Origin of the sequence: Streptomyces sp. NPDC007971, assembly GCF_042958635.1 — a bacterium.
In the GTDB taxonomy this organism is placed as follows: domain Bacteria; phylum Actinomycetota; class Actinomycetes; order Streptomycetales; family Streptomycetaceae; genus Streptomyces.
Genome location: NZ_JBIBJK010000005.1, coordinates 354230 through 410297, shown reverse-complemented (window position 1 = coordinate 410297; position 56068 = coordinate 354230). Strand labels below are relative to the sequence as shown.

Genomic DNA, 56068 nt, shown 5'->3' with positions numbered 1-56068 from the left:
TGAAGATCGACTGGGCGGCTCTCGGCTCCGTCTTCGGTGTCAGCCTCGTGTTCGCGGTGGGCCTGGTGGCCCTGTTCACCCTCGGTGTCAACGGCCTGTCGCGGCGCGAGAAGGCCGCCGCGCAGGGCGGATCCGCGGCGCTGGCCGTGACGGGTGCCTACGTGTGCTTCGCGGCCTGTGCGGCCGCGGTGGCGTACGGGTTCTATCTGATCGTGGCCAAGGCCTGATCGCGACCAGGGCCGAGGCGTGACCGAGTCCGGGGCACGGCCAAGTCCTGGCCCGCGCCGCCGAAGCCCGACCCGCGGCACCCGGTAGGGGACCCGGCCGGGTCCCGGCCCGCGGCCAAGTCCTGGCCCGCGCAAGGTCCGACACCGCCCTGCCGGGGCCCCTCGCGGGTGCCGGGCAGGGCGGTTGCCCGTTCGTCAGGGGCGGCCCTCGCTGCCGCGTTGCCCGGGGATGTCGGAACCGTCCTGGCCCGACCAGTGCATGGTCACCGTGAAGTGGGCCTCCGTGGACCCCTGCGCCACGACCACCCCCGCCTCGGCACTCACGGTGATGCCGAACTCGACCGTGACCTTCTCCGGCGGTCTCGTCAGCCCGCGGGCCTCGTGCACCAGCGCGCCCAGCGCCGGCCGTACCCGGGCGAGCGCCTGCTGAAGGGTCTCCGCCGGCTCGCCTTCCGGGACCCGCTGCACTCCGGCAGGCCGCCCCTTGCCCGCCACCTCCAGCAGGACGACCTGACCGTCGTCCAGCAGCATCTCGCCCACGTGCGCCACCGCGTGTCTCCTCCTGCGTCCGTTCATCCCGTATGACACGTACGCGCTATTGCAGATCCTCACGGACCGTGAGCACAAGGAGGCGCCCCGAATGCCGCCCGGGGATGGGGAATTCACCTCCCCCCGGTCGTCCGCCGCCTCCCCGCGTGTCGGCGATGTGGGCCTCAGCACAGTCCACCATTGCTGGTCAAAGGCAAGTTGACGGCTCTTCCGGGTGCGTGGTGGACTGCCCAGGCCATGTACGGCGGCAGAAGAGGAAGCCGGTGCGAATCCGGCGCGGTCCCGCCACTGTCACCGGGGAAGAACATCCCGGGAGCCAGGAACTCTCACCGCCGGTCTCGTCGAACCAGGGCGCGGACACCCTGAGTGAGGACACATATCGCCATGCTCGGCCGCCCATCCAGGACCAGTACCAGAACCTCCTCCGAGCCCACGGTCGGCTGAGCCGATGGGTGCCGATCGCTCATACGCGTACGGCGCCGCCGCCGGCCTTCTCGGCGATCTGATCCTCGGCGATCCGCGCCGCGGGCATCCGGTCGCCGCGTTCGGACGTGCGGCCGCAGCCGTGGAGCGGGTGCTGTGGCACGACCACCGCGGCTGGGGCGCGCTGCACACCGCCGTCTGCGCCGGCGGCGCCGTCGCCGTGGGCGCCGCAGCCGAACGGGCCGTCCGCCGCCGTCCCGTCGCCTCCGCCGCACTGGCCGCCGCCGCCACCTGGGCGGTCGTCGGGGGTACTTCGCTGGCCCGGGAGGCCCGGACCATCGGCCGGGCCCTGGAGGCCGGGGACGTCGAGGCGGCGCGGGCGCGACTGCCGCATCTGTGCGGCCGGGATCCGCAGGCCCTCGACGCCGACGGGATCGCCCGGGCCGTCGTGGAGTCCGTCGCCGAGAACACCTCCGACGCCGTCGTGGGTGCGCTGGTGTGGGGCGCGGTGGGCGGGGTGCCGGGGCTGCTCGGGTTCCGGGCCGTCAACACCCTGGATGCGATGGTGGGTCACAGGTCGCCCCGCTTCCGGCGCTACGGCTGGGCCTCGGCCCGCCTCGACGACCTCGCCGGCTGGCCCGGGGCGCGGCTGACCGCCGTACTCGCCGCGGTGGCCGGACCCGATCCCCGTGGCGCCCTGCACGCCTGGCGGGCCGACGCCCACAGGCACCCGAGCCCCAACGCCGGGCCCGTCGAAGCCTCGTTCGCGGGCGCGCTCGGCGTGCGCCTGGGCGGGACGCTCTCCTACGGCGGGCGCGTCGAGCACCGGCCCGTCCTCAACGGGGACACCGGGCGGGCCGTCCAAGTCACCGACGTCGACCGGGCCGTACGGCTCTCCCGCCGCGTCGGCCTGCTCGCGCTCGGCGTCACCGTCGCCGCGCGCCGACTCGTGAAGGGACGTGGGAAGTGAACGGCGGTCTCCTCGTGGCCGGCACCACCTCCGACGCCGGAAAGAGCGTCGTGACGGCAGGGATCTGCCGGTGGCTGGTGCGCCAGGGCGTCAAGGTCGCGCCCTTCAAGGCGCAGAACATGTCCCTCAACTCGTTCGTGACGCGCCAGGGCGCTGAGATCGGGCGGGCGCAGGCCATGCAGGCCCAGGCCTGCCGCGTCGAGCCGACCGCGCTGATGAACCCCGTGCTGCTCAAGCCCGGTGGTGAACGCAGCAGCCAGGTGGTGCTGCTGGGCAGGCCGGTGGGCGAGATGAGCGCACGCGGCTACCACGGAGGGCGCCAGCAGCAGTTGCTGGGCACGGTCCTGGACTGTCTGGCCGAGTTGCGGGGCACGTATGACGCGGTGATCTGTGAGGGGGCGGGTTCGCCCGCGGAGATCAATCTGCGGCGGACCGACATCGTGAACATGGGGATCGCGCGGGGCGCGCGGCTGCCCGTGCTCGTCGTCGGCGACATCGACCGCGGCGGTGTCTTCGCCTCGTTCTTCGGCACGCTCGCCCTGCTCTCGCCCGAGGACCAGGAACTGGTCGCCGGGTTCCTGGTGAACAAGTTCCGCGGGGACGTCTCCCTGCTGGAGCCGGGCCTGGACATGCTGCACGGGCTCACCGGGCGGCGCACGTACGGCGTCCTGCCCTTCCGGCACGGGCTCGGGATCGACGAGGAGGACGGGCTGAGGGTGTCCCTGCGGGGCACGGTCCGCGAGTCCGCCGTGACTCCCCCGGTCGGCGAGGACGTCCTGCGGGTCGCCGTCTGCGCGATCCCGCTCATGTCGAACTTCACGGACGTGGACGCGCTGGCCGCCGAACCGGGCGTCGTGGTCCGGTTCGTGGACCGGCCGGAGGAGCTGGCGGACGCCGACCTCGTGGTGGTCCCGGGCACGCGCGGGACCGTACGGGCGCTGGAGTGGCTGCGCGAGCGCGGGCTTGCGGACGCGCTCGTCCGGCGGGCCCGCGAGGGCCGCCCGGTCCTCGGCATCTGCGGCGGCTTCCAGATCCTCGGCGAGCACATCGAGGACGAGGTCGAGTCGCGGGCCGGCGCGGTCCCCGGGCTCGGTGTCCTGCCCGTGCGGGTGCGGTTCGCCCGCGAGAAGACCCTGGAACGGCCCGTCGGCGAGGCCCTCGGCGAGCCGGTCGAGGGGTACGAGATCCATCACGGGGTGGCCGAGGTCACCGGCGGTGAAGCCTTTCTGGACGGCTGCCGGGTCGGCCGGACCTGGGGCACCCACTGGCACGGCTCGCTGGAGTCGGACGGCTTCAGGCGGGCCTTCCTGCGCGAGGTGGCGGCCGCCGCGGGCCGCCGCTTCGTGCCGGCCCCGGACACCTCGTTCGCCGCGCTGCGCGAGGAGCAGCTCGACCGGCTCGGCGACCTCATCGAACAGCACGCGGACACGGACGCGCTCTGGCGGCTCATCGAGTCGGGCGCGCCGCAAGGACTGCCCTTCATTCCACCGGGAGCACCCGCATGAGCACAGTGTTGTTGTTGTCGACCGCCGACACCGATCTGCTGGCGGCCCGGGCCTCCGGCGCCGCGTACCGGATCGGCAACCCGACCCGGGTGGACGTGGCGGCGGAGCTGCCCGGCCTGATCGAGGGCGCGGACCTCGCCGTCGTACGGCTGCTGGGCGGCAAGCGCGCCTGGGAGGACGGGCTCGCCGCGCTCAGGGCCTCCGGGATCCCTACCGTGCTGCTGGGCGGCGAGGCCGTGCCGGACGCCGAGCTGATGGCCGAGTCGTCCGTTCCGGCGGGTGTCGTGGCGGAGGCGCTCAAGTACCTCGTCGAGGGCGGCCCGGCGAACCTGGCCGAGCTGACCCGGTTCCTGTCCGACACCGTGCTGCTGACCGGTGAGGGGTTCGAGGAGCCGCGGAAGATGCCGGAGTACGGGGTACACGGCGAGCGCGGGTTCGCCGAGGGCCGCCCCACCGTCGGCGTGCTCTTCTACCGGGCCCACGAGCTGAGCGGCAACACCGCCTTCGTCGACACGCTGTGCGAGGCGATCGAGGCGCAGGGCGCCAACGCCCTGCCCGTGTACTGCGGTTCGCTGCGCGGCGCGGACGCCGGGCTGTACGAGATCCTCGGCCGGACCGACGCCCTGGTCGCCACCGTCCTCGCCGCCGGCGGCACGCACGCCTCCGAGGCCTCGGCCGGCGGTGACGAGGAGGCCTGGGACATCGGGGCGCTCGCCGACCTGGACGTCCCGGTGCTGCAGGGGCTCTGCCTCACCTCCTCGCGGGCCGCCTGGGACGAGTCGGACGCCGCGCTCTCCCCCATGGACGCGGCGATGCAGGTCGCCATCCCGGAGTTCGACGGGCGCCTGATCACGGTGCCGTTCTCCTTCAAGGAGCAGGGCCCGGACGAGGTCCCGGTGTACGTCGCCGACCCCGAGCGGGCCGGGCGCGTGGCCGCCATCGCCGTACGGCACGCGCGGCTCGGGCACAAGCCGAACGCCGACAAGAAGCTGGCGCTCGTCTTCACCGCCTACCCGACCAAGCACTCGCGGGTCGGCAACGCGGTCGGCCTGGACACGCCCGCGTCCGCGGTGCGCGTCCTGGACGCCCTCAAGGAGGCCGGGTACGGCCTCACGGACTACCCGGACAACGGCGACGAGCTGATCCACCGGCTCATCGGGGCCGGCGGGCACGACGTCGAGTGGCTCACCGAGGAGCAGCTGGCCGCGGCGCCCGCGCGCGTGCCGCTGGCCGACTACCGCGCCTGGTTCGACCGGCTCGACCCCGAGCTGCGGGACGCCATGGTGGAGGCGTGGGGCGAGCCGCCGGGCAGCCTGTACGTGGACGGCGACGACGTCGTGCTGGCCTCCCTGCAGTTCGGGAACGTCGTCGTGATGATCCAGCCGCCGCGCGGCTTCGGCGAGAACCCGATCGCGATCTACCACGACCCCGACATGCCGCCGTCGCACCACTACATGGCCGCCTACCGCTGGCTGGAGGCCTCGGCGTCCGAGGGGGGCTTCGGGGCCGACGCGATCGTGCACATGGGCAAGCACGGCACGATGGAGTGGCTGCCGGGCAAGGGGCTCGGCCTCTCCCGGGGCTGTGCGCCGGACGCCGTCCTCGGCGCCCTCCCGCTGATCTACCCGTTCATCGTCAACGACCCCGGCGAGGGCACCCAGGCCAAGCGGCGCGGGCACGCCACGGTCGTCGACCACCTCGTGCCGCCGATGGCGCGTGCCGACACCTACGGCGACCTGGCCAAGCTGGAGCAGCTGCTGGACGAGTACGCGCTCGTCTCCGACCTGGACCCGGCGAAGGCACCGGCCGTGCGGGCGCAGATCTGGACCCTGGTCAAGGCGGCCGAGCTGCACCAGGACCTGCACGTGGACGAGCAGCCGGGCGACGACGACTTCGACGAGTTCGTCATGCACATCGACGGCTATCTGTGCGAGATCAAGGACGTGCAGATCCGGGACGGTCTGCACATCCTGGGCGGCGGGCCGGTCGGCGAGCCGCGCGTGAACCTCGTCCTCGCCGTGCTGCGCGCCTCCCAGGTGTGGGGCGGGCAGGCGAACGCGCTGCCGGGGCTGCGGGCATCGCTGGCCGGGCACTTCGGCCTCGTGGAGAAGGAGCTGCTCGCCGAGCCGGGCGCGCCGGTGAAGGTGCCGGCCGAACTGACGGACCTGGCCGACGGGCCCTCCCGTACGGCGGCCGACGCGATCGACCTGCTGGAGCAGTTGTGCCGGCGGATCGCGGAGGGCATGGAGGCCCGTGGCTGGGCGGTCGCCGAGAGCGGGCCGCTGGTCCGCGAGGTCCTGGGCACCGACCTCCCGGACGCGCTGGCGGTGCTGGAGTTCGCCTGCACCGAGGTGGTCCCGCGGCTGGCCCGCACGAGTGACGAGATCGATCACATCCTCAGGGCGCTGGACGGCGGTTACGTCCCGGCGGGCCCGTCCGGCTCGCCGACCCGCGGTCTGGTCAACGTGCTGCCGACCGGCCGGAACTTCTACTCGGTCGACCCCAAGGCCATCCCCTCCCGGCTGAGCTGGGAGGTCGGCCAGTCGCTCGCCGACTCGCTCGTCCAGCGGTATCTGCAGGACAACGGTGAGTACCCGAAGTCGGTCGGCCTGACGGTGTGGGGCACCTCGGCGATGCGCACCCAGGGCGACGACATCGCCGAGATCCTCGCGCTGCTGGGCTGCCGCCCGGTCTGGGACGACGCCTCGCGCCGGGTGACGGGCTTCGAGGTGATTCCCCTCGCCGAGCTGGGCCGGCCGCGCATCGACGTCACGGTCCGTATCTCGGGCTTCTTCCGGGACGCGTTCCCGCATGTGGTCGGGCTGATCGACGACGCGGTGCGGGCGGTGGCCGAACTGGACGAGCCCGCCGGGCAGAACTTCGTGAAGGCGCACGCCGACGAGGACACCGCCGAGCACGGCGACCGGCGGCGCGCGACGGCCCGTGTCTTCGGCTCGAAGCCGGGGGCGTACGGCGCCGGCCTGCTGCCGCTGATCGACGCCCGCAACTGGCGCTCGGACGCCGACCTCGCCGAGGTGTACGCGGTGTGGGGCGGGTACGCGTACGGGCGCGGGCTCGACGGGCGGGCGGCGCGCGGGGACATGGAGACCGCGTTCAGGCGGATCGCGGTCGCCGCGAAGAACGTCGACACCCGCGAGCACGACCTGGTCGACGCCGACGACTACTTCCAGTACCACGGCGGCATGGTCGCCATGGTCCGCCACCTGACCGGTACCAACCCCGAGGCGTACGTCGGCGACAGTGCCGTACCCGACCAGGTGAAGACGCGCACGCTGGGCGAGGAGACGCACCGCGTCTTCCGGGCCCGCGTGGTCAACCCGCGCTGGATGGCGGCCATGCGCCGGCACGGCTACAAGGGCGCCTTCGAGATGGCGGCGACCGTGGACTACCTGTTCGGCTACGACGCCACGGCGGGCGTGGTCGACGACTGGATGTACGAGAAGCTCAGCGCGGAGTACGTCTTCGACCCGGAGAACCGGGACTTCATGAAGAAGTCCAACCCGTGGGCGCTGCGGGGTGTCACCGAGCGGCTGCTTGAGGCGGCGGACCGCGGGCTGTGGGCCGAGCCGGACGCGGACACGCTGGAGCGGCTGCGCGCCACCTATCTGGAGCTGGAAGGCGACCTGGAGGGCGACGAGAAGTGAGTACCCCGTTTCCGTTCACGGCCGTCGTCGGCCAGGACGACCTGCGGCTCGCGCTGCTGCTGAACGCCGTCTCGCCGGCGGTCGGCGGTGTGCTGGTGCGCGGCGAGAAGGGCACCGCCAAGTCGACGGCGGTGCGGGCCCTCTCGGCGCTGCTGCCTCAGGTGTCCGTGGTCCCCGGGTGCCGTTTCTCCTGTGCCCCGGCGGCACCCGACCCGTCCTGCCCGGACGGTCCGCACGAGGCCGGCGCCGGTGCGTCGCGGCCCGCGCGGATGGTCGAGCTGCCGGTCGGCGCGTCCGAGGACCGCCTGGTGGGCGCGCTCGACATCGAGCGGGCCCTCGCCGAGGGCGTGAAGGCGTTCGAGCCGGGCCTGCTGGCCGACGCGCACCGCGGGATCCTGTACGTGGACGAGGTCAACCTCCTCCACGACCATCTGGTCGACCTGCTGCTGGACGCGGCGGCGATGGGCGCGTCCTACGTCGAGCGCGAGGGCGTCTCGGTGCGGCACGCGGCCCGCTTCCTGCTCGTCGGCACCATGAACCCCGAAGAGGGCGAACTGCGGCCGCAGTTGCTCGACCGGTTCGGGCTGACCGTGGAGGTTGCGGCCTCGCGCGAGCCCGACCAGCGGGTGGAGGTGGTACGGCGCAGGCTGGCCTACGACGACGACCCGGCCGGCTTCGCCGCGCGGTGGGCCGACGAGGAGGCCGCCGTACGCGGGCGGATCGTGGCGGCGCGGGAGCTGTTGCCGCAGGTGCGGCTGGGCGACGGGGCGCTCAGGCAGATCGCGGCGACCTGTGCGGCCTTCGAGGTGGACGGCATGCGCGCCGACATCGTGATGGCGCGCACCGCGACCGCGCTCGCCGCGTGGGCCGGGCGCACGGACGTGCTCGCCGAGGACGTGCGGCAGGCCGCGCTGCTCGCGCTGCCGCACCGGCGGCGCAGGAACCCCTTCGACGCACCGGGCCTCGACGAGGACAAGCTGGACGAGACGCTGGAGCAGTTCTCCGGCGAGGGCGACGACGATCCGGACCCCGACGGGCCCGGTGGCGGCGGTGGGCGGCCGGCGCCCGACGGCGGCCCGCAGGACGACGGCGGCGGCGCCGCGCAGCCCGAGACCGGTGAGGGCGGCTCGCCGCAGGCCTCCGGCGCCGCGGAGCAGCAGCCCGTACGGGCGGCCGAACCGTTCCGTACGAAGGTGCTGAGCGTGCCGGGGCTCGGTGAGGGTGCCGCCGGGCGGCGCTCGCGGGCGCGGACCGAGCACGGGCGGACCACCGGGGCCCGGCGGCCCCGGGGCACGCTGACCAAGCTGCACCTGGCGGCGACCGTGCAGGCCGCAGCCCCGCACCAGCGGGCGCGCGGGCGGTCCGGGCCGGGGCTGGTGCTGCGCCGGGACGATCTGCGGCAGGCGACGCGAGAGGGGCGCGAGGGCAACCTCGTGCTGTTCGTGGTCGACGCCTCCGGGTCGATGGCGGCGCGGCAGCGGATGAGCGCCGTGAAGGGTGCCGTGCTGTCCCTGCTCCTGGACGCCTACCAGCGGCGGGACAAGGTGGGTCTGGTGACCTTCCGGGGCGCCTCGGCCGATGTCGCGCTGCCGCCGACCTCGTCCGTGGACGCCGCGGCCGTCCGGCTGGAGTCGCTGCCGACGGGCGGCCGTACGCCGCTCGCGGCCGGGCTGCTCAAGGCGCACGAGGTACTTCGCGTGGAGCGGCTGCGGGACCCGGCGCGGCGGGCGCTGGTCGTGGTGGTGACCGACGGGCGGGCCACGGGCGGCCCCGAGCCGGTCGCGCTGGCGGGACGGGCGGCCCGGCTGTTCGCGGCCGGGTCGGTCGCCTCGGTCGTCGTGGACTGCGAGTCGGGGCCGGTGCGGCTCGGGCTCGCCGGGCGGCTCGCGGGCGAGCTGGGCGGCACGGCCGTCACGCTGGACGAGCTGCGGGCCGACTCGATCGCCGGTCTGGTCAGGGACGTGCAGGGGACTTCGAGGAGGGCCGCGTAATGCCGCAGGGACAGCCGAGTGTGGTTCCGGAGGACGGGCTGACGACCCGGCAGCGGCGCAACCGGCCGCTGGTCGTCGTGCACACCGGGATCGGCAAGGGCAAGTCGACGGCCGCGTTCGGTCTGGCGCTGCGCGCCTGGAACCAGGGCTGGCCGATCGGGGTGTTCCAGTTCGTCAAGTCGGCGAAGTGGAAGGTCGGCGAGGAGAACGCGCTGCGGGTGCTCGGCGCCTGTGGCGAGGGCGGCACCGTCGACTGGCACAAGATGGGCGAGGGCTGGTCCTGGGTCCAGCGGGACGCTCAGATGGACAACGAGGAGAAGGCCCGGGAGGGCTGGGAGCAGGTCAAGCGGGACCTGGCCGCGCAGACGTACCGGCTGTACGTGCTGGACGAGTTCGCCTACCCGATGCACTGGGGATGGGTGGACACCGACGAGGTCGTGGACGTCCTGCGGAACCGGCCGGGTACCCAGCATGTGGTGATCACCGGTCGTAACGCGCCGGAGAAGCTGGTGGACCTCGCCGACCTCGTCACCGACATGTCCAAGGTCAAGCACCCCATGGACACGGGGCAGAAGGGCCAGAAGGGCATCGAATGGTGAGTTCCGTCCCCCGGCTGGTCATCGCCGCGCCGTCGTCCGGCAGCGGCAAGACCACCGTCGCCACGGGGCTGATGGCCGCGTTCGCCGCGCGGGGGCTCGCCGTGTCCCCGCACAAGGTCGGGCCGGACTACATCGACCCCGGGTATCACACGCTCGCGACCGGGCGGGTGGGCCGCAACCTGGACGCGTACCTGTGCGGGCCGGAGCTGGTCGCTCCGCTGTTCCTGCACGGGGCGCAGGGGTGTGACCTCGCGGTCGTCGAGGGTGTGATGGGGCTGTACGACGGGGCCGCGGGCGAGGGGGAACTCGCGTCCACGGCCCATGTCGCCAAGCTGCTCGGGGCGCCGGTGGTGCTGGTCGTGGACGCGTCGTCGCAGTCCCGGTCGGTGGCGGCGCTGGTGCACGGGTTCGCCTCCTGGGATCCGGGGGTGCGGATCGGCGGCGTGATCCTGAACAAGGTGGCCTCGGAGCGGCACGAGGCGCTGTTGCGGGAGGCGCTGGATGCCTCCGGGGTGCCGGTGCTGGGGGTGTTGCGGCGGGTGCCTCAGGTGGATACGCCGTCACGGCATCTGGGGTTGGTGCCGGTTGCCGAGCGGCGCTCTGCTGCGGTCGGGGCCGTTGCTGCGATGGCTGAGCAGGTGTCGCGGGGGTGCGACCTGGCGGCGCTGGAGGCACTGGCCCGTGCTGCCGGTCCCGTACCAGGGGGCTCCGCCCCCTGGACCCCCGCGTCGCCCACCCTCCACCCGACCCGGTCGGCCGAGAAGTCCGCCGACCAGCAGGCCGACGACGGCGGCGCGGCTCGGGTGGCCGCGGGAGCGGCGGGGCCGGCCGGGGCCGTCACGGCGCCCGAGACCGAGATGCGGACCGGCGGGGCCCGGGATGCCGCCGGAGCCGAGACGCCGGCCGGTGGGGATCGGGCTGGTGGGGATCGGGCCGGTGGGGGGCGGAGGCCCGTTGTTGCGGTGGCCGGTGGGGCCGCCTTCAGCTTTTCCTATGCCGAGCACACCGAGCTGCTCACCGCCGCCGGGGCCGAAGTGATCACCTTCGATCCGCTGCGGGACGAGCACCTGCCCGAGGGGACCGCCGGGCTGGTCATCGGGGGCGGTTTCCCCGAGGTCTACGCCGGTGAGCTGTCGGCCAACGAGCCGCTGCGCAGGGCGATCGCCGCTCTCGCCCTCGGCGGTGCTCCCGTGGCCGCCGAGTGTGCCGGACTCCTCTATCTCTGCCGGGAGCTGGACGGCCGGCCCATGTGCGCGGTGCTGGACGCCACCGCGCGGATGACGGAACGGCTCACCCTGGGCTACCGGGACGCGGTGGCCGTCGGGGACAGTGTGCTGGCCGTCGCGGGGACGCGGATGCGCGGGCACGAGTTCCACCGCACGGTCGTCGAGCCCGGCGCCGGTGCGGCCCCCGCCTGGGGTCTGCGCACCCCGGTGCGGCGGGTCGAAGGTTTTGTACAGCAGGGCGTGCACGCGAGTTATCTGCACACGCACTGGGCGTCCGAGCCCGGTGTGGCCCGTCGGTTCGTGGAGAGGTGCCGGACGTCATGAGCAGCAGGCTGATCGGTGTCGGGGTCGGTCCCGGTGACCCGGAACTGGTGACCGTCAAGGGGGTCAACGCGCTGCGCGCGGCCGAGGTCGTCGTCGTCCCCGTCATGGACACGGGCGAGCGCGGCCGGGCCGAGGCGACCGTGCTGCACTACGTGCCCGCCGAGAAGGTCGTCCGGGTGGTGTTCGCGCTGAACGAGCGGACCGACCGGGCGCGCCGGGAGGCGGCCTGGGACGCGGCCGGCGAGCGGGTCGCCGGGCTGCTGCGCGCGCACGGGTCCGTCGCCTTCGCCACCATCGGGGATCCGAACGTGTACTCGACGTTCACCTATCTCGCGCAGACCGTCGGTGAGCTGGTGCCGGGTGCCGTGGTGGAGACGGTGCCCGGGATCACCGCCATGCAGGAGCTGGCCGCGCGGTCGGGTGCCGTGCTCACCGAGGGCACCGAGCCGCTGACGCTGGTGCCGGTGACGGCAGGGGCGGCCGTGCTCAAGGAGGCGCTGGCCGGGCCGGGGACCGTCGTGGCGTACAAGTTCGGGCGGCAGGCCGCCGAGGTGGCCGAGGCGCTGCGGGAGACCGGGCGGATCGGGGACGCCGTGTGGGGGTCCGCGCTCGGGCTGCCGGAGGAGTCGGTGCGGCCGGCCGCCGAGCTGGACGGGGAGCCGCTGCCGTATCTCTCGACGCTGATCGCGCCGCCGCGGCGCGACGGCGGGCGGGGCGGGAAGCTGTGAGTGGGCCCGTGCGGTCAGCCGCCGGAGATGCCGACCACCAGCCAGATGAAGGCGGCGCCCGCCACCGTGCACAGCAGGGTGGAGCGGGCCGGGTGCTCGTGGTGGGCCTCGGGGAGGATCTCGGCGGCGGCGAGGTAGAGCAGTACGCCGCCGAAGAGGCCGAGATAGCCGCCGAGCACCGGTTCGGGGATGTGGAAGAAGACGGTCGACAGGGCGCCGGCGAGCGGTGCGCAGGCGTCGGCGACGAGCATGCCTATCGCTCGGCGGCGCGCGTTGCCGTACAGGCTCGTGATGGTGAAGGTGTTGAAGCCGTCGGCGAAGTCGTGCGCGATCACGGCGAGCGCGACGGAGGTGCCCATGCCCCCGCCCACCTGGAAGGCCGCGCCGATCGCCACCCCGTCCATGGCGCTGTGGCCGACCATCGCGGCGGCCGCCGTCAGGCCCACCTCGGGCGCACGGTGGTTGTGCTCGGCGCCGCCGTGGGCCGCCTGGCGCGCGGCGAGCGTGCGTTCCACCAGATGGGCCACGAGGAAGCCTGCCACGAACAGCAGCAGTGCCGCGGGGACGCCGAAGATCTCGCGGTCGGCCGCGTGCAGCGCCTCCGGCAGCAGATCGAGGCCGACCACGCCGAGCATCAGACCGCCGGCCAGTCCCAGGACGAGATGGCGACGGTCGGTCACGCGCTGTGCCGTCCAGCCGCCGGCCAGCGTCATCAGGAACGCGCCGAGCGCGACAAAGACCGCCATAGGCCCTTGCTATCCGATGGAAGCACCTTCGCGCACATCCGGCGCCTTCCACACTCCCCCAGACCCTGACATTCCACCCGCATACGCCTTGCGTTTCCGTACGAGAGGACCCCTTCCCATGGCCGATGCCCCCACCGGCAAGGTGACGTTCGTCGGTGCCGGCCCCGGCGCCGCCGACCTGCTGACGTTCCGCGCCGCACGCGCGATCGCGGAGGCCGACGTGGTGATCTGGGCCGCGAGCCTGGTCCAGGCCGAGGTCCTGGAGCACGCGCGCGAGGACGCGGAGATCCTGGACTCGGCGGCCATGTCCCTGGAGGACGTCGTCGCCGTGTACGAGCGGGCCCGCGCCGAGGGGCTGAAGGTGGCCCGTATCCACTCCGGCGACCCGGCGCTGTGGGGCGGCACCCAGGAGCAGCTGGACCGGTGCGCCGGGATCGGGATCGCGACGGAGGTCGTGCCCGGTGTCTCGTCCTTCTCCGCCGTCGCCGCGCTCGCCCAGCGCGAGCTGACCGTCCCGGAGGTCGCCCAGTCCGTGATCCTGACCCGGCTGGGCGGCGGCAAGACGCCGATGCCGCCCGGCGAGGAGGTGCGCGAGTTCGCCCGGCACGGCACCACCATGGCGGTCTTCCTGTCGGCGGCGCGCAGCGGCCAGCTGGTGCGGGAGCTGCTGGAGGGCGGCTACCCGACGGACACCCCCGTGGTCGTCGCCCACCAGGCGACCTGGCCGGAGGAGCTGGTCGTGAAGTGCACGATCGGCACGCTGGAGGAGACGGTCAAGGAGCACAGGCTCTGGAAGCACACGCTCTTCCTGGTCGGCCCGGCGCTGGACGCGCACGGGACGCGTTCGCACCTCTACCACCCCGGCCACTTCCACGGGTACCGCAAGGCCGACCCCGAGGCGCGCCGTGCGCTGCGCGAACGGGGTGCGAGCAGTTGATCACGGTCGTCGGTACGGGAACGGGCGCGCCGGTCCCCGAGGACGTCCTGGCCGGAGCCGCCCTGGTCGTCGGCGGGCGGCGCCATCTGGACTCCGTGCGGCTGCCCGCGGGCGCGGAACGGATCGTGCTCGGCCCGCTGGCGCCCGCCCTGGACGCGATCGGGGAGTTCGCCGGCAAGGAGCTGCCGGTCCTCGTGCTGGCCTCCGGGGATCCCGGGTTCTTCGGGATCGTGCGGGCGCTGGCCGAGCGGTTCGGGCCCGGGCGGCTGGACGTGCGACCCGGGGTGTCGTCGGTGGCCACCGCGTTCGCGCGGGTCGGGCTGCCCTGGGACGACGCGGTCGTGGTCAGCGCGCACGGGCGCGATCCGCGCACGGCCGTCAACGTGTGCCGGGCGCACCCGAAGGTGGCGGTGCTGACCGGGCCGGGCGCCGGGCCCGCCGAGCTGGGGGCCGCCCTGGGCGAGGGCCGTGTCCTCGTCGTGGCGAGCGCGCTCGGCGATCCGGAGCGCGAGCGGGTGGAGCGGGTGACGCCCGCCGAGGCGGCGGCCCGCACCTGGGGTACGGCGGTGAGCGTGGTGCTGTGCCTGGACGAGACGCGGGCGCTCGGTGCCGTGCGCACGCTCGCCGCGGTGCCGGCGCGGCCGGCCGGCTGGGCCCTGGACGAGAGCGCGTTCGTGCACCGGGACTCGATGATCACCAAGTTCGAGGTGCGGGCCCTGGCGCTCGCCCGGCTCGGGCCGCGCCCGGGCGATCTGGTGTGGGACGTCGGCGCGGGCTCGGGTTCGGTGGCCGTGGAGTGCGCGCGGCTCGGCGCGGCCGTGGTCGCCGTCGAGAAGGCACCGGACGGGGTGGAGCGGATCCGCGCCAACGCACGCGCCCACGGTGTCGACGTGGACGTCGTGCACGGTGCGGCTCCGGCCGCGCTGGAGGGGCTCGACGATCCCGACGCCGTGTTCGTCGGCGGCGGGGGACGCGAGCTGCCCGCCGTCGTCGGCGCCGCGGCGCGCCGGGCGCGGCGGACCGTCGTCGTCGCGATGGCCGCACTCGACCGGGTACCGGCGGCGCGCGAGGCGCTGACGGGTGCCGGGTTCACCTGTGACGGGGTGCTGCTGCAGTCGTCCCGGCTGGCGCCGCTGCCGGGGGACGTGACCCGGCTGGCGGCGACCAACCCCGTTTTCCTGCTGTGGGGCGTCAGAGCCCCGTCCTCCAGTGAAGGAGTAGTCCAGTGATCGGCCTCATTTCCGCCACCGCGGCGGGGGCGGCGGCGCGCGACCGGCTGGCCGCGGCCTGGCCGGACCGTACGCGGGTGTACGACGGCCCGGTCGGGGAGGCCGTCCGGGCCGCGTTCGCCGACTGCGAGCAGCTGGTGTGCTTCCTGGCGACCGGCGCGACGGTACGGCTGCTCGCGCCGCTGCTCGGCGACAAGGCGGCGGACCCGGGTGTGGTGTGCGTCGACGAGGGCGGCCGGTTCGCGGTGTCGCTGGTCGGCGGGCACGGCGGCAAAGCCAACGGACTCGCCCGTGAGGTGGGCGCGTTGCTGGGGGCCGAGCCGGTGGTGACGACCGCGACGGACGCGGTGGGGCTGCCGGGCCTGGACACCCTCGGGCTCCCGTACGAGGGGTCGGTGGCGACGGTGTCGCGGGCCCTGCTGGACGGCGAGGCGGTCGTCCTGGAGGCCGAGGTGCCGTGGCCGCTGCCGCCGCTGCCGACCGCGCCCGAGGGGTCGTACACGATCCGGCTCACGGACCGGGCCGTCACCGCGGGCGAACGGGAGGTGCTGCTCAGGCCGCCGTCCCTGGTGGTCGGGGTCGGTGCCTCCAAGGACGCGCCGGCCGACGAGGTGCTCGGGCTGGTCGAGGAGGCGCTCCGGGAGGCGGGGCTCTCGGTCGCGTCGGTGGCCGAACTCGCCACCGTGGACGCCAAGTCCGAGGAGCCCGGCATCGTCGCCGCCGCCGAGGGGCTGGGGGTGCCCCTGGTGACGTACCCGGCCGAGGAGCTGGCGGCCGTGGCGGTGCCCCACCCGTCCGACGCGCCGCTCGCGGCCGTCGGCACCCCGTCCGTGGCGGAGGCCGCCGCGCTGGTGCGCGGCGGTGAACTCCTCGTGCCCAAGCGGAAGTCCGTGCGGGCGGACGGGCGGCCCGCGATGGCGACCTGTGCCGTCGTACGACGCCCGGGGCGCGGCCGGCTCGCGGTGGTCGGGCTCGGCCCGGGCGCCCGGGACCTGCTCACCCCGCGGGCCGAGGCCGAGCTGCGCCGGGCCTCCGTCCTGGTGGGGCTCGACCAGTACGTCGACCAGATCCGCGACCTGCTGCGGCCCGGCACCCGGGTGCTGGAGTCCGGGCTCGGCGCGGAGGAGGAGCGGGCCCGTACGGCCGTCGCCGAGGCCCGCAAGGGGCATGCGGTGGCGCTGATCGGCAGCGGGGACGCGGGCGTGTACGCCATGGCCTCCCCCGCGCTCGCCGAGGCGTCCGACGACATCGAGGTGGTCGGCGTGCCGGGCGTGACGGCCGCGCTGGCGGCCGGGGCGATCCTGGGCGCGCCGCTGGGCCACGACCATGTGTCGATCAGCCTGTCCGACCTGCACACGCCGTGGGAGGTCATCGAGCGGCGGGTGCGGGCGGCGGCCGAGGCGGACATCGTGGTCACCTTCTACAACCCGCGCTCCCGGGGCCGCGACTGGCAGCTGCCCAAGGCGCTGGCGATCCTCGCCGGGCACCGGGAGCCGACGACGCCCGTCGGTGTCGTCCGCAACGCCTCGCGGCCGGACGAGTCGAGCCGGCTCACGACCCTGGCCGCGCTCGATGCGGCGACGGTCGACATGATGACGGTCGTGACCGTGGGCAACACGGCGACCCGGAACGTCGCGGGGCGCATGGTGACCCCGCGCGGCTACCGCTGGCAGGAGGCCCCGTCGACGAGCGGCTCCGCCGCAGGGCAGGAGGGCGCCCGGTGAACCCCGCGGCCCGTGTGGTCCATCCCATCGAGCAGGAGTCCTTCCGGCGGCTGCGCGCCCGGCTGGACACCTCGCACCTCCCGCCGCTGACCCGGGCGGTGGTGGAGCGGGTCATCCACTCCGCCGCCGACCTGGAGTACGCGACCGATCTCGTCATGGACGAGGGCGACCTGGTCACGGCGCATGCCGCGCTGCACGCCGGGGCGCCCGTCGTCGTGGACGTGGAGATGGTCGCGGCCGGCATCACCCGGCAGGAGACCGTGTGCCGGCTGAAGGACGCGGTGTCCGGCCCCGGGCTGACGCGTTCGGCGCACGCCGTCCGGCTCGCGTACGAGCAGGTCGGGCCGGGCGCGCTGTGGGTGATCGGCTGTGCGCCGACCGCCCTGGAGGAGCTGTTGACGCTGGACGCCTCCCCGGCGCTCGTGATCGGCCTGCCGGTCGGTTTCGTCGGCGCGGCCGAGTCCAAGGAGGCGCTGCGCGCGAGCGGGCTGCCCGCCGTGAGCAACGTGTCCGAGAAGGGCGGGTCGGCGGTCGCCGCCGCCGCGCTCAACGCCCTGCTGTACCACCCCCTTTCGCATTCCGAGGAGCAATCGTGACCACCCCGCCGCCCGCCCTGCTCATCGCCGGTCACGGCACCCGGGACGAGGCCGGAGCCGAGGCGTTCCGCGACTTCGTACGGGAGCTGGGCCGCCGCCACCCGGACCTGCCCGTCGCGGGCGGCTTCATCGAGCTGTCCCCGCCGCCGCTGGGCGAGGCCGTCACCGACCTGGTCGAACGGGGCGTACGGCGGTTCGCGGCCGTGCCGCTGATGCTGGTGTCCGCCGGGCACGCCAAGGGGGACATCCCGGCGGCGCTGGCACGCGAGAAGGAGCGGCACCCCGGGATCTCGTACACCTACGGGCGTCCGCTCGGCCCGCACCCGACGCTGCTGAACGTCCTGGAGCGGCGCCTGGACGAGGCCCTCGGGGGCGGTGCCCGTACGCCCGAGGACCGGGCCGATGTCACCGTGCTGCTGGTGGGGCGGGGCTCCACCGACCCGGACGCCAACGCCGAGGTGTGCAAGGCGGCGCGGCTGCTGTGGGAGGGACGCGGGTACGCCGGTGTGGAGACGGCGTTCGTGTCGCTGGCGGCGCCGGACGTGCCGAGCGGGCTCGACCGGTGCGCGAGGCTGGGGGCGCGCAGGATCGTCGTCCTCCCCTACTTCCTGTTCACCGGGATCCTGCCGGACCGGGTGCGGCAGCAGACCGAGGGCTGGGCCGCCGCGCACCCGGAGGTCGAGGTGCGCCCGGCGGACGTCATCGGGCCCGAGCCGGAGCTGCTGGACCTGGTGATGGAGCGGTACGAGGAGGCCGTCAAGGGCGACCTGCGCATGAACTGCGACTCCTGCGTGTACCGGATCGCGCTGCCGGGCTTCGAGGACAAGGTGGGGCTGCCGCAGCAGCCGCACTTCCACCCGGACGACGACGGCCACCACCACGGGCACCATCACCACGGGGGGCACTCGCACAGCCATGCGCACTGAGGACACCGGGAACACGGGGAGCACGGGCAGCCCGGCGAGCACGGGAAGCGCGGGGAACACGGGCCGCCCGGGGAACATGGGCAGCCCGGGGACCCCGGAGAGCACCGGGGACGATCTGCGCCACCACGGGGACTCCGAGGTCCGTGACGACGGGGCCGGGCTGGCCGACCTCGCGGTCAACGTCCGCGCGGACACACCGCCGGCCTGGCTGCGGGAGGAGATCACCCGGTCCCTGTCGTCGCTCGCGGCCTACCCGGACGGGCGGGCCGCGCGGGCGGCGGTGGCGGCCCGGCACGGGCTGCCGGTGGAGCGGGTGCTGCTGACGGCGGGTGCGGCGGAGGCGTTCGTGCTGCTGGCGCGGGCGCTGAAGGTGCGGCGGCCGGTGGTCGTGCATCCGCAGTTCACCGAGCCGGAGGCGGCGCTGCGGGACGCGGGGCACACCGTGGACCGGGTGTTGCTGCGGGAGGCGGACGGCTTCCGGCTGGATCCGGCGGACGTCCCGGAGGACGCCGATCTGGTGGTGGTCGGGAATCCGACGAACCCGACGTCGGTGCTGCATCCGGCCGCCGCGATCGCCGCTCTCGCCCGTCCGGGGCGGATCCTGGTCGTCGACGAGGCGTTCATGGACGCGGTGCCGGGTGAGCGGGAGGCGCTCGCCGGACGCACCGACGTGCCCGGTCTCGTCGTGCTGCGGAGCCTGACCAAGACGTGGGGGCTGGCGGGGCTGCGGATCGGGTACGTGCTGGCTCCTTCGGAGATCGTCGCCGAGTTGGAGCGGGCCCAGCCGTTGTGGCCGGTGTCGACGCCGGCGCTGGCCGCGGCCCGGGCGTGCGTGGCGCCGCGGGCGTTGGCGGAGGCGGCGCATGCGGCGCACCGGATTGCCGCGGACCGGGCCCATCTGGTGGCCGGACTCACCGCGTTCGCGTCCCGCGGTGTGCGGGTGGCCGAGCCTGCGGAGGGGCCGTTCGTGCTGGTCCGCATGCCGGATGCCGCTGGGGTACGACGGCGTCTTCGGGACCTGGGGTACGCGGTACGGCGTGGGGACACGTTTCCCGGGCTCGGGGAGGAGTGGGTACGGGTGGCCGTGCGGGACCGGGCCACGGTGGGCGGGTTCTTGACGGCACTGTCGGCTGCCCTGCCGTAATCCTCTCCCACCCACCCACCCGTCTCGGCCGACGGAAAAGGCCCCGTCCCACCGGATCCGGCCGACCTCGTCCGACCTCGGCCGAAGACGCACCGCCCAAGCGGACATCGCCGCCCCCGGCCGACGACGCACCGCCCGAGCCGACACGGCCGGCCCGGTTGTAGACGCATCGTCCAAGCCGGTTCGGCCGGCCCGGGTTGACTACGCACCGTTCAAGCCGGTTCGGCCGGTCTCCGGTCGGTGAGGCGTCGTCCGAGTCCGACACGGCCGGCACCCGGCCGGTGAGGCGCCGTCCATGGTCGTCGGTCGGTCCGGGCGGCGCCCTTCGGTGGGGTGCTCGTCAGCTCCTGCGACGGCGTGCCACCGCCACCGCTCCGCCGCCCACCAGGACCAGCACCAGCGCGCCGCCCGCGATGTACGGCGTCGCCGGGTTGCCGCCCGTCTCCGCGAGGTCGCCGCGGGAGCCCTGAGGCTTGGTGCCCGCGGCCGGGTCGTGGCTCGGGACCGGGTGCCCGGAGGGCGGGGCCGTCGGTGACTCACAGGTCGCCCTGGCCAGGGTAATCGTTCCTTCAACCTCGGCCACGTTGAGCCTCAACGGGTTGACGGAGACCTTGAGTTCCAGGGCCGTGGCGGCTGCCGTGCGGGATGTGGTGCTGTGCCGGGAGAGGTCGAGGCGGACCTCTCCGACGCCGGGTACCTTCACCTCGGTCGGGCCGCCGGCGGTGAGCGTGACGCGCTTGCCGAGGACCGTGACGGCGCCGAGGACGTTCGCCGCGGCGACGGGCCGCTTCCCGGCCTCGCAGGTCGCCTTCGCGGTGACCGTGCCGACCTCCACGAGGGAGAGCAGGGGCAGGCCCGGGACGTGCAGCCTGGCGTGGGCGACGCGGACCGAGCCCTCGGCGAGCCTGCTGGTGACCGTCGCTCTGGACTGCGCGGCCTCCGCACCGAGGACCGCGAACGGCCTGCCGCCGGCCACGCCGTCGAGCCGGGCCGTCAGCGCGGTCTTCTCGGCGCTCCGGGGCGCCTGGACCTCGTTGAGGGTGACCGCGAGCGGGACGTTCACGGTCTTGTTGAGCAGGGACACGTCGAGTCCGGTGCGGAGCACGACGGCGGAGGCGCGACCGTGGTCACCGGTGGCGTGCGCGGCGCCAGCGCCCAGGACCGCGGGACCTGCGGCCAGGGCGGTGACCGTCGCGACCGCGGCGAGACGGCGTGCGGGCATGCGGAAGTTGTTGCTGTTCAAGGCGGGGGACCCCCAGAGGAAACTTGCTTGGGACCCGTCAACTCTGTACGCACTGTGGGTGAACGGTCAGCAATCCTGCGTTACTTCACCCCATCGTGGAAATCCCGCACAGGCTTTCGGAACGTCGGGCACACACGTTCAGCAGACCCCTCGGGTGCGCCCCCGCCCCTACGGCTCCACCGCCCCTGCCGCTCCGTCGGCGGCTCCTGTCGCTCCGCAGCCGGCTCCTGTTGCTCTGCCGCCGGCCCCTGTTGCTCCACCGGCCCTTGCTACTCCACGACTTGCCCGTTCAGCACCACCCGGCGCGGCGCCGCCAGCACGCGTACGTCCGCCCGCGGGTCGGACTCGTACACCACCAGATCGGCCGGTGCGCCCTCCTCCAGGCCCGGGCGGCCCAGCCAGGCCCGGGCGCCCCAGCTGGTCGCCGACAGGGCCTCGACGGGCGGGATGCCCGCGGTGACGAGTTCGGCGACCTCCTGCGCCACCAGCCCGTGGGCCAGAGAGCCGCCCGCGTCCGTGCCGACGTAGACCGGGATGCCGGCGTCGTACGCGCCGCGCACGGTGTCGTAGCGCCGCTCGTGGAGCCGGCGCATGTGTGCCGACCAGCGCGGGTACCTGCTCTCGCCGCCGGCCGCCAGCTGCGGGAAGGTGGCGATGTTGACGAGGGTCGGGACGATCGCGACGCCGCGCTCGGCGAACAGCGGGATCAGGTCCTCCGTGAGGCCGGTGGCGTGCTCGATGCAGTCGATGCCCGCCTCGACCAGGTCGCGCAGGGAACTCTCGGCGAAGCAGTGCGCGGTGACGCGGGCGCCGAGACGGTGGGCCTCGGCGATGGCCGTCTCGACCGCGTCGCGCGGCCAGCAGGCGGAGAGGTCGCCGAGGTCGCGGTCGATCCAGTCGCCGACCAGCTTGACCCAGCCGTCGCCGCGGCGGGCCTCCTGGGCGACGTGGGCGACGAGGTCCTCCGGTTCGATCTCGTGGGCGTAGTTGCGGATGTAGCGGCGGGTGCGGGCGATGTGCCGGCCGGCCCGGATGATCTTCGGGAGGTCGTCGCGGTCGTCGGTCCAGCGGGTGTCGGAGGGCGAGCCCGCGTCGCGGAGCAGCAGGGTGCCGGTCTCCCGGTCGGTCAGCGCCTGCTTCTCGGCGGTGGCCGCGTCGACCGGGCCGTCCGCGCCCAGGCCCACATGGCAGTGGGCGTCGACCAGGCCGGGCAGGGCCCAGCCCTCGACGGTCCGGATGTCCCGGACGCCGGCGGGGCGGTCGTAGGAGATGCGGCCCCCGACCACCCACAGCTCGTCGCGGACGTCCTCGGGGCCCGCCAGGACCCGGCCCTTCACGTGCAGCACCGCGTGATCGCTCATACCGGCACCTTAGTGAGCCGGTGCCCGGTTGCGTCAGTGAGCTAGGACTCGGTCCCGCCGACCTGGTCCGAGGTCTCCTCCTCGACCTCGGCCATGGCCGGGTCGAGCAGCCGGGACAGGAAGTGGCGGGTGCGCTCGTGCCGGGGGCTGCCGATGACCCGGTCGGGGGTTCCGTCCTCGACGATCACGCCGCCGTCCATGAAGACGACCCGGTCGGCGACCTCGCGGGCGAAGGTCATCTCGTGGGTGACGACCATCATCGTCATGCCCTCCTCGGCGAGCCTGCGCATCACCGCGAGGACGTCCCCGACCAGCTCGGGGTCGAGCGCGGAGGTCGGCTCGTCGAAGAGCATCACCTCGGGGCCCATGGCGAGCGCCCGCGCGATGGCCACCCGCTGCTGCTGGCCGCCGGACAGGGAGGACGGGTAGGCCTGCGCCTTCTCCGAGAGGCCGACGCGGGCCAGGTTCTCGGCGGCGATCTGCGCCGCTTTCGCCTTGTCCCGCCGAAGGACCCGGCGCTGCGGCAGCATGAGGTTCTCGGTGACGCTCAGGTGGGGGAACAGGTTGAACTGCTGGAAGACCATGCCGATGCGGCGGCGTGCGGCGTCGATGTCGACGTCCGGGTCGGTGATCTCGGTGCCGCCGACGAAGACCTGGCCCCCGGTGGGCTCCTCCAGCAGGTTCACGCAGCGCAGCAGCGTGGACTTGCCGGAGCCGGAGGGGCCGATGACGCAGACGACCTCGCCCTGGCCGATCTCCAGGTCGATGCCGCGCAGGACGTGGTTGTCGCCGAAGGACTTGTGCAGGTCCCGGACACGGATCTCGGGGGTCACTTGATCTCCTTCTGGGCCCGGGCCTCCAGACGGCGGGCGGCGAAGCCGAGCGGGATGGTGACCAGCAGGTAGCACAGGCCCGCGACCAGGATCGGCGTGGAGTTGGCGGTCGTACTGGCCAGGTCCCGGCCGAACTTGGACAGTTCGCGCTCCTCCAGGGTCACACCGAGCAGCAGCACCAGCGAGGAGTCCTTGAAGAGCATGATCAGCTCATTGGTGAGCGGCGGGAGGATGATCCGGAACGCCTGCGGGATGATGATGGAGATCATCGCGCGGGCGGGCGAGAAGCCCAGCGAGCGCGCCGCCTCCATCTGGCCCTTGGGCACCGCCTGGATGCCGGCGCGGAACGTCTCCGCCATGTAGGCGGCGCCGATGAGTCCGAGACCGAGGGCGGCCTTGCCGTAGGTGCCGCCGGGGATCTCGGTGCCCGGGAAGGCCAGCGGCACCGCGACCGCGATGAAGACGAAGATCAGCAGGGCGGGCAGGCCGCGGAAGATCTCGATGTAGATGCCGGCCACCCAGCGGTACGGCCCCACGGAGGACAGCCGCATCAGCGCGACGACCAGGCCGAGCACCAGTCCGACGGCGAAGCCGGAGACCGTGTACAGCACGGTGTTCTTCAGCGCCAGGGTGATGACGTCCGGCCACATCTGCCGGGCGATGCCGCCCTGGGCGAACTGGTTCTGCAGCCGGCCCCAGTCGGCCGTGACCGCCACGGCGATCACGGCGGCGACGAAGACGACGTACTGGATTCCCCGCGACAACCGACGCTTCTGACGCCGGGTCAGGCCCTTCTTCTTCGGCTGGAGTCGTACGTCGAGGTCGGTCATGAGGCGGCGGGAGAGGCCACGGAGGCGTCGTACGGGCCGATCCACTGCTCGTAGATCTTCTTGTAGGTGCCGTCCGCCTTGGCCTTCCTGAGGGCCTTGTTGATGGCGTCACGCAGGGCGGTGTTGCCCTTCTTCACGGTGAAGCCGTACTGCTCGCCGGTCTTGAGGTTGTCGACGACCTTGAACTTGTCCGCGTTGGCCTTGTCCTTCAGCCAGCCCTGGACGACCGGGAAGTCGATGACGACCGCCTGGACCTGGCCGGTGCGCAGGCCGTTGAGGACCGCGTCGGAGGACTCGAAGGAGATCGGGTCGTAGCCCTTGCTCTTGGCGTAGTCCTCGCCGGTGGTCTGCGCCTGGGCGCCGAGCTTCTTGCCCTTGGCCTTGACGTCGGCGAGGGAGTCGATCCCGCCGGCCTTGTCGACGAGGACGGCCTGGGTGGCCTCGAAGTACGGGTCGGAGAAGTCGACGTTCTTCTTGCGCTCGGCGGTGATGGTCATGCCGGCGGCGGCCAGGTCGCACAGGCCGGAGTTGAGGAACGCGCCGGTCTTGAAGTTCTCGAACGGCGTGTCGAGGATCTGCTGCTTGACGCCCAGGTCCTTGGCGACGAGATCGATCAGGGACACGTCGAAGCCCTGCACCTTGCCGTCGATCTCCGACTGGAACGGCGGGTACGGCAGGTGGGTGCAGGTGGTCAGCTGACCGCCCTTGGCGAGGTGGACCCCCTTGACGGTGGTCTTGCCGCTCCCCCCGTTGTCCGAGGAGCAGCCGGCCACGAGCGCGAGCCCGGCCGTCACGGTGATGGCTGCCAGAACGCGGGTCCGGCGCCCGAGGAGCGTTTTCATGGAGGGGATCTCCCTGTGGGGGCAACTGTGGGTTCCGATTATAAGGAGATGTTTGGGTTACTCAAACCAAACCCATGGCTTCGAGGCTGCCCGGCCTAAGAACTCGCCGGTCCTCAGGGCGGTTGAGGGCGAGAGTTACGCTCGTCACCGTCGGCCCCCGGCCGGCCCCCGTGGACCCTCGTGAGCGAAGAGAGCAACCGCCGTGACCCACCCGTTCCTCGACCTGCCCCCGCTGACCGCCGAGCGCTTCGCCGCCATCGCGGACCGGGTGGCCCGGCTGCTGGACACCCGGCAGGACGTGGTGATCACACAGGGCGAGGCGCTGCTGCCGCTGGAGGGCGCGATCCGTGCCGCGGCCGGCCCCGGCACGACGGCGCTGAACGTGATCACGGGCCCGTACGGGCAGACCTTCGGCGACTGGCTGCGGGACTGCGGTGCGACGGTGCACGACCTGTCCGTCCCGTTCCACACGGCGGTGAGCGCCGAGCAGGTCCGGGCGGCCCTCGCCGAGCACCCGGAGACCGACTTCGTCTCGCTCGTCCACGCGGAGGCGGCGACCGGCAACACCAACCCGGTCGCGGAGATCGGCGAGGTGGTGCGGGAGCACGGCGCGCTGTTCTACCTGGACGCGGTCGCCTCCGTCGGGGCGGAGCCGGTGCTGCCGGACGCCTGGGGGGTGGACCTGTGCGTGATCGGGGCGCAGAAGGCGATGGGCGGCCCGGCGGGCGTGTCGGCGATCTCGGTGAGCGAGCGGGCGTGGTCCCGCATGGCGGCCAACCCGCACGCCCCGCGCCGCTCCTACCTCTCCCTCCTCGACTGGAAGGAGCGCTGGATCGACGGCGGCCGCAAGGCCCTGCTGCACGCCCCGGCCCAGCTGGAGATGCTGGCCCTGGAGGCGTGCCTGGAGCGTATCGAGGCGGCGGGTCTCACGACGGTGATGTCCCGGCACCGCTGCGCCGCGCTGGCCGTGCGCGCCGGCGTGGCGGCCCTGGGCGGCGGCCTGGAGCCGTACGTGTACGAGCAGAGGGAGGCCGCGCCGGTCGCGACGACCCTGCGCGTCCCGGCCGGGCTCGTGGCCTCGGAGCTGGTGGCCCAGGCGCTTCGGAGCGACCCCGCGCTGCCGCTCGCCGCCGGCGGGGGCGCCCTGGCCAAGGAGATGATCCGGGTCAACCACTACGGTCACGACGCCACCCCGGATGCCGTGCACCGCTCGCTGTCGGCCCTGGGAACGGCTCTCGCCGAGCGGGGGCTGACGGTGGACCCGGAGGGGGCGCGCCGCGCGGCGGACAGCGCCTGGCAATAAGCGACTCGAATTCAATTCGTATTCACAATTCCCATGAATTCCTTGGAGGATAGCTCCCCGTATCCTTCTGCCCGCTTTTTGCGAGGCTAAACAACAAGGATTCGTATGGATTTATCGGGCTGTGACGCATTCCACAACAGGGATGTTTTGTCCTGATTCGACGTGGGAAATCTCGGACATATCACCGATCACGGCTCCCACCCCGCTCCCCTCGGCCGTGCATTTCTGAATTTGCCTCGCTAAATTCGTGCCGCATGACTGCCGCACAAGCAGACCTGTTCATAGACCGACCGACGGTGGCCGACGGAGCCGCGCTGTGGCGCATGGCCAAGGACTCGAAAACCCTCGACCTGAACTCCTCGTACAGCTATCTGCTGTGGTGCCGGGACTTCGCCGCCACCTCGGCGGTGGCGCGCGGGAGGGACGGCGAGCCCGTCGGTTTCGTCACCGGGTACGTGCGGCCCGACCGCCCCCGCACCCTGCTCGTCTGGCAGATCGCCGTCGACGCCGCCCACAGGGGCCGCGGCCTCGCCGCCGCGCTGCTGGACGGGCTCACCGCCCGGCTCGCCGGCGAGTACGGGATCACCGGCGTCGAGACCACCATCACCCCCGGCAACACGGCCTCCGAGCGTCTGTTCACCTCGTTCGCCGCCCGGCACGGCGCTGACCTCGACCGCGAGGTGCTGTTCCCGGCCGACCTGTTTCCGGACGGCCCGCACGATCCCGAAGTCCTCTACCGCATCGGCCCGCTGACACCCTCCACCGCCCTCTGAGGAGCGATTCACCGTGACCATCACCCAGCCCGACCTCAGTGTCTTCGAGACCGTCGAGTCCGAGGTGCGCAGCTACTGCCGCGGCTGGCCCACCGTGTTCGACCGTGCGCAGGGCAGCCGGATGTTCGACGAGGACGGACACGCCTACCTCGACTTCTTCGCCGGTGCCGGCTCACTCAACTACGGCCACAACAACCCGGTCCTGAAACGGGCGCTGATCGACTATCTGTCGCGGGACGGGGTGACCCACGGCCTGGACATGTCGACCACGGCCAAGCGCTCCTTCCTGCAGACCTTCCAGGACCTGGTACTGCGCCCCCGCGACCTGCCCTACAAGGTCATGTTCCCGGGCCCGACCGGCACCAACGCCGTCGAGTCGGCGCTGAAGCTGGCCCGGAAGGTGAAGGGCCGCGAGGCGATCGTGTCCTTCACCAACGCCTTCCACGGGATGTCGCTGGGCTCCCTCGCCGTCACCGGCAACGCCTTCAAGCGGGCCGGCGCCGGCATTCCGCTGGTGCACGGCACACCGATGCCCTTCGACAACTACTTCGAGGGCACGGTGCCGGACTTCCTGTGGTTCGAGCGGCTCCTGGAGGACCAGGGCTCCGGTCTCAACAAGCCGGCCGCGGTGATCGTGGAGACCGTGCAGGGCGAGGGCGGCGTCAACGTGGCGCGGCCGGAGTGGCTCCAGGCGCTCGCCGGACTGTGCGAGCGGCAGGACATGCTGCTGATCGTCGACGACATCCAGATGGGCTGCGGCCGCACCGGCGCCTTCTTCTCCTTCGAGGAGGCGGGCATCACGCCGGACATCGTCACGGTCTCCAAGTCGATCGGCGGGTACGGCCTGCCGATGTCGCTGTGCCTGTTCAAGCCCGAGCTCGACATCTGGGAGCCGGGCGAGCACAACGGCACCTTCCGCGGCAACAACCCCGCGTTCGTCACCGCCACCGCGGCCCTGGAGACGTACTGGACCGACGGCTCCGCCATGGAGAAGCAGACCCGCTCCCGCGGCGAACAGGTCGAGCAAGGGCTGATCTCCATCACCGAGGAGAACCTCGCCGACGTGAAGGAGTACCGCGGGCGCGGGCTCGTGTGGGGCCTGGAGTTCCACGAGAAGGGACGGGCCGCCCGGGTCGCCCGGCGGGCCTTCGAACTCGGTCTGCTCATCGAGACGTCCGGCCCCGAGGGCGAGGTCGTCAAGCTGCTGCCCGCGCTCACCATCACCCCCGACGAGCTGGACGAGGGTCTCAGCATCCTCGCCCGCTCCGTCCGCGAGACGGCCTAGCACGCGCCGCCCGGGCGGCCCGGACCACCTGGACCGTCCGGGCCGCCCGCGCCGCGCGGACCGCTTTGGCGGCCCGGGCCGCCCGGCACGGAACACCGAGACCGTGGCACAGGCCACCGAGACCGCCTGTGCCATCCACCGAGGAGGAAGTACAGCACCGTGATCGTCCGATCGTTCAAGGAGATCGAAGGCACCGACCGGCACGTGAAGGCCAGGTCCGGCACCTGGGAGAGCAAGCGGATCGTCCTCGCCAAGGAGCGGGTCGGCTTCTCCCTGCACGAGACCGTCCTGTACGCCGGGACCGAGACGTCGATGTGGTACGCGAACCACATCGAGGCCGTCGTCTGCACCGAGGGCGAGGCCGAGCTGACCGACCAGGAGACCGGGAAGACGTACACGATCACTCCCGGCACCATGTACCTCCTGGACGGGCACGAGCGGCACACGCTGCGCGTCAAGGAGGACTTCCGCTGCATCTGCGTGTTCAACCCGCCGGTCACCGGACGGGAGGACCACGACGAGAACGGCGTGTACCCGCTGCTCACCGAGCCCGAGGAGGTGTGACACCCATGACCAGCGTCACTGACCTGTACCCCAGCCGCGGCGCCCACGAGGTGACCGTGCCCCGCAAGGACCCGGTCCTGTGGGGCTCCCCGGACACGCCCGGCCCGATCCCGGCGGCCGACCTCCAGTCGTACGAGCGCGACGGCTTCCTCGCCATCGACCAGCTGATCACCCCGGACGAGGTCGAGGTGTACCGGCGTGAGCTGGACCGGCTGGTCACCGACCCGGCGATCCGCGCCGACGAGCGCTCCGTCGTCGAGCCGAAGTCCAAGGAGATCCGCTCGGTCTTCGAAGTGCACAGGATCAGCGAGGTGTTCGCGAACCTGGTGCGCGATCCGCGGGTGGTCGGCCGGGCCCGGCAGATCCTCGGCTCCGACGTGTACGTCCACCAGTCCCGGATCAACGTCAAGCCGGGCTTCGGCGCGAGCGGCTTCTACTGGCACTCGGACTTCGAGACCTGGCACGCCGAGGACGGCCTGCCGAACATGCGCACGGTGTCCGTCTCGATCGCGCTGACCGAGAACCACGACACCAACGGCGGGCTCATGATCATGCCGGGCTCGCACCGGACGTTCCTCGGCTGCGCCGGGGCCACGCCCGAGGACAACTACAAGAAGTCGCTGCAGATGCAGGACGCGGGCACGCCGTCCGACGAGGCGCTGACCGCGCTGGCGAGCGAGTACGGCATCAGGCTGTTCACCGGCGCGGCGGGCTCGGCGACCTGGTTCGACTGCAACTGCATGCACGGGTCCGGCGACAACATCACGCCGTTCCCGCGCAGCAATGTGTTCATCGTGTTCAACAGCGTGGAAAACACGGCGGTGGAGCCGTTCGCCGCCCCCGTGCGCCGCCCGGAGTTCATCGGATCGACGGACTTCACGCCCGTACGGTGAGGTGATCCACTCCGTTCCAGGGGCCTTCGCGCGACAGCCGGAGGCCCCTGGCGCATGTCACACCACGGGGCCCCGGCACCTGTCACACCAGGGGCCCCGGCGCATGCGTCGGGGCCGGTGCGTGCGTCGGGGCCGGTGCGTGCGTCGGGGCCGGTGCGTGCGTCGGGGCCGGTGCGTGCGTCGGGGCCGGTGCGTGCGGGCGGGCCGCGCAGGCGGCCCGACGGGGTTGACGGGGTCAGCCCGACAGGACGGCCAGCAGGCGGTCCGCGTCCGCGGGCGTGTTGTAGAGGTGGAAGGACGCGCGCAGGTTGCCCGCGCGGTTGGAGACCTCGATGCCGGCGCGGCTCAACTCCGACTGGCGGTGGCCGAGTCCGGGGACCGAGACGATCGCCGAGCCGGGGGCGGGCAGGGGTTCGTGGCCGAGGGCCGCGAGTCCGTCCCGGAACCGGTCGGCGAGGGCCAGGTCGTGGGACTGTACGGCAGCCACGCCGAGTTCCTCGATCAGGGTCAGGGAGTGGCGCACTCCGGTGTAGGTGAACAGTGCGGGGCTGACATCGAACCGCCGTGCGGAGTGGGCGAGTTCGGCCACCGGGCCGTAGCAGCTGTTCCACGGCTCCTCGGCCGCGACCCAGCCCGCCAGCAGCGGGGACAGCCCGCCGAGGTCCTCGGGGACGACGAGGAAGGCCGCCCCGTGCGGGCCCAGCAGCCACTTGAAAGTCGTGGAGACGGTGAAGTCGTGGGCGTCGGCCTGCATGGGCAGCCAGCCGGCGGCCTGCGAGAAGTCGACATAGGTGCGAGCCCCGTGGGTCCGGGCGGCCTCGCGCAGGGCGGGCAGGTCGGCGATCCGGCCGTCGGCGGACTGGGCGGCACTGACCGCGACGAGTGCGGTGCCGGGCCGCACGGACTCGGCGAGCCGCTCCAGCGGGACGGCCCGCACCTTGAGGTCGCCCCTGGTGTAGAAGGGGTTCACGACCGAGGTGAAGTCGTCCTCGGCGGTCAGGACTTCGGCGCCGGCGGGCAGGGAGGTGGCGACCAGAGCGGTCTGGGTGGACACCGAGGGTCCCGCCGCCACCCGGGTCACCGGCACTCCGGCGAGCCGGGCGAACGCGGCCCGGGCCAGCTCGACGTCTTCGAACAGCGGATCGAGGGGCCTGCCCTGCGCCCGGAGGGCCACCGCCTCGTGCAGCGCGGCGACGGTACGAGCGGGCAGCAAGCCGCCGCTCGCGGTGTTCAGGTAGGTGTTCTGCGGGGCGAACTCGGCGCGGACGAGGCTGTCGAACGTCTCCGTGGTCTCCATGGGGTCCACTCTGCGGCCCCATGAAGTCCCAGTCCATTGCGGATTTTTGCGTGGATCGTCTCAGCAGTGCTTATACGTCCGCTCCGACCTGCGGTTTCTCAGTGCTGCGGCACCGCGCACCCGTCCGGTCCGCACGCCTGGCCATCCCCCTGGTCGACCGGCTTCAGCGGGGAACGCTCACCCCAGGCCTGGGTCAGCGCCTGCGTGAAGACCTCGGCGGGCTGGGCGCCGGAGACTCCGTAGGTGCGGTCCAGGACGAAGAAGGGCACACCGTTCGCGCCGAGCTCGGCGGCCTCGCGCTCGTCGGCGCGGACCTCGTCGGCGTAGGCGGCGGGATCGGCGAGCACCGCGCGGGCGGCCTCGGCGTCCAGACCGGCCTGGACGGCCAGCTCCACCAGGCGCTCGTCGCCCTCGGTGAAGACGGACCGCTCCTCGGCGAAGTTGGCCCGGTACAGGATCTGGATCAGCTCGTCCTGCCTGCCCCGGTCCTTGGCGAGGTGCAGCAGGCGGTGCATGTCGAAGGTGTTGCCGTGGTCGCGGCCCCGGGTCCGGTAGTCCAGGCCCTCGGCGGCGGCCTGGGCGCCCAGGTTGTCCTCGCCGGACTGGGCCTGCGCCTCGCTCATGCCGTACTTCTTCGTGAGCATGGTGATCACCGGCTGCGCGTCGCCCTTGGCACGGCCCGGGTCCAGCTCGAAGGAGCGGTGCACCACCTCGACCTCGTCGCGGTGCGGGAAGGCGGCGAGCGCCTTCTCGAAGCGGGCCTTGCCCACGTAGCACCAGGGGCAGGCGATGTCGCTCCAGATCTCGACGCGCATGTGTTCGGTTCTCTCCAGGTCGTACGGGCGCGGAGGCTCTCTCCGTGCAGTACGTGAACGTTCAAACAGCGACGTTCATTCCCCGGGCCCGGCTCACTTCCCGGGCACGGCGAAGCGCAGGAAGAGGTGGTGGCCGCCCTCGGCGGGCGGGTTCTGCGGGTCGGCGATCCAGCCCTGGCGGGCGCAGAAGGCCTGGGCGCGGGCGTCGTCCGCAGGCACGTCCAGGACGGCCGAGCGCTTGCCGTCGGCCTGCCACTCCTCCACGCAGGCCTGGTGCAGAGCCGTACCGATGCCGGAGCGCCAGTGGGCCGGGTCGACATGGAACTGGAAGAGCCTGACCGTGTCCGCGGGTGCGCCGTCCGGCGTGCGGAAGGAGGCGATGCCGGCGATCCGGCCCTGTGCGACGGCGCAGAGCACGTGCCCGTCGGGCCGCTCGATGCAGGCGCGCCAGTCCTCGGCGCGGTCGAAGTCGGCCTGCGGGAGGCCGTCCGGGCAGTACGCCGAACGGGCCCGGACGTGCAGATCGGCGATGGTTTCGGTCTCGGCGGCCAGGGCGGTGCGGATCACCAGGGCGCCGGTCAGACGTTCACTGATCATGCAACGGAGGACGTGACGGCACCGGGCCCGGTTCCATGGCGGCCGGACCGGGCGCGGCCCTGTTCGCCGTGGTCTTCGCGCTCAGCTGCCGTCTCGCAGGTCGTCCGGCCAGGCGGGCCTGAACTCGATGTGGTCGTAGGTGACCGCGCACCCCTCCCCCATCGGCGACTGCGTCATGAAGCCGACCAGGGCGGCGCCGGTCTCCTTCTCCTCGCCCAGCGTGAAGAGCCGGACGAAGGTCCAGCGCCCGCCGTCCCGGGAGGCGTGGAAGGCGAGGACGCGTCCGGTGCGGCTGATCCGCAGCCACACCGAACTCCCCTCCACGGTGAAGGAGTTCGCGTCGTCGGAGTGTCCCCGGGTGACCACCGAGCAGACGGTGGGCACGTCCGGGGAGTACTCCAGGCAGAGCTTGGCCCAGGCCCGGTCGCCCACGTGGACGTAGAGCACTCCGGCGTCGAAGGAGGCGCCGAAACCGACACTGACCCGCGCGATCAGCTGGAAGTCGCCCTCGGGCGCCCCGAGCAGCCGGGGCGCGTCGGAGACGGGGTCCAGAGCCTCCCCGGTGGGCGTGACGAACCGGTCCTGCCGGGGCCCGGCCCACCCGGTGAGCACACCCCCCTCGTACGACCAGTTGCCGTCCGGACCGTAGGTGCGCAGCGGGAAGGGCAGTTCGGGAAGCTCTATGTCCATCGCCCGATTCTGGCAGGGGACGCCGGGAGCCCGCGGAGCTTCGGCCCACCCGGCAAAGCCGGCCCGGGAACCCGCACAACCCTCCGAACCAGGAGAACCCGCAGAACCCGCACCCGCAGCCGCAGCCGCAGCCGCAGCCGCAGAACTCGAACCCGCCCGGCGACAGCCGGCCCAGGGGCGCGGGGCCGCGTCGGCCTGCGGCTGCGCCGCGTGGGCGCGGCAGGCCGCGACGAACGCGCAGCCCGTGACGGATCCCCGGCCCGCGACGCTCCGCACCCCCTGCGGCGCTACCGCTCCAGCACCCCGTCGAACCGCCGGGGAAGCCCCAGCGGATTGTCGTCACGAAGCTCCTTGGGCAGCAGGGCCTCCGGAACCCCCTGATAGACGACGGGCCGCAGCCACCGCTCGACGGCCGTACCGCCCACCGAGGTGGACGTGGAGGTGGTCGCGGGGTACGGCCCCCCGTGATGCTGGGCAGGGGCCACGGCAACCCCCGTCGGCCACCCGTTCACCAGCACACGCCCGGCCAGCGGCGTCAGCTCCGCGAGGATGTCGGCACCCCGTCCCTCCCCGGCGGCCTCCGCGGCGGACAGGTGGACCGTCGCCGTCAGGTTGCCCGGCAGTCGCGACAGCACCGCCTTCGCCTCGCCCTCGTCCTCGTACCGGACCACCACGGTCACCGGTCCGAAGCACTCCTCCAGCAGCAGGTCGTACGACCCCTGCGCGGCCAGCCGCGCGGCCGGAACCGTGAGGAAGCCCGGGCTCACCGTGTGCTCGCTCCCGGCACCCGGCGTCACCGGGGAGTCGACCTCCGCCAGCTGCATGCGCTCGAAGACACCGGCGACGAAGTTGTCCCGCATGCGGTGGTCGAGAAGGACGCCCGCCTCGGTGTCGCTCACGGCGTCCGTGAGCGCCTTGACGAGGCCGTCGCCCGCCGCACCGGACGGCACCAGCACCAGGCCGGGCTTGACGCAGAACTGTCCGACGCCCAGGGTCATGGATCCGGCGAGCCCGGCGCCGATGGCCTCCGCCCGCTCGGCCGCGGCCTCCTCGGTCACCACGACCGGGTTCAGCGAACCCAGCTCACCGTGGAACGGGATCGGCACCTCGCGCGCGGCGGCCGCGTCGAACAGGGCCCGGCCGCCGCGCACGGAACCGGTGAATCCCGCGGCGGCGACGTACGGGTGCCGGATCAGTTCGGTGCCCGCGGCGAAGCCGTGCACGAGGCCGACGACACCCTCGGGGATGCCGTGTTCGGCCGCGGCCCGGCGCAGCACCTTCGCAACCAGCTCGGACAGGGCCGGGTGGTCGGGGTGGGCCTTGACGACCACCGGGCAGCCCGCGGCCAGCGCGCTCGCGGTGTCGCCGCCGGCGACGGAGAAGGCGAAGGGGAAATTGGAGGCGGAGTAGACGGCCACGACGCCCAGCGGAACCTTGTAACGGCGCAGGTCCGGGATGGGCGGGGTGGCGGTGTCGTCCGGGTGGTCGATGATGACGTCCAGGAAGGCGCCCTCGTCGACCATGTCGGCGAAGGCCCGCAGCTGGTAGGTCGTACGGGCGAGTTCGCCGGTCAGCCGGACCGGGCCGAGGGCGGTCTCGGCGTCGGCGGCCTCCACCAGGCCGGCGCGGGCCGCGTCGAGGCCTGCGGCTGCCGAGCGCAGGAAGGCGACGCGGACCGGGCGGTCGGCGAGCGCGGCCCGGGCGGCGTGTGCGGCCCTGACGGCCGTGTCCACCTCCTGGGCTGTGGCCTCCACCGCAACCTGTTCACGCTGCTTCCCGGTACGCGGGTCGACACTCCAGACTGGTGCTGCTGCCACCGCGGATCCCTCCAAGTAAGGCCGCACATTCGAGGTCAACCATCAGCCGCGTTCGATATACTGAACGCTGTCTCTGATGATGAATACGCTGCTCGGAGACTATATATCCAGGTCGTCGTCGAACGAAGGGGTCAAGGGCGATGTCGGCAGGCGAGACAGGCGGCGGAGCGCAGGTCAAATCCGCGGTACGGACCGTGGAATTGCTGGAGTACTTCGCGGGCCGGCCCGGGATGCACTCCCTCGCGGACGTGCAGGAGGCCGTGGGCTACCCGAAGTCCAGCCTGTACATGCTGCTGCGCACGCTCGTGGAGCTGGGCTGGGTGGAGACGGACGCCACGGGCACGCGCTACGGCATCGGGGTGCGGGCGCTGCTGGTCGGCACGTCCTACATCGACGGCGACGAGGTGGTGGCGGCCGCCCGCCCGACCCTCGACCGCCTCTCGGACGACACGACCGAGACGATCCACCTGGCCCGGCTCGACGGCACGAACGTCGTCTATCTGGCCACCCGTCAGTCGCAGCACTACCTGCGCCCCTTCACCCGCGTCGGCCGGCGCCTGCCCGCCCACTCCACCTCCCTCGGCAAGGCGCTGCTGGCGACCCACACCGACGAGCAGGTCCGCAAGCTCCTGCCGGAGACCCTCCCCGCGCTGACCGAGCACACGATCACCGACCGCGAGAAGCTCATCGAGGAACTGCACCAGGTCCGCGAGCAGGGCTTCGCCGTCGACCGCGAGGAGAACACGCTGGGCCTGCGCTGCTTCGGCGTCGCGATCCCGTACCGCACCCCCGCGCGCGACGCCATCAGCTGCTCGGTCCCGGTGGCACGCCTGACCCCGGCCCACGAGCAGATGATCAAGGACGCCCTGTTCGACGCACGGGACCGGCTGACCCTGGCGACCCGGAGGCTGTGACCCGCAGCGGTTCGGGGGGCGGCCCGGCCGGGCTGTGACGGCACCTCCGCCCACCGTCGCTGTGGTCACTCACCGTCGCGGCGGATCGAAGGAGCCGACGACACTTGATTCCGCCACGACGGGGGCGAGGCTGAAGTCGCCGGGCCCGGTGTCTCCCCCGAACGGCGGAGACGGATCGTCGTCACGCAGGAAGTGACCCGCCCGGCGCCAGGGCAGCGTTGGAGCATGACCTCCTCGACCGCTGCCCCTGCGGCCGCACCTGTCACCGACTCGCGGCGACGCCCTCTGCCGCGGGCCGTCACCATCGCCGTGCCGCTCGCCGCCCCGGGGACGTCCCACGACCTCGCCGACCGCCCCGCACCGGCGACGCGTCTCACCTACGCTGTTCAGATGATCGTCGGCTTTCTCGTGGCCAGCGTCGCCGCCCACCACTTCGCGGACGGGTCCGCCAAGGCTCCCCGGTGACCGAGGCGTTGCGGTTCCTGTTCGGCGGGCGGGCCCGCCGTCGCTGGATCCATCTGATCCTCGGCGGCGCGCTCGCCGTGCCGTACACGCTCGTCGGCTCCGTGATCGTGGGGCCGTTCACCGGCGTGGACAACGTCTTCGGGTCCCTGCCCCTCCAATTGGGCTCGTTCGCCCTCGGGTTGCCGATCGCCGCCGTCACCTCGCTCTTCCCGCTGACCCGGCCCTTGGAGGTCGGCGCCGCCCGCGCGCTGTGCGGCGTCGAGGCGGATCTCCTCGCCCACGGCCCGGCCCGGACCCGGGCCGAACGGAGGCGCACGGCGGGCTGGTTCACGCTGCATCTGGGGCTCGGCGGAATCGTCTCCGGGATGTCACTGGCCCTTCCGCCGTTCGCGGTCGCGCTCATCGTGCTGCCCCTGCTCTCCTGGCTGCGCGGCACTCCGCACGGGGTGCCCGAGTTCCTCGATCACCCCTGGGCGCAGGCCCTGTCAGCGGTCGCGGGCCTCGCGATGCTGCCGGCCCTCGCCGCCTGTGCCGCCGGCTGCGGAACCCTGCTCGCCCGCTGGGCGCCCGCCCTGCTCGGGCCCACGCCCGAGGACCGGCTCGCCGCGGCCGAGACCCGCGCCGCCGACCTCGCCGTACGCAACCGGCTCGCCCGCGAACTGCACGACTCCGTCGGCCACGCGCTCAGCGCCGTCACCCTCCAGGCGAGCGCCGCCCGGCGGGTCCTCGACACCGATCCGGAGTTCGTCCGCGAGGCGCTCGCCGCGATCGAGGACACCACCCGGCGCACGGTCGGTGAACTCGACGCGGTGCTGGGCGTGTTGCGCGACGGCGACGGGCCGGGCACCGCGCCCGCGCCGACCTTGGCGGCCGACCTGGACGGGCTGCTGCGCCGGACCCGGGCGGGCGGGCAGCGCGTGACCGCCTCCGTCGGCACCGATCCCGCCGCCCTGCCGCCGCTGGTCTCCCGGGAGGCGTACCGCATCGTGCAGGAGGGCCTGAGCAACGCCCTCAAACACTCCGGCGAGCCGGTCGGCCTCCGTATCTCGACCGCGGACGGCCATCTGGAGATCACCGTCGAGAACCCCCTCGGCGCCCGCCCCGCTCCGCGCCCCGGCGGCGGCCACGGCCTGCGCGGCATCGCCGACCGGGTCCGGCTGCTGGGCGGCACCTCGCACGCGGGCGCGTCCGACGGCACGTGGTGCCTGCGCGTCCGGCTGCCGCTGAAGGGATCCGCGTGAACGAAGAAGGGGTCCGAGTGACCGCTGAGGGGGTCCGAGTGACCGCTGAAGGGATCCGTATGACCGGCGAAGGGTCCGCATGACCGGCGGAGAGAGTCGTGCGACCGACGAGGGGACCGTGACCGAGGGAGGGGTCCATGTGACCGACGAGGGGACCGTGAGCGGCGAAGGGGTCCGTATGAGAGGCGAAGGGACCGGCAGCGCGGCGCGGGGTGCGATCCGGGTCGTTCTCGCCGACGACGAGCGCATGGTCCGCACCGCCCTGCGGGCCATCCTCTCCGCCGAGCCCGGCCTGGAGGTGGTCGGGGAGGCGGCGACGGGGGCCGAGGCCGTGTCCGTCGTACGGCAACTGCGGCCCGACGTGGTGCTGATGGACGTCCGCATGCCGGAGGTCGACGGCATCCGGGCCACCGAGCAGATCCTCGCCACCCTCGACGAGCCGCCCCGGGTCGTGGTCGTCACCACCTTCGAGAACGACTCGTACGTCTACGACGCGCTGCGCGCCGGGGCCGCCGGGTTCCTCCTCAAGCGGGCGGACGCGGACGCGCTCGTCCAGGCGGTACGGCTGGTCGCCCGCACCGAGAGCCTGCTGTTCCCGTCGGCCGTACGGGCCCTGGCGGCCGAGTACGCGCACGGGGCGGCAGCCGCGTCTCCGGCGTGGGTGAGCAGGCTCACGGGACGGGAGAGCGAGGTGCTGCGGCACATGGCCGCCGGGCTGACCAACGCGGAGATCGCCCGGCGCATGGACGTCGGCCCCGCCACCGTGAAGTCGCACGTCGCGGCGGTGCTGGCGAAGACGGGCACCCGGGACCGGACGCAGGCGGCGATCGCCGCGTACGAGGCCGGTTTCCTGAAGGCACGATGAGAAAAACGGGCGTACGGGAACGATTGCCCCCGTCTCGATCGTCTTCACGAACGGGATGAACAAGACGATCAGGCGAGCGTCCGTCTTCACACTGCTCCTCGTGCTCGCCCTGCTGGTCAGGGCGACCTGGGTGCAGTACTACGACGGCAAGGCCCTCGCGGACGACAACGACAACCGGCGGAACGCGATCGAGACCTACTCGCGCCCGCTCGGGAACATCATCGTGGCCGGGAACTCGATCACCGGCTCGGCGCGGACGAAGGGCAGCGACCTCGCGTACAAGCGGACGTACAAGAACGGCGAGCTCTACGCGGCGGTGACCGGGTACGCCTCGCAGGCCTACGCCCCGACGCAGCTGGAGGGCATCTACAAGGACCTGCTCAACGGCACGGACAGCCGGCTGAAGACCGTGATGGACACGCTCACCGACCGGCGCGCCGACCCGGGCAACGTGCTCACCACCATCGACCCGGCGGTCCAGAAGGCGGCGTACCGGGCCCTGGGCGGCAACAAGGGCGCGGCCGTCGCGATCGACCCGAAGACCGGCCGGATCCTCGCCGTGGTGTCGACACCGTCGTACGACCCCTCGCAGCTCACCGACGCGAACACGGCCGGCGTGGCCTGGAAGAGGCTCAACGCGGACAAGGACAAGCCGCTCACCAACCGGGCGCTGCGCCAGCCGCTGCCGCCGGGCTCGACGTTCAAGCTGGTCGTGGCCGCTGCCGCGCTGGAGAGCGGGCTGTACAAGAACGTGGACGACCCCACCCGCAGCCCCGACCCGTACATCATGCCGGGCACCACGCGCCCGCTGGAGAACGAGAACAAGTCGGCTCCGTGCAGGAACGCCCCGATCCGGGACGCCCTTCGCTACTCCTGCAACAACGTCTTCGGCAAGATGGCCGTCGACCTCGGCCAGGACAAGGTGAAGGCGATGGCCGAGAAGTTCGGCTTCAACGACGACGCGCAGGACGTGCCCGTGCGGGCCTACGCCAGCGTGTACCCCTCGGACATGGACAAGGCGCAGACCGCACTCTCCGGCATCGGCCAGTTCGACGTCACCGCGACCCCGCTCCAGATGGCCATGGTGTCGGCGGCAATCGCCAACGGCGGCAAGCTGGTCTCACCGCACCTGGTGTCGCAGACCACCGACAGCAGCGGTGACACGGTGACGAACTACGACGACAGCGCGGACACCAAGGAGGTCGTCAGCTCCGGCACGGCCGAGCAGTTGCAGTCCGCGATGGAGACGGTGGTGAAGGAGGGCACCGGTACGAACGCGCTGATCGACGGGGCGAGAGTGGGCGGCAAGACCGGTACGGCCCAGCACGGCGAGAACAACAGCAAGACGCCGTACGCCTGGTTCACCTCGTACGGCAAGTCGGACAGCAGCGGCAAGGAAGTCGCGGTCGCGGTGATGGTGGAGCAGTCGGACGCGGCACGGTCCGAGGTCAGCGGCAACGGTCTGGCGGCGCCGGTCGCCAGGGCGATGATGCAGGCGGCGCTGAAGTAGAGCGCCCCGAGAGGCACGGGGCCGTATCGGCGTACGGCCCCGCCGCGCGGCGCGACCGGTCACGGACGTCCCGTACCGGTCGCGCGGCGTCTCTCACTTCACCCCGAGAGCCTGCTCCACAGGATCGATCGCGAAGTACACCAGGAACAGCACCGACACCATCCACAACAGCCAGCTGACGTCCTTCGCCCTGCCCACCACCGTCTTGATGAGCACGTACGCCAGGAATCCCGCGCCGATGCCATCGGTTATCGAGTACGTGAACGGCATCGCGGCGATGGTGAGGAACGCCGGGACGGCGATCTCGTAGTCGTCCCAGTCGATGTGCTTGACGTGGGTCATCATCAGGAAGCCCACCGCGATCAGCGCGGGCGCCGCCGCCTGCAGCGGGACGATGGTGAGCAGTGGGGGGAGGAAGAGCGCGAGCCCGAAGAGGCCGCCGGTGACCAGGTTGGCGAAGCCGGTGCGGGCGCCCTCGCCGACGCCGGCCGCGGACTCGATGTAGGCGGTGTTGGAGGATGCGGAGCCGACCCCGCCGGCCACGGCGGCAGCGCCGTCGATGAACAGGACGCGGCCGATGCTGGGCACCTGTCCCTTCTCGTCGAGCAGTCCGGCCTCGGCGCTGATGCCGACGATGGTTCCCATGGCGTCGAAGAAGTCCGACAGGATCAGGGTGAACACCAGCAGGACGGCGGTGAGGACGCCCGCCTCGGCGAAGCCGCCGAACAGGCTGAAGTGACCGACGAGTCCGAAGTCCGGGGCGGCGACGATCTTGTCCGGGACCTTGGGGGTCGTCAGGCCCCAGCTCTTGATGTCGGCGACGGCGTCGACGACGATCGCGACGGCGGTCATCGCGACGATGCTGATGAGGATCGCGCCCTTCACCCTGCGGGCGAGCAGCGCGACGGTCAGCAGCACGCCGAGGCAGAAGACGAGGACGGGCCAGCCGGTCAGCCGTCCGACGGCGCCGAGTTGCACGGGCACGGTGGTGTGCGCGGCGTCGGGGATGCGGCTGACGAACCCGGCGTCGACGAAGCCGATGAAGGCGATGAACAGGCCGATGCCGACGCCGATGGCCTGCTTCAGCTGCTGCGGGATCGCGTTCATGATCGCTTCCCGGAGGCCGGTGAGGACCAGGAGGCAGATGACCAGGCCTTCGAGGACGACCAGGCCCATCGCGTCGGGCCAGCTCATCAGCGGTGCCAGCTGGAAGGCGACGACGGCGTTGAGGCCGAGACCGGCGGCGATCGCCAGGGGGAGGTTGCCGCCGACGCCCATGACGATCGTCATCACACACGCCACCAGCGCGGTGGCGGTGACGAGTTGGCCGGTGTCGAGGGTGTGGCCGAACTTGTCCTTGGCGCTGCCCAGGATGATCGGATTCAGGACGAGGATGTAGGCCATCGTGAAGAACGTGGCGAAGCCGCCCCGTATCTCCCGGCCGAGGGTGGAGCCCCGTTCGGAGATGCGGAAGTACCGGTCGACGCCGTTCCCGGCAGGTGGGGCGGCACCCGGCCGCCGGGCCGCCTTCTGCGTGTCGGACATGGTCGTCTCCTCGTCGCCCGGTGAACGTGCAGGGATGCTGGCTGGATTGTTCCCTCGCCGAACCGTCTTCAGGTTTTCCCCGTGTTACGGAATCGGGTTCGGGTCCGGCATACGGCGTCCGGCTCTCCGGAAGCGCATGATCCGAGAGCTGGCAACGGGCAGCGACTTCTGGACGGACACAGTGTGGATCACCGACTCCACCCCGGTGCCGTGCGGCATGTCGCGTCCCACCGTGCAGCGCTCGAACCTGGCGGGCTGGGCCGGCTTCGGCTACTGCGCCTCCCACTCCCGGTTCTTCTGGGGCCTACGCCTGTACTTGGTGTGCACGCCGACAGGCATGCCGATCCTGTGGGCGCTGGCCAACCCGAGGATCGGCGAGCGCGAGGTCCTGGCCGCAATGCCCGAAGTCGACGCGGACTTGGTCGCCCAGCGCGAGGGCATCCTGCTCATCTCGGACAAGGGCTTCGCCTCGAGGACGTTCGAAAAGGAGCTCGCCGAACTCGGCATCGAGCTGCTGCGACCCTCGCTCAAGCGCGAGAGGAAGCGCTACGGCGTGCCGATACTCAAGAAGGTCCGCCAGCTGATCGAGTCGGTCAACTACACCCTCAAAGGGCAGCTCGACCTGGAACAACACGGCGGGCGGACCTTCGAGGGCGTCGCGATCCGGGTCGCCCAGAACGTCCTCGCACTGGCCGCCGGCATCTGGCACAACAACCGAATCGGCGCACCGGTCACCCGATCGCTGATCGCATACGATCACTGAAAAGCCCATCGGGCTCATTCGCCTAGGCGCACTTATCTAGACCATAACGTGCTTGCGGTACGCCTTTCCAAGCTCGCTCACGTCCACGGACGTGTGCACCATCACGCCGGGCGTGGATGCCACGTGCTTCCGTATCAACTCGAGTACGGCGTGACTCAGCTCCGCCTTGACCGTCTCAGTACGGCCCTGCAGGATCACGAACTCGACGTGTATCACAGCGTGCTCAGGTGCTCCGTCGGCCACGAACGTCTCTTCGACTCGCCGGAAGCGTGTTTTGCAGTTGTCGACGGTGTCCTTGATGACCTCGGCTGTGAGCGGATGCAGTTCGAGCGCGAAGCCGCGGCGATCGAAGGCGTCGGACAGGGACTCGGAGTAGTCGACAGTGATGTGTGGCATCAGGCGCTCCAGGCCCGGGCTTCGTAGTTCTGGCCATGCTCTCGCATTCCGGGGCGCCCGGCCGGGCTCTCCGCCCCCGCTGCGCACAATTACCGTAAGTCAACTCCACTCGACTCAGGCGCCTGTCCGGCTACCCGAGTTCGCGGCCTCGTCAGACATCGGATTCATTCGTCTGGTGCTGCGACCGGGCAGGTTCACCGTGATCGGAAGGCGGCTCGTGGGACGAGCGCACGCGAAACGGCTGGTATTACTGGGGCATGCAGGAAGAGACCGCACGCTCCGCGATCGACACGTTCATCTCCGCGTTCAACGCCTCGGACGACAGCTATGTGACTGCCCTGCTCTCCCAGGCCCTGACCTCAGACGTGGTCTTCTGGGGGCCGTTGGGTCGCAGCGAAGGAATCGCGGCGGTCGAGCGGTTCGTGCTGGACATCCGACGCCACCCGGCGGGGACCGGCACGATGGTGCGCTGCTCAGCGGTGGACATGCCTGACGAATGGGCCCGGTACCAGTGGGTCTTCACCACGCCTGATGGAGGCCCCCGCCTGGCGGGAACGGATGTCGTCCATCTGCGACGGAGCCTCATCGACCAGGTCATCGTCTTCGCGGGGGAGATCGAGCCGTTCGCCTCCTGAGGCCCGGAACTTCTGTCGCTGTCCTTCTCCTGAACTTGCCCCGTCGGCGTTCGGGGGCTGCTGCTCGCGGTTGGTCAGGCCGCGGTGTTGAGGTGGCGTCCGCCCCAGCGAATGCCCTTTTCGCTGCGGGTGCGGGCGCGTTCCTTGCGTTGGGCGGCGAGTACGTCGGGGTGGCGGGCGTTGGTGTTGCGCCAGCGCAGGTAGCGGTGCAGTGCCTGGGTTTGCGCAGGGTGGCTGCGGTGGTGGGAGTTGGCCAGGGTGAACTGCCGCAGCGGGCCGAAGTGGGCCTCGATCGGGTTGGCCCAGGAAGCGTAGGTCGGGGTGAAGCACAGCTCGGCCTTGTTCTTCTTCGCCCAGCGGCGGATGCCCGCGCCGGTGTGGGCGGAGAGGCTGTCCAGGATGATGTAGATCGGGGCGCCGTCGGGTCGGGCGGCGCGGATCGACTTGAGCGCGGCCAGGGTGTTGGCGGTGCCCTTGCAGCGGCGGTTGACGGCCCACCGGCGGTCGTCGCCCACGGACCAGCAGCCGTGGAAGTAGGTGACGCCGTGGGTGCGGCGGTAGGTCGCCGGCAGCCGGTTTGGCTTGCCCTGCTTCGCCCAGCAGGAGCCTGCGGTGGGCCGCGGCCTCCCGCCCAGCGAGGGGCCAGGCAGGCCAGGCCGATCTCGTTGAACCGGTGGATCACGTCCCGGACGGTGTCCTCGTCGGCCTGGACCAGCTGGGCGATCACAGGCACCCGATTCCTGCCGGCCGAGGCCAGCAGCATCATCGCGCGCCGGTAGCGCACCGAGTTGGTGCTGCCCCGGCGCACGGTCTGCTGCAGCTACTGCCCCTCCTGGTCGGTCAGCCTGAACTAGGCGACCGGAGGCTTCACCGGGCAGGTCGGCGGCGACAGCGGCGCGCGGGGCGGGGGCGGGGGCGGGGGCGGGGCTCAGAGAGGGTTCGGCCGCTCACCGGCCACGGCCACGTGACCGACGAGTTCATCGACACCGTCGTCGCCCAGTGGCTCACCACGCTCGGCCGCGGCGCAGACGGCGCGCGGACTCCGTAGAGGCGCTCCGGGGCCCGGGCCGGCCCGGCACCCGGGCGCTCCGCCGGGCAGGTGGACGCCGGCCAGGGGCCGCACAAGCCGATCGGCCCCCGCCACGGCAGGGTGCTGCCGGTGGCGGGGGCCGAGTGCGAGCGAATGCTCAGGGACTGCGCTTGACCGCCTCGGTCGTCAGGAGACGAAGTAGGTCGGGTTGGGCAGCTTGTACGTGCGGTTGGCGTAGCCGCCGTCGAGGTCCGAGTACTGGTCGCCGAAGTTGGCGATGATCTCGTACCCGAGGTCGTCCTCGATGTGCTTGCGGGTGCCGGACTTGTACTGCACCGTCGTGCAGGTCCAGGTGCCCGGGGTGGCGCAGTCGCCCAGGTAGGCCGGCGGGTTGGCCTTGTCCTTGAGGAACATGTGGCCGGCGTCGAGGTTCACGTCGGCGCCGATCTTCTTCAGGTTCTCGACGGCGGCGGTGCGCTGCGCCTCGCTGAGACCGGAGTTGTAGAAGACCTCGACACCCTGGGACTCGGCGTACCGGACCAGCTCGGGGCTGCCGAACACGGCCGGACGGTCGGCCTTGTTCACGTAGTCGTTCCACGTGGTGGGGTTGTACGTGTAGTTGTAGCGCTTCTCGTAGTCGAGGCTGAGCAGCAGCGTGTCGTCGATGTCGAAGACGACGGCCGGCTTCTCGCCGTGACGGTGCGCCTTGCGGGCGGCCCGGTCGATGTAGCGCCTGGCGTCGGCGTCGATGTGCCGCAGGTCCTTGGCGTACGGGCTGTCCGGGGACGCCTGGTAGACGCCGTTGCTGTCGGCGGTGGTGCCGTAGTAGGTGTCGATGTCCTTCACCAACTGCCCGATGTTGTAGGGCTCGTGGGTGGAGTTCGCCGTGCTCTGGCCGGCGGTGGCCGCGCCCGCGCCGTACAGCGCGACGCCGGCGAGCGCACAGGCAGCACCGGCGGCAACGACTCTGTGGGACTTCCGCATGGATTCTCCGGATCTGGTGATGAGGGTTGACGTACCAGGTCAGAGATTGTCTACGCGCATAACACCAGTCCCTGCGAGGGCTGTTATCCGATCGATATGCAACTTCTCGCCCCGGCGCCTTGCGTTCGCACGACGGCCCCACAGGCTTCCCCTGTCCCCTGTCCCCTGCCCCCGGGGCCGAAATCCGCATGGGCCGACGAGGGTTCGCCGACGGGAGGCGGCAGGGTTCCACCGGTACGACGCCGGAGGGCTGGTCGTGGAGGGGACCGGCCCCCTGGGGAACCGAAGACATCTGCGGCGACACACGGCGTCGCCCGCCCCTCTCGCAGGAAGGCTGTCCATGAAATTCATCAAGGCGGACTGGGATCCCGAGCTGCACGGGTTCCGTCTCGATGCGGGCGCCTACCTGGCCGAGCTGCCGGGCCTGCGCGCCGGCCTGCCCCCGGGCGCCTGGTCCTTCGCCTCCGACCCGGGGCACTACGACATCAGTGGTGCCACACGGTGTGTGAAGGACCTGGAGCCGGCCGGGATCCACCTCGCCACCGACAAGAGCGCAGGCCTGGTCCTGGAGTTCGCGCCCAACAGGTGGAAGCACGACTCCGGCCTGCGTATCAGCTACTCGGGCGTGACGCACTTCTCCGTCGACCACGAACACTCCATCGACCGGATGCTCGTCGGCACCGTGCTCCTCGACGAGATCCTCCCGGACGAGGACGGCGGCTGCACCCACGAGATCGCACTCACGGACGCGTCGATCACCGTCCGCTGCGCGGACCTGCAAGCCGTATGGGAAGACGCGGGCTGAGCGGCGGCGGCTGCGGGGTGTTCAGCCGGTGTAGGGGTCCGGGACCTTGCCGGGGCGGGCGAGGAACTCGAAGTCGCAGCCGGTGTCGGCCTGGGTGATCTGCCCGTTGTGGAGGACACCGTAGCCACGCTCGTACCGGGCGGGCGGGGGCGTCCAGGCGGCCCTGCGCCGCGCCAGCTCCCCGTCGTCCACGTGGAGATGCAGGCTGCGCGCCGCGACGTCCAGCGTGATGAGGTCCCCGGTGCGTACCAGCGCGAGCGGTCCGCCGATGTGCGACTCCGGGGCCACGTGCAGCACACAGGTGCCGTAACTCGTGCCGCTCATCCGTGCGTCGGAGATCCGCACCATGTCGCGCACCCCCTGTCGGAGCAGGTGGTCCGGGATGGGGAGCATGCCGTACTCGGGCATGCCCGGGCCGCCCTTGGGGCCGGCGCCCCTCAGCACCAGCACGCTGTCGGCGGTGATGCCGAGCGCGGGGTCGTCGACGGTGCGCTGCATGGTCCGGTAGTCGTCGAAGACCACGGCGGGCCCGGTGTGCCTGAGCAGGCGGGGCTCGGCGGCGATGTGCTTGATGACCGCGCCGTCCGGGCAGAGGTTGCCGCGCAGGACCGCGACCCCGCCCTCGCTCGCGACCGGGTTGTCACGGGGCCGGATGACGTCGTCGTGGTGCACCCGGGCACCGGCGAGCTGCTCGCGCAGGGTGTCGTACGACACCGTCGGCCGGTCCAGGTGGAGCAGATCGGGGATCCGGGACAGGAAGCCGGGCAGCCCGCCCGCGAAGTGGAAATCCTCCATCAGGTAACCCCGGCCGCCGGGACGGACGTTGGCGAGGACGGGCACGGTCCGGGCGATGCGGTCGAAGTCGTCGAGGGTGAGCCGCACCCCGGCGCGGCCGGCCATGGCGATCAGGTGGATGACCGCGTTGGTGGAGCCGCCGAGACCGAGCACGGTGGTGACGGCGTCCTCGAAGGCCTCCCGGGTGAGGATGTCGGGGAGCCTGCGGTCCCGGTGGACCAGCTCGACGACGGTCAGACCGGCCTTGGCGGCCATCCGGTCGTGGCCCGAGTCGACCGCCGGGATGCTGGACGCGCCCGGCACGGTCACACCGAGCGCCTCGGCCGCGGCGGTCAGCGTGGACGCCGTGCCCATGGTCATGCAGTGGCCCGGCGAGCGGGCGAGGCCGCTCTCCAGCTCGGTCATCTCGCAGTCGCCGATGAGGCCGGCCCGCTTGTCGTCCCAGTACTTCCACATGTCGGTGCCGGAGCCGAGGACCTCGCCCCGCCAGTGGCCCGGGAGCATGGGCCCGGCCGGTACGAACACGGCGGGCAGGCCCGCGGACGCCGCGCCCATCAGCAGCGCCGGGGTGGACTTGTCGCAGCCCCCCATCAGGACGGCGCCGTCCACGGGATAGGACCGCAGCAGTTCCTCGGTCTCCATCGCGAGCAGGTTGCGGTAGAGCATCGGGGTCGGCTTCTGGAAGGTCTCGCTGAGGGTGGAGACCGGGAACTCCAGGGGGAATCCGCCCGCCTGCCACACCCCGCGCTTCACGGCCTGCGCCCGGTCCCTCAGGTGCACATGGCAGGGGTTGATGTCGGACCAGGTGTTGAGGATCGCGACGACCGGCTTGCCCAGGTGCTCCTCGGGCAGGTAGCCGAGTTGGCGGGTGCGGGCGCGGTGGCTGAAGGAGCGCACGCCGCCGGTGCCGTACCACTGGTGGCTCCGCAGCTCTTCCGGGCACTTGCGGGCCGTGCTCATACGGGCCACCCGGCGACGAGGGCGGCGACCTCGGCGCGCGTCTCCTCGGGCAGCTGCCTGCTCGGCGGGCGGACGTCCCTGCGGCACAGGCCGATCGCGGCGAGGGCCTCCTTGACCACGGCGACGTTGTCGGCGGAACCGTGGGCGGCGCGCAGTTCCTCGAAGCGGCGGATCCGTTCCCAGACCTTCATGGCGGCCGGATGGTCGCCGGATCGGAGCGCTTCCCTCATGGTCAGCGGGAGGGCCGGGGCGACGTTCACGAGTCCCGAGGTGAAGCCGGTGGCGCCCGCGGAGAAGTAGGACGGTGCGTACGGCTCGGCGAGGCCCGCGACCCACACGAAGCGGTCCAGGCCCGCGTCCCGCGCGAAGGCGGCGAACCGCGCGGCGTCCGGGACGGCGTACTTCACGCCGATGACGTTCGGGCAGTGGTCGGCGAGTTCGGCGAGGCGGGCGCCGGGCAGGCGGTCGTTGCGGAGGTAGGGGACCACGCCCAGTTCGGGCACGGAGTCGGCGAGGGCACGGTGGTAGTCCACCCAGCCGGCGGCCGAGACGTACGGGTGCACCGGCTGGTGGACCATCACCATGCGGGCACCCAGGTCACGGGCGTGGCGGGCGGCGGCGATCGCGGTGGGCAGGTCGTGGCCGACGCCGGCCAGCACCTCGGCGCGGTCACCGGCCTCCGCCACGGCCGCCTCGGTGACCAGGCGGCGCTCTTCGGGCGCGAGGGCGTAGAACTCGCCGGTGTTGCCGTTGGGGGTCAGGGTGCGGATCCCGCCGTCGAGCAGTCGGCGCAGCAGGGCCCGGTGGGTGTCCTCGGCCACGGAGCCGTCCTCGGCGAACGGGGTCACCGGGATGGCCACCACGTCGGCCAGGGCCGCCCGCTGGGTCTCGAACCTCGCGCTGCTCATCGCTGCCCCTCCGTCGGCCCGGTCCCGGGGAAGGCGCGTCGCACGAAGGACGCGATGTGGGCGTGCAGGGCGCTCGCCGCGCCGTCCGCGTCGCCCTCCAGCGCGAGCCGCAGGATCTCCCGGTGCTCGGCGGCCTCCCGGTCCCAGGAGGGTTCGTTCGCCCAGGCCACGGCCGAGACGAGGGCGGCCTGGTCGCGGACCTCGTCCAGCATCCGGCCGAGCAGCGGGTTGCCGCACGGCAGATAGAGGGCGCGGTGGAACTCCCGGTTGGCCAGGGAGCGTTCGGCGGTGTCGGCGGCGGCGTCGGCCCGGGTGAGGGCCTCGCGGGCGGGGTCGAGGCAGGCGCCGCGCACCACGGAGCGCCTGAGCGCCTCGGGTTCGAGGAGCAGCCGCACGTCGTGGACCTCGCGCGCCATGTCCGCGTCCACCCTGCGCACCGTGACGCCCCTGTACTCGTTCATCACGACCAGGCCGGTCCCGGCGAGCGTCTTCAGCGCCTCCCGCACCGGGGTCTTGGACACCCCGAACTGCGCGGCCAGCTCCGTCTCGACCAGGGCCCGGCCAGGGGGCAACTGCCCGGTGAGGATGCGGTGTCTGATCGCGTCCAGGACATAGTGCGTGCGGGACGGGATCGGTGTGGGCACAGAGGTCATGCGGCCCTCTCGTATCTCACATATCGCGTCTCATATATGACGTACGACGTACGACGCGTCGAAGGTAGGAGTGGGCCCGGGTTTCGTCAACGCTTCTGACAAAAGAGGGCGGACCGCCGGGGCGGTCACCGCGGACGGTCGTGGTTCCGGCAGAAGAAGGCCGGCCGCCGGGGGCGCGCGGCTCAGACGGTGCGGATGTCGCCCTCGACGGCGGGGAACGTGGGCCTGCCGAAGGCCTCGGCCGCACGCGCGGCGGCCGCCTCGCGGGTGAGCGTGGGGCCGACGTGGGTGACGAGCAGCTCGCGCACGTGTGCGTCCCGGGCGATACGGCCTGCGTCCTCGGGCGTCAGGTGGACCTGCTGGACGTGTTCGCCGGCGCGATGTCCGGTGATGTCCGCCTCGCACAGGAACAGATCGGCGCGGGTGGCGAGTTCGGTGAGTGCGGGGCAGGGCCCGCTGTCCCCCGAGTACGCCAGCACGCTGCCCTGGCTCTCGGCGCGCAGCCCGTACGCCTCCGTGTCGTGCGCGACGGCACGGGCGGTCAGACGCAGGTTCCAGTGCCGGACGTCGTGGCCGTCGTACAGGTCCCGGAAGTCGAAGACTCCCTTGAGGAACTCGATGTCCGGGCGGCCGAAGAAGCCGGCCAGCCGGCGCGCGCAGTCCTGCGGCGCGTACACCGGGATCGGCGCGTGCGGGGCCATCCCGCCGAAGGCGAAGGCGTAGGCGGCGGCGAGCAGGTCGGCGCTGTGGTCGGCGTGCAGATGCGAGATCCAGATCGCGGTGAGCCGGGCGGGATCCGTGTGCCGCTGCAACGCGGCGAACGTACCGGGCCCCGCGTCCACCCACACCTCGGCGCCTCCCCCGGACACCAGGTAGCCGGAGCAGGGGCGGTCCGGCCCCGGGTGCGGGGAGGCGGTGCCGAGGACGGTGAGCGTGAGTGGCATGGAGGGAGATTACGACGCCCCGGACCCGCCCCGGCCCACTTGACCGACCGGAGCCCGGGTGGTTCGGCCGGGCGGCGAGGAAGGCGGCACCACCGGCGTGCCGGACGGTGCGCTCGCCGTCCGCCGTGCCGCGGGACACCTCCGCCGGGGTGCCGGGGAACTTCGAGGGACTCTCGAACAGCATGCCGCCGAAGTCGATCAGCACGTGCGGGCGGCGGGCCCTGCCATGGCACTCCCGTTCCCTGTCCCCGCCCCCGTCGCCGTCCGGGCCCTGTCCCCGCCCCAGTCCGGGCCCCGGCGCCGTCCGGGCCCTGTCCGCGCCCCGTCCGCGTCCGCGTCCGGGTGTCCACTTGTCGACGTGTCTATGGCCGCCACCCCGGGTCCCGCCCGCTCAGCCCCAGTGCCCGGTCCAGCAGCGGAGCGCTCTCCGGGACCGGCACGAGCGGGCCGAAGAGGCCGCCGCCGCGGTCCGGGTCGTCGGCCGCGGCGCGGAGGAAGACGAGGGCCGAGTCGAGGGCGGCGGGGTCGGGGGCGTAGGACTGGCCGGTCGCGCGGGCCAGGTCCCAGCCGTGGATCACCAACTCGTCGGCGACGACCGCGCCCGCGATCGCGCCGGGCAGGTCCACTCCGCCCGCGCGGGTCATGCCGGTCCAGGCGGCCGGGTCGCGCCAGGCGTCGGCCAGCTCGTCCAGTGCCTTGGCCAGTTCCTCGCGCCAGCCGGGGCCGATGTCCGGGACGGCGGAGTTCGGGTTGGTGTCGGTGGTCGCACCGAGATCCTTGCGGGCCGCGTCGCGGAAGGCGACGGACAGCCCCTGCACATGGCCCAGCAGGTGGCGGGCCGCAAGGTCCGGGCAGGGCGTCGGGGCCGACAGCTGGTCGTCGGTCACGGCCTCGGCGAGGCGTGCCACGATCCGGGTCTGCGGGCCGAGGTCGAGGATCATGTCGGTCATGACTGGCTCCTGGGAGACGGCGAACCCTGTACGTCATGGTGACCGGCCGGCTCCCGGAAACTCATCGGTGCCGCGCGGGCGCGCAGCCGCCGCCAGGGCGACCGGCCGCCTTCGAGGCACCACGCCGCGATCACCGGGTCGCACAGCGCGCAGCCGAAGGACGCGTCGTGGGCGAACGGGACGATCGGTGGCCCTTGAGGTGGTGCACCACGTCCCAGGCGGTTCCAGCACGCTCACCGCCCGCTTCCGGCCCACGCACCACCGCCTCCGGCAAGCTCACCGACGGCTCGGCACGCCCGCCAACCGCTCAGCGTGCTCGCCGACCTCCTCCGGCACACCCCTCGACCGCCTCCAGCACATGCACCGGCCGCCTCCAGCCCGCTCGCCGACCGCCTCCGGCGCGCTCACGGGTCAGCGGGCGGCGAGCGCCTCGCGTACCGCGGCGAGGTCGCCGTCCGACGCCAACCCGGCGTGATACAGCCGCAGTTCGGTGGCGCCCAGGGCACGCGCGCGTGCCGCGTCCGCCGCCAGCGTGCCGGGGCTGCCACCCATCCCGGAGACCACCGTGAAGTTGGCGGCCAGCACCGTCTGCACGCGCGCGTGCTCGGCGAAGGGAGCCAGCAGGCCCGTACCGCCCGCACAGGGCACCACCACGCCGTCCGCGACCGAGAGGATGTGTGCGGGGTCGACGCCGACGTTGGCGCCGCAGTGGTACGCCACCGGGTCGGCGTGCAGCAGGATCCGGAAGCCGTCGGGTGCGGCGGCGCGCACGGCGGTGACGGCCTCCTCCTGGAGGGCGCGGGCCGCGCTGTCGCGCCACGCGCGCGTGGCGGCCGCGGTGTCCTCGCCGAGGAGCTTCTCGACCGTCGGCCAGCCCCCGTCCTCGGCGGCTCCCCGCCACAGGGGCTCCAGCGCCGTGCGTACGGCGGCCGCCAGCTCGTCCGCCTCCAGGCCTTGTGCGCCGTAGCCGGTGCGGCAGGCCGGGCAGAAGCAGAGCGCCATCAGGTACTGCCCGGCGTCCCCGAGGCCGACCCCGGACGTCTTGTCGTGGGCGTGCAGGTGCTGGAGCCCGTACCAGCCGAGGGACTCCAGCTCGGTGCCGTGCGCGCCGGGGCGCACCGCGGCCTCGGCGGCCAGGTCGACCAGGTACGCGCGCGTGGCGGGCTGGGCGATGCAGGGCGCCCACGGGTAGCGGTCGCCGTAGGCGTTGACGACCGAGGTGTCCGGATGTTCGGCGCCCAGGCGGGAGTTGTGCGCGAGGACGACCCAGGTGTGCACCTCGACACCGGCCGCCGCGAGTGCCTCGGCGGCCTCGCCGTAGGCGTTCCCCGGGGCCCAGCGCCCGGCCGGGTAGGGCCGCAGACCGCGGCCCGCCCAGCGGTCGCCCGGGGGGTAGAGGACGGCCGCGTACTCGGCGGTGACGATGCGGTGGCGGGGGTGCCGGGGGGTCAGCGCGCGGGTGGAGTGGTAGGCGGACGCGAGGGTCGCCTGCCGCACGCCGAGCGCGGCGATCCGGGCGGGTGCCGCGGGGTCCCCGACGACGTCCCAGGGGTAGACGAACGCCGACGCCTTCACGCCTCCTCCTCCAGCAGCGCGTGTCCCCGCTCGATCAGCCGGGCGAGCTGCTTGACGTGGTCCTCGCCCGGCTCGTGCAGCGGGGGCCGCACCTCGCCCACGTCCAGACCGCGCAGCCGTACGCCCGCCTTGACGAGCGAGACGGCGTAGCCGTGGCCCTGGGCGCGCAGTTCCACGAACGGGCCGTAGAAGCCGTCCAGGAGGCGGCGCACGGTGTCCTGGTCGCCGGTCCGAAGGGCCCGGTGGAAGGCGAGGGCGATCTCGGGGGCGAAGCAGAAGACGGCCGAGGAGTAGAGGGTGACGCCGAGGGCGCGGTAGGCGAGCTGGGTCTGCTCGGCGGTGGGCAGACCGTTGAAGTACAGGAAGTCGCCGGGGACCTCGGTGCGCACGGCGCTGATGATGCGCTGCACGAGGTCGAGGTCGCCGAGGCCGTCCTTGAGGCCGATGATGCCGTCGGTGCGGGCGAGCCCGATCACCGTCCGCGGGGTGAAGACGGCGTTGTCGCGCTGGTAGACGATCACGGGCAGGGCGGTGGCCGCGGCGATGTCCCGGTAGTGCCGCAGCAGGCCCTCCTGGCCGGCCAGGACGAGGTACGGCGGCATGGCGAGGAGCCCGTCGGCGCCCGCCTCCTCGGCCAGTCGCGCGTGGCGGACGGCGAGCGCGGTGCCGTAGCCGGCGCCCGCGACCACCGGGACACGCCCCTCGGCCGCCTCGACGGCCGCCCGCACGCAGGCCTCGAACTCCTCCGGCAGCAGTGCGTGGAACTCCCCGGTGCCGCAGCAGGCGAACACGGCGGCCGCGCCGTCCGCGACGCCCTGGCGCACATGGGTGCGGTAGACGTCGAGGTCGAGGGAGCCGTCGGGGCCGAAGGCCGTGACGGGGAAGAAGAGCGGCCCCTTCGGGTCGCGGAGCCGGGCGGCGAGAGGGGCTGGCGTCACGGGCGCTCCCTGTCGGTGCATGTTTCTGATCAGCGTCTATATTTCTGAACGACTTCACGCTACGGTCCCGCCTCGGGGCGGGTCAAGCGGGCAAACCCGCAACACGGCAATGGATTTCCCCGCCCCGCGGCACACTTGACTGGGCCCGTCGCGGCTCCCTAGCGTGCCCATGGATGTGAATCCGGTCCATGAATGTGACCATCGTCAAGGAGACCGAGGATGCCCGCTCCCCGCACCGTTCTGCTCACCGGCGCCGCCGGCGGGCTCGGCACCCTGATGCGGACCCTGCTGCCGGAGTACGGCTACACGCTGCGGCTGTTCGACGTGCGCCCCCTCGACGACGCACCCGGAGCCGTCACCGCGGACCTCACCGACAAGGAGGCGCTGCGCGAGGCCGTGCGGGGCGTGGACGCGGTCCTCCACCTCGCGGGCATCTCCCTGGAGGCGCCCTTCGAGAAGATCCTGAGGTCGAACATCGAGGGCACCTACAACCTCTACGAGGCAGCGCGCCTGGAGGGCGTCCCCCGGATCGTCTTCGCCTCCTCCAACCACGCCGTCGGCTTCACCCCGGCACCGCGCCAGGGCGACCCGCTCATCCCCGTCGACACCCCGCACCGCCCGGACACCTTCTACGGCCTGTCGAAGTCCTTCGGCGAGGACCTCGCGCAGCTGTACTGGGACAAGCACGGCCTGGAGACCGTCTCGGTGCGCATCGGCTCCTGCTTCCCGGAGCCGAACAGCGTGCGCATGCTCTCGGTGTGGATGAGCCCGGCCGACGGCGCCCGCCTCTTCCACGCGGCCCTGACCGCCGAGGACGTCGGCCACACGGTCGTCTACGGCTCCTCGGCCAACACCCGCCTGTGGTGGGACCTCACGTCGGCACGTGCCCTCGGCTACGAGCCGCAGGACGACTCCGAGCCGTACGCCGGAAAGCTGATCGCCGAACAGGGCGAGCTCGACCCGCAGAACCCGGCCCACAGCCACCTGGGCGGGCACTTCGTGAACGACCCGCCGATCTGGCCGTACTGAACCGGTCCGACCAGGCTGATCCTGCCGGGCCGACAGCACGAGGCCGGCCCGACCACGCAGGGCCGGCCCGACCGGATCAGTCCGATCCGATCCGGCCATGTCGAACCGATCCGGCCATACCGAGCAGTACGAGGAGGCGGAAAACGATCGCCCACGACGGCGGGCGGGCCCCGAACGGGCCCGCCCGCCGTCGCATTCGGGCATCCCGGGCGCCCGCCCCCACCCCCGCGCCGGGCAGCCGTGCAGGTCCGAGGCGGGCACCCGACTTCACAAACGGGCACACACAGGCAGTACCGGGCCTGAAACAGGGCTGGTCAGCGCCGGACAGCCCCTGTAGAACTTCCCCCATGGGCCCGAACGGGCAGCTCCACAGGGAAGCGGGTGACGAGATGACCACCAGGACGGCGGAAGAGCGCCAGCGCGAGATCGTGCGGGCCGCACGGAACACCGGCTCGGTCGACGTCACCGCGCTCGCCGTGGAGCTGGGCGTGGCCAAGGAAACCATCCGGCGCGATCTGCGCGCCCTGGAGGACCACGGCCTGGTCCGCCGTACGCACGGCGGCGCCTATCCGGTCGAGAGCGCCGGCTTCGAGACGACGCTCGCCTTCCGCGCCACCAGCCACGTCCCGGAGAAGCGCAGGATCGCGGTTGCCGCGGCCGAGCTGCTCGGGGACGCGGAGACGGTCTTCGTCGACGAGGGCTTCACCCCGCAGCTCATCGCCGAGGCCCTGCCCACGGACCGGCCGCTGACCGTCGTCACCGCGTCCCTGCCGGTCGCGGGCGCCCTCGCCGAGGCCGAGAACATGTCGGTCCTGCTTCTCGGCGGGCGGGTGCGGGCCGGCACGCTGGCCACCGTCGACCACTGGACGACGAAGATGCTGGCCGGATTCGTCATCGACCTCGCCTACATCGGGGCCAACGGCATCTCCCGCGAACAGGGCCTCACCACCCCCGACCCCGCGGTGAGCGAGGTGAAGGCCCAGGCCATCCGTGCCGCCCGGCGCACCGTCTTCGCGGGCGTGCACACCAAGTTCGGAATGGTCAGCTTCTGCCGGTTCGCCGAGGTCGGCACGCTGGAGGCGATCGTCACGAGCACGCAGCTCCCGGCGGCCGAGGCCCAGCGCTACTCCCTGCTGGGCCCGCAGGTCATCCGGGTCTGAATTCCGCACTCACTACTCCTGCAGCCCCTCCACGCCTTGCGGTGCCCCTTATGCCCAGATATACGCAGGTATCCCCATCCATTCAGGAGCGACCCATGCGCACCCCGAGCCGACGGAGTCCGCGAGCCACGCTCGCCATGGCCGCCGCAGGGACGCTGCTCGCCCCGCTGCTCTCCGGCTGCTGGGCCGGAGCGGGCGGGACCGGTTCCGGCGGCGACTCCATCAACGTGCTGATGGTCAACAACCCCCAGATGACCGAACTCCAGAAGCTGACCGCCGCGCACTTCACGAAGGAGACCGGCATCAAGGTCAACTTCACCGTCCTGCCCGAGAACGACGTCCGCGACAAGA

53 protein-coding genes, 1 pseudogene and 1 riboswitch (2 of these 55 cut by a window edge) are annotated in these 56068 nt (G+C 72.5%); of the genes and pseudogenes, 30 read left to right on the top strand and 24 right to left on the bottom strand.

What is annotated here, in order from left to right; genetic code table 11:
- Positions 1-227, top strand: partial view of a hypothetical protein gene (locus ACFZCP_RS13185; RefSeq protein WP_362696818.1) — the 3' portion only. Its footprint begins 1 nt before the window's first position; only the last 227 of its 228 coding nucleotides appear in the window; the start codon is cut by the window's left edge — 2 of its three bases fall inside, at positions 1-2; its stop codon occupies positions 225-227.
- 195 nt (positions 228-422) lie between these two features.
- Here ACFZCP_RS13185 and ACFZCP_RS13180 read toward each other — a convergent pair whose 3' ends face one another.
- Positions 423-776 (bottom strand): CU044_2847 family protein, encoded by a 354-nt coding sequence (locus tag ACFZCP_RS13180; RefSeq protein ID WP_362696816.1) that lies wholly within the window; start codon positions 774-776, stop codon positions 423-425.
- A 204-nt stretch (positions 777-980) separates the two neighbouring features.
- Positions 981-1123, top strand: a riboswitch (cobalamin riboswitch).
- A gap of 101 nt (positions 1124-1224) precedes the next feature.
- On the opposite strand from ACFZCP_RS13180, the gene ACFZCP_RS13175 reads away from it, so the two are divergent.
- Genes ACFZCP_RS13175 through cobI form a run of 7 tightly spaced genes read left to right on the top strand, consistent with a single transcriptional unit; the run spans position 1225 to position 12207 of the window.
- Entirely contained in the window at positions 1225-2169 is a 945-nt protein-coding gene (locus ACFZCP_RS13175) for a cobalamin biosynthesis protein (RefSeq protein WP_391426779.1), read from the top strand.
- On the top strand, positions 2166-3674 hold the full coding sequence (locus ACFZCP_RS13170) for a cobyric acid synthase (protein WP_362696812.1): 1509 nt from the start codon (positions 2166-2168) through the stop codon (positions 3672-3674). Before ACFZCP_RS13175 ends, ACFZCP_RS13170 begins: the two co-directional genes overlap by 4 nt.
- Positions 3671-7339 (top strand): cobaltochelatase subunit CobN, encoded by a 3669-nt coding sequence (cobN, locus tag ACFZCP_RS13165; protein WP_391426776.1) that lies wholly within the window; start codon positions 3671-3673, stop codon positions 7337-7339. Before ACFZCP_RS13170 ends, cobN begins: the two co-directional genes overlap by 4 nt.
- Positions 7336-9330 (top strand): putative cobaltochelatase, encoded by a 1995-nt coding sequence (locus ACFZCP_RS13160; RefSeq protein ID WP_391426774.1) that lies wholly within the window; start codon positions 7336-7338, stop codon positions 9328-9330. The genes cobN and ACFZCP_RS13160 overlap by 4 nt, the downstream gene beginning before the upstream one ends.
- Positions 9330-9929 (top strand): cob(I)yrinic acid a,c-diamide adenosyltransferase, encoded by a 600-nt coding sequence (gene cobO / locus ACFZCP_RS13155; RefSeq protein WP_391426771.1) that lies wholly within the window; start codon positions 9330-9332, stop codon positions 9927-9929. Before ACFZCP_RS13160 ends, cobO begins: the two co-directional genes overlap by 1 nt.
- Positions 9923-11479 carry a cobyrinate a,c-diamide synthase gene (locus tag ACFZCP_RS13150; RefSeq protein ID WP_391426769.1) on the top strand — a complete coding sequence of 519 codons (1557 nt, stop codon included), beginning with the start codon at positions 9923-9925 and terminating at the stop codon, positions 11477-11479. Before cobO ends, ACFZCP_RS13150 begins: the two co-directional genes overlap by 7 nt.
- The gene (gene cobI, locus ACFZCP_RS13145) at positions 11476-12207 is read left to right on the top strand and encodes a precorrin-2 C(20)-methyltransferase (protein WP_391426767.1); all 732 of its coding nucleotides are present in this window, start codon (positions 11476-11478) and stop codon (positions 12205-12207) included. The genes ACFZCP_RS13150 and cobI overlap by 4 nt, the downstream gene beginning before the upstream one ends.
- A 14-nt stretch (positions 12208-12221) precedes the next feature.
- Here the strand turns inward: cobI and ACFZCP_RS13140 are convergent, their stop codons facing one another.
- Entirely contained in the window at positions 12222-12953 is a 732-nt protein-coding gene (locus ACFZCP_RS13140) for a ZIP family metal transporter (RefSeq protein ID WP_362696800.1), read from the bottom strand.
- 118 nt (positions 12954-13071) lie between these two features.
- On the opposite strand from ACFZCP_RS13140, the gene cobM reads away from it, so the two are divergent.
- The 6 genes from cobM to cobC all read left to right on the top strand — a co-directional run bounded on the left by cobM (position 13072) and on the right by cobC (position 19509).
- On the top strand, positions 13072-13890 hold the full coding sequence (cobM, locus tag ACFZCP_RS13135; protein WP_391426766.1) for a precorrin-4 C(11)-methyltransferase: 819 nt from the start codon (positions 13072-13074) through the stop codon (positions 13888-13890).
- The gene (gene cbiE / locus ACFZCP_RS13130; protein WP_391426763.1) at positions 13887-15119 is read left to right on the top strand and encodes a precorrin-6y C5,15-methyltransferase (decarboxylating) subunit CbiE; all 1233 of its coding nucleotides are present in this window, start codon (positions 13887-13889) and stop codon (positions 15117-15119) included. The genes cobM and cbiE overlap by 4 nt, the downstream gene beginning before the upstream one ends.
- A complete protein-coding gene (gene cobJ, locus ACFZCP_RS13125) occupies positions 15116-16843 on the top strand; it encodes a precorrin-3B C(17)-methyltransferase (protein ID WP_391426761.1) in 1728 nt (575 codons plus the stop codon). Before cbiE ends, cobJ begins: the two co-directional genes overlap by 4 nt.
- Positions 16840-17439, top strand: a complete 600-nt coding sequence (locus ACFZCP_RS13120) for a precorrin-8X methylmutase (protein ID WP_362696792.1) — start codon at positions 16840-16842, stop codon at positions 17437-17439. The genes cobJ and ACFZCP_RS13120 overlap by 4 nt, the downstream gene beginning before the upstream one ends.
- The gene (locus ACFZCP_RS13115; RefSeq protein ID WP_391426759.1) at positions 17436-18365 is read left to right on the top strand and encodes a CbiX/SirB N-terminal domain-containing protein; all 930 of its coding nucleotides are present in this window, start codon (positions 17436-17438) and stop codon (positions 18363-18365) included. The genes ACFZCP_RS13120 and ACFZCP_RS13115 overlap by 4 nt, the downstream gene beginning before the upstream one ends.
- A 76-nt stretch (positions 18366-18441) precedes the next feature.
- Positions 18442-19509 (top strand): Rv2231c family pyridoxal phosphate-dependent protein CobC, encoded by a 1068-nt coding sequence (cobC, locus tag ACFZCP_RS13110; RefSeq protein WP_391426911.1) that lies wholly within the window; start codon positions 18442-18444, stop codon positions 19507-19509.
- A gap of 340 nt (positions 19510-19849) precedes the next feature.
- On the opposite strand, the gene ACFZCP_RS13105 is transcribed toward cobC, so the two are convergent.
- The 5 genes from ACFZCP_RS13105 to ACFZCP_RS13085 all read right to left on the bottom strand — a co-directional run bounded on the left by ACFZCP_RS13105 (position 19850) and on the right by ACFZCP_RS13085 (position 24618).
- Positions 19850-20752 carry an SCO1860 family LAETG-anchored protein gene (locus ACFZCP_RS13105; protein ID WP_391426757.1) on the bottom strand — a complete coding sequence of 301 codons (903 nt, stop codon included), beginning with the start codon at positions 20750-20752 and terminating at the stop codon, positions 19850-19852.
- A 269-nt stretch (positions 20753-21021) separates the two neighbouring features.
- On the bottom strand, positions 21022-22113 hold the full coding sequence (locus ACFZCP_RS13100) for an amidohydrolase family protein (RefSeq protein ID WP_391426755.1): 1092 nt from the start codon (positions 22111-22113) through the stop codon (positions 21022-21024).
- 41 nt (positions 22114-22154) lie between these two features.
- Positions 22155-22946, bottom strand: coding sequence for an ATP-binding cassette domain-containing protein (locus ACFZCP_RS13095; RefSeq protein ID WP_391426752.1), 792 nt, complete (start codon positions 22944-22946; stop codon positions 22155-22157).
- The gene (locus ACFZCP_RS13090; RefSeq protein WP_391426750.1) at positions 22943-23776 is read right to left on the bottom strand and encodes an ABC transporter permease subunit; all 834 of its coding nucleotides are present in this window, start codon (positions 23774-23776) and stop codon (positions 22943-22945) included. The genes ACFZCP_RS13095 and ACFZCP_RS13090 overlap by 4 nt, the downstream gene beginning before the upstream one ends.
- Entirely contained in the window at positions 23773-24618 is an 846-nt protein-coding gene (locus ACFZCP_RS13085; protein ID WP_391426748.1) for a transporter substrate-binding domain-containing protein, read from the bottom strand. Before ACFZCP_RS13085 ends, ACFZCP_RS13090 begins: the two co-directional genes overlap by 4 nt.
- A gap of 202 nt (positions 24619-24820) precedes the next feature.
- Here ACFZCP_RS13085 and ACFZCP_RS13080 point away from each other — a divergent pair, with 202 nt between their 5' ends.
- The 5 genes from ACFZCP_RS13080 to thpD all read left to right on the top strand — a co-directional run bounded on the left by ACFZCP_RS13080 (position 24821) and on the right by thpD (position 29436).
- A complete protein-coding gene (locus tag ACFZCP_RS13080; protein ID WP_391426746.1) occupies positions 24821-25921 on the top strand; it encodes an aminotransferase class V-fold PLP-dependent enzyme in 1101 nt (366 codons plus the stop codon).
- 254 nt (positions 25922-26175) lie between these two features.
- Positions 26176-26694, top strand: a complete 519-nt coding sequence (ectA, locus tag ACFZCP_RS13075; protein ID WP_362696774.1) for a diaminobutyrate acetyltransferase — start codon at positions 26176-26178, stop codon at positions 26692-26694.
- A 13-nt stretch (positions 26695-26707) separates the two neighbouring features.
- The gene (ectB, locus tag ACFZCP_RS13070) at positions 26708-27979 is read left to right on the top strand and encodes a diaminobutyrate--2-oxoglutarate transaminase (protein ID WP_362696772.1); all 1272 of its coding nucleotides are present in this window, start codon (positions 26708-26710) and stop codon (positions 27977-27979) included.
- A 159-nt stretch (positions 27980-28138) separates the two neighbouring features.
- Positions 28139-28543, top strand: coding sequence for an ectoine synthase (locus ACFZCP_RS13065; protein WP_362696770.1), 405 nt, complete (start codon positions 28139-28141; stop codon positions 28541-28543).
- A 5-nt stretch (positions 28544-28548) separates the two neighbouring features.
- The gene (thpD, locus tag ACFZCP_RS13060; RefSeq protein ID WP_362696768.1) at positions 28549-29436 is read left to right on the top strand and encodes an ectoine hydroxylase; all 888 of its coding nucleotides are present in this window, start codon (positions 28549-28551) and stop codon (positions 29434-29436) included.
- Between the two features lie 235 nt (positions 29437-29671).
- On the opposite strand, the gene ACFZCP_RS13055 is transcribed toward thpD, so the two are convergent.
- The 5 genes from ACFZCP_RS13055 to ACFZCP_RS13035 all read right to left on the bottom strand — a co-directional run bounded on the left by ACFZCP_RS13055 (position 29672) and on the right by ACFZCP_RS13035 (position 34652).
- Positions 29672-30733 (bottom strand): aminotransferase class V-fold PLP-dependent enzyme, encoded by a 1062-nt coding sequence (locus tag ACFZCP_RS13055; protein ID WP_391426742.1) that lies wholly within the window; start codon positions 30731-30733, stop codon positions 29672-29674.
- Positions 30734-30831: 98 nt separating this feature from the next.
- The gene (locus tag ACFZCP_RS13050) at positions 30832-31548 is read right to left on the bottom strand and encodes a DsbA family protein (protein ID WP_391426740.1); all 717 of its coding nucleotides are present in this window, start codon (positions 31546-31548) and stop codon (positions 30832-30834) included.
- A 93-nt stretch (positions 31549-31641) separates the two neighbouring features.
- Entirely contained in the window at positions 31642-32145 is a 504-nt protein-coding gene (locus ACFZCP_RS13045) for a GNAT family N-acetyltransferase (RefSeq protein ID WP_391426738.1), read from the bottom strand.
- An 81-nt stretch (positions 32146-32226) separates the two neighbouring features.
- Positions 32227-32835, bottom strand: a complete 609-nt coding sequence (locus ACFZCP_RS13040; RefSeq protein ID WP_362696762.1) for a DUF1349 domain-containing protein — start codon at positions 32833-32835, stop codon at positions 32227-32229.
- A gap of 287 nt (positions 32836-33122) precedes the next feature.
- Entirely contained in the window at positions 33123-34652 is a 1530-nt protein-coding gene (locus ACFZCP_RS13035; protein WP_391426736.1) for an aldehyde dehydrogenase family protein, read from the bottom strand.
- Positions 34653-34792: 140 nt separating this feature from the next.
- Here ACFZCP_RS13035 and ACFZCP_RS13030 point away from each other — a divergent pair, with 140 nt between their 5' ends.
- From ACFZCP_RS13030 to ACFZCP_RS13010, 5 genes are all read left to right on the top strand, one after another.
- Positions 34793-35566: an IclR family transcriptional regulator gene (locus ACFZCP_RS13030; RefSeq protein WP_361116625.1), complete on the top strand. Its 774-nt coding sequence runs from the start codon at positions 34793-34795 to the stop codon at positions 35564-35566.
- 225 nt (positions 35567-35791) lie between these two features.
- The gene (locus tag ACFZCP_RS13025; protein WP_391426734.1) at positions 35792-36031 is read left to right on the top strand and encodes a hypothetical protein; all 240 of its coding nucleotides are present in this window, start codon (positions 35792-35794) and stop codon (positions 36029-36031) included.
- Positions 36028-37272, top strand: a complete 1245-nt coding sequence (locus ACFZCP_RS13020) for a histidine kinase (RefSeq protein WP_391426731.1) — start codon at positions 36028-36030, stop codon at positions 37270-37272. Before ACFZCP_RS13025 ends, ACFZCP_RS13020 begins: the two co-directional genes overlap by 4 nt.
- A gap of 178 nt (positions 37273-37450) precedes the next feature.
- Positions 37451-38137, top strand: coding sequence for a response regulator (locus tag ACFZCP_RS13015; protein WP_391426729.1), 687 nt, complete (start codon positions 37451-37453; stop codon positions 38135-38137).
- A 55-nt stretch (positions 38138-38192) separates the two neighbouring features.
- Positions 38193-39647, top strand: a complete 1455-nt coding sequence (locus ACFZCP_RS13010) for a penicillin-binding transpeptidase domain-containing protein (RefSeq protein WP_362696751.1) — start codon at positions 38193-38195, stop codon at positions 39645-39647.
- 93 nt (positions 39648-39740) lie between these two features.
- Here ACFZCP_RS13010 and ACFZCP_RS13005 read toward each other — a convergent pair whose 3' ends face one another.
- A complete protein-coding gene (locus ACFZCP_RS13005; RefSeq protein WP_391426727.1) occupies positions 39741-41192 on the bottom strand; it encodes a solute carrier family 23 protein in 1452 nt (483 codons plus the stop codon).
- A 136-nt stretch (positions 41193-41328) separates the two neighbouring features.
- Here ACFZCP_RS13005 and ACFZCP_RS13000 point away from each other — a divergent pair, with 136 nt between their 5' ends.
- Positions 41329-41955, top strand: a complete 627-nt coding sequence (locus tag ACFZCP_RS13000) for a transposase (RefSeq protein WP_391426726.1) — start codon at positions 41329-41331, stop codon at positions 41953-41955.
- A 36-nt stretch (positions 41956-41991) separates the two neighbouring features.
- Here the strand turns inward: ACFZCP_RS13000 and ACFZCP_RS12995 are convergent, their stop codons facing one another.
- Positions 41992-42351: a 5-carboxymethyl-2-hydroxymuconate Delta-isomerase gene (locus ACFZCP_RS12995; RefSeq protein ID WP_391426724.1), complete on the bottom strand. Its 360-nt coding sequence runs from the start codon at positions 42349-42351 to the stop codon at positions 41992-41994.
- Between the two features lie 257 nt (positions 42352-42608).
- Here ACFZCP_RS12995 and ACFZCP_RS12990 point away from each other — a divergent pair, with 257 nt between their 5' ends.
- A complete protein-coding gene (locus ACFZCP_RS12990) occupies positions 42609-42986 on the top strand; it encodes a nuclear transport factor 2 family protein (RefSeq protein ID WP_180360588.1) in 378 nt (125 codons plus the stop codon).
- A gap of 74 nt (positions 42987-43060) precedes the next feature.
- On the opposite strand, the pseudogene ACFZCP_RS12985 reads toward ACFZCP_RS12990, so the two are convergent.
- Together ACFZCP_RS12985 and ACFZCP_RS12980 are read right to left on the bottom strand one after the other, a co-directional pair.
- Positions 43061-43806 (bottom strand): annotated as a pseudogene (locus ACFZCP_RS12985) (transposase).
- A gap of 396 nt (positions 43807-44202) precedes the next feature.
- Complete coding sequence (locus ACFZCP_RS12980) at positions 44203-45000, bottom strand: HAD family acid phosphatase (RefSeq protein WP_391426723.1); 798 nt, start codon at positions 44998-45000, stop codon at positions 44203-44205.
- Between the two features lie 340 nt (positions 45001-45340).
- Here ACFZCP_RS12980 and ACFZCP_RS12975 point away from each other — a divergent pair, with 340 nt between their 5' ends.
- On the top strand, positions 45341-45805 hold the full coding sequence (locus ACFZCP_RS12975; protein ID WP_391426721.1) for a hypothetical protein: 465 nt from the start codon (positions 45341-45343) through the stop codon (positions 45803-45805).
- A 21-nt stretch (positions 45806-45826) separates the two neighbouring features.
- Here the strand turns inward: ACFZCP_RS12975 and araD are convergent, their stop codons facing one another.
- From araD to ACFZCP_RS12935, 8 genes are all read right to left on the bottom strand, one after another.
- Positions 45827-47560 (bottom strand): L-arabinonate dehydratase, encoded by a 1734-nt coding sequence (gene araD / locus ACFZCP_RS12970; protein WP_391426719.1) that lies wholly within the window; start codon positions 47558-47560, stop codon positions 45827-45829.
- Entirely contained in the window at positions 47557-48468 is a 912-nt protein-coding gene (locus ACFZCP_RS12965) for a dihydrodipicolinate synthase family protein (protein WP_391426717.1), read from the bottom strand. The genes araD and ACFZCP_RS12965 overlap by 4 nt, the downstream gene beginning before the upstream one ends.
- Positions 48465-49121 (bottom strand): FCD domain-containing protein, encoded by a 657-nt coding sequence (locus ACFZCP_RS12960; protein WP_391426716.1) that lies wholly within the window; start codon positions 49119-49121, stop codon positions 48465-48467. Before ACFZCP_RS12960 ends, ACFZCP_RS12965 begins: the two co-directional genes overlap by 4 nt.
- A gap of 182 nt (positions 49122-49303) precedes the next feature.
- Positions 49304-50065, bottom strand: a complete 762-nt coding sequence (locus ACFZCP_RS12955) for an MBL fold metallo-hydrolase (protein ID WP_391426714.1) — start codon at positions 50063-50065, stop codon at positions 49304-49306.
- A gap of 362 nt (positions 50066-50427) precedes the next feature.
- Positions 50428-51015 (bottom strand): TIGR03086 family metal-binding protein, encoded by a 588-nt coding sequence (locus ACFZCP_RS12950; RefSeq protein WP_362696731.1) that lies wholly within the window; start codon positions 51013-51015, stop codon positions 50428-50430.
- The gene (locus ACFZCP_RS12945) at positions 51012-51200 is read right to left on the bottom strand and encodes a DUF6010 family protein (RefSeq protein ID WP_391426909.1); all 189 of its coding nucleotides are present in this window, start codon (positions 51198-51200) and stop codon (positions 51012-51014) included. The genes ACFZCP_RS12950 and ACFZCP_RS12945 overlap by 4 nt, the downstream gene beginning before the upstream one ends.
- A 226-nt stretch (positions 51201-51426) precedes the next feature.
- Positions 51427-52590, bottom strand: a complete 1164-nt coding sequence (locus tag ACFZCP_RS12940; RefSeq protein WP_391426712.1) for a hypothetical protein — start codon at positions 52588-52590, stop codon at positions 51427-51429.
- Entirely contained in the window at positions 52587-53528 is a 942-nt protein-coding gene (locus tag ACFZCP_RS12935; protein WP_391426710.1) for a 5-dehydro-4-deoxyglucarate dehydratase, read from the bottom strand. Before ACFZCP_RS12935 ends, ACFZCP_RS12940 begins: the two co-directional genes overlap by 4 nt.
- Before the next feature lie 219 nt (positions 53529-53747).
- Here ACFZCP_RS12935 and ACFZCP_RS12930 point away from each other — a divergent pair, with 219 nt between their 5' ends.
- The 3 genes from ACFZCP_RS12930 to ACFZCP_RS12920 all read left to right on the top strand — a co-directional run.
- On the top strand, positions 53748-54557 hold the full coding sequence (locus ACFZCP_RS12930; protein WP_391426708.1) for an NAD-dependent epimerase/dehydratase family protein: 810 nt from the start codon (positions 53748-53750) through the stop codon (positions 54555-54557).
- A gap of 389 nt (positions 54558-54946) precedes the next feature.
- Positions 54947-55717, top strand: a complete 771-nt coding sequence (locus tag ACFZCP_RS12925; RefSeq protein ID WP_391426707.1) for a DeoR family transcriptional regulator — start codon at positions 54947-54949, stop codon at positions 55715-55717.
- Positions 55718-55812: 95 nt separating this feature from the next.
- Positions 55813-56068, top strand: the start of a protein-coding gene (locus ACFZCP_RS12920) for an extracellular solute-binding protein (RefSeq protein WP_391426706.1). Its footprint extends 1115 nt past the window's final position; the window shows 256 of its 1371 coding nt (coding positions 1-256); it begins with the start codon at positions 55813-55815; its stop codon lies beyond the right edge, outside the window.

Coding starts and splice junctions, on each gene's coding strand:
- ACFZCP_RS13150 (WP_391426769.1), top strand. CDS start 9,923: ATGGTGAGTTCCGTCCCCCGGCTGGTCATCGCCGCGCCGTCGTCCGGC.
- ACFZCP_RS13090 (WP_391426750.1), bottom strand. CDS start 23,776: ATGACCGACCTCGACGTACGACTCCAGCCGAAGAAGAAGGGCCTGACC.
- thpD (WP_362696768.1), top strand. CDS start 28,549: ATGACCAGCGTCACTGACCTGTACCCCAGCCGCGGCGCCCACGAGGTG.
- ACFZCP_RS13040 (WP_362696762.1), bottom strand. CDS start 32,835: ATGGACATAGAGCTTCCCGAACTGCCCTTCCCGCTGCGCACCTACGGT.
- ACFZCP_RS12925 (WP_391426707.1), top strand. CDS start 54,947: ATGACCACCAGGACGGCGGAAGAGCGCCAGCGCGAGATCGTGCGGGCC.
- cobO (WP_391426771.1), top strand. CDS start 9,330: ATGCCGCAGGGACAGCCGAGTGTGGTTCCGGAGGACGGGCTGACGACC.
- ectA (WP_362696774.1), top strand. CDS start 26,176: ATGACTGCCGCACAAGCAGACCTGTTCATAGACCGACCGACGGTGGCC.
- ACFZCP_RS13025 (WP_391426734.1), top strand. CDS start 35,792: ATGACCTCCTCGACCGCTGCCCCTGCGGCCGCACCTGTCACCGACTCG.
- ACFZCP_RS12980 (WP_391426723.1), bottom strand. CDS start 45,000: ATGCGGAAGTCCCACAGAGTCGTTGCCGCCGGTGCTGCCTGTGCGCTC.
- cobC (WP_391426911.1), top strand. CDS start 18,442: ATGGGCAGCCCGGGGACCCCGGAGAGCACCGGGGACGATCTGCGCCAC.
- ACFZCP_RS13050 (WP_391426740.1), bottom strand. CDS start 31,548: ATGCGCGTCGAGATCTGGAGCGACATCGCCTGCCCCTGGTGCTACGTG.
- ACFZCP_RS12995 (WP_391426724.1), bottom strand. CDS start 42,351: ATGCCACACATCACTGTCGACTACTCCGAGTCCCTGTCCGACGCCTTC.
- ACFZCP_RS13005 (WP_391426727.1), bottom strand. CDS start 41,192: ATGTCCGACACGCAGAAGGCGGCCCGGCGGCCGGGTGCCGCCCCACCT.
- ACFZCP_RS12965 (WP_391426717.1), bottom strand. CDS start 48,468: ATGAGCAGCGCGAGGTTCGAGACCCAGCGGGCGGCCCTGGCCGACGTG.
- ACFZCP_RS13055 (WP_391426742.1), bottom strand. CDS start 30,733: ATGGAGACCACGGAGACGTTCGACAGCCTCGTCCGCGCCGAGTTCGCC.
- ACFZCP_RS13100 (WP_391426755.1), bottom strand. CDS start 22,113: ATGAGCGATCACGCGGTGCTGCACGTGAAGGGCCGGGTCCTGGCGGGC.
- ACFZCP_RS13015 (WP_391426729.1), top strand. CDS start 37,451: ATGAGAGGCGAAGGGACCGGCAGCGCGGCGCGGGGTGCGATCCGGGTC.
- ACFZCP_RS12950 (WP_362696731.1), bottom strand. CDS start 51,015: ATGACCGACATGATCCTCGACCTCGGCCCGCAGACCCGGATCGTGGCA.
- ACFZCP_RS13175 (WP_391426779.1), top strand. CDS start 1,225: ATGGGTGCCGATCGCTCATACGCGTACGGCGCCGCCGCCGGCCTTCTC.
- ACFZCP_RS13000 (WP_391426726.1), top strand. CDS start 41,329: ATGATCCGAGAGCTGGCAACGGGCAGCGACTTCTGGACGGACACAGTG.
- ACFZCP_RS13045 (WP_391426738.1), bottom strand. CDS start 32,145: ATGATCAGTGAACGTCTGACCGGCGCCCTGGTGATCCGCACCGCCCTG.
- ACFZCP_RS13030 (WP_361116625.1), top strand. CDS start 34,793: ATGTCGGCAGGCGAGACAGGCGGCGGAGCGCAGGTCAAATCCGCGGTA.
- ACFZCP_RS12930 (WP_391426708.1), top strand. CDS start 53,748: ATGCCCGCTCCCCGCACCGTTCTGCTCACCGGCGCCGCCGGCGGGCTC.
- ACFZCP_RS12990 (WP_180360588.1), top strand. CDS start 42,609: ATGCAGGAAGAGACCGCACGCTCCGCGATCGACACGTTCATCTCCGCG.
- ACFZCP_RS12960 (WP_391426716.1), bottom strand. CDS start 49,121: ATGACCTCTGTGCCCACACCGATCCCGTCCCGCACGCACTATGTCCTG.
- cobM (WP_391426766.1), top strand. CDS start 13,072: ATGGCCGATGCCCCCACCGGCAAGGTGACGTTCGTCGGTGCCGGCCCC.
- araD (WP_391426719.1), bottom strand. CDS start 47,560: ATGAGCACGGCCCGCAAGTGCCCGGAAGAGCTGCGGAGCCACCAGTGG.
- ACFZCP_RS13010 (WP_362696751.1), top strand. CDS start 38,193: ATGAACAAGACGATCAGGCGAGCGTCCGTCTTCACACTGCTCCTCGTG.
- ACFZCP_RS13140 (WP_362696800.1), bottom strand. CDS start 12,953: ATGGCGGTCTTTGTCGCGCTCGGCGCGTTCCTGATGACGCTGGCCGGC.
- cobI (WP_391426767.1), top strand. CDS start 11,476: ATGAGCAGCAGGCTGATCGGTGTCGGGGTCGGTCCCGGTGACCCGGAA.
- cobN (WP_391426776.1), top strand. CDS start 3,671: ATGAGCACAGTGTTGTTGTTGTCGACCGCCGACACCGATCTGCTGGCG.
- ACFZCP_RS12975 (WP_391426721.1), top strand. CDS start 45,341: ATGAAATTCATCAAGGCGGACTGGGATCCCGAGCTGCACGGGTTCCGT.
- ACFZCP_RS12955 (WP_391426714.1), bottom strand. CDS start 50,065: ATGCCACTCACGCTCACCGTCCTCGGCACCGCCTCCCCGCACCCGGGG.
- ACFZCP_RS13085 (WP_391426748.1), bottom strand. CDS start 24,618: ATGAAAACGCTCCTCGGGCGCCGGACCCGCGTTCTGGCAGCCATCACC.